Genomic DNA, 57,671 nt, shown 5'->3' on the forward strand with positions numbered 1-57,671 from the left:
TAGGCTTGACTGTCCTATGTTTGATTGATCTGGATAAGAAAAGAAAAATTCAGATAATTTGGATTGAGATCGGCGTGATCATCGTGGTAAGCATTTTGTTTGGTTTGGTAAAGCCAAAAGAAAAAACAATTATGAGTCTTTCACCAGATGCAAAACAGGTTTTTTTAGTGAAGGAAACAAGTAACGACCATGCCTTGTACTATTTCAATAATTATTATCTGATAGTTGCACGCTTAAAAGAAAAATTACCAGTTGGGGAGATCACTGACTATCAACTAACTTGGCTAACGAATGAAACCTGTGTTTTGGTGTATCGTTCAAAAGACCAAGCATTACATCAATATATTGGAACATATGGTGGTCGAAAAATAGCCTATTCATATGTTTTATCAAATTTGACAGGTTCTTGGGTATCAAAAGATGGAAAGACCAGTCTAACATCTAGTGGGGCAACAGGAGTTGTGATCAAAGCGGACGGGGAAGTAGAAGAATATCCATTCGAGCAAGCCAAGCAATTTGGCACTACTGCCTTAGCTTTAAACGATGATAAAAATGCTAAATGGTCGATTAGTTTAAACTCAGAAAATGAGTATAACGATCAAGGAGAACTAGTTAAGAATGCTCAGACAAAAATCATTCTATTAAAAGCTGGGCTTGAGGATCCACAAAAAATAGAGTTGTATTTTCAACAATAAAATGAAAAAATGGGGATACTGTCGCTAGACAGTACCCCCATTTTTTTTTGGTTTATTCCAGTTAATGGTCATACCTTTGTACAAAATTAAAATAAGCACCAATCAAATTTGCATCATTTCCTAACGAACTTAAAACCACAGAAGGCGAGATGATTTTAGTAAGGGGACTCATAGCAAGACCATCCAGAATTTTTTGTAAATCTTGTTTTAAATAATCTAGTAAAATAGGTTGACTGCTGATACCGCCACCGATAACAATTTGTTCTGGATCTAGAATCGTTTGAAGATTCCAGATCTGAATGGCTAAAGAATCGCAATAGTCATGTAAAATACGATCTGCAACCTGATTCCCTGCTTTTACAGCTTCAAAAAAAAGTTCACCGCTCACTTCACCTGTTTTTTTATTGATTGATTTAGCAAACGGTTTTAATAAGCTATAAACACTATTTTTTACAGCGAAAAAATCCGTCATCGTCATGGATGAATTTGTTTGGACTAATGATAATTCACCAGCAGATTGATGCGCTCCTCTAACTATTTGACCATTGATAAGTAAACCACCGCCAACACCAGTACCGAGTACAATCATAATAGCGTTGTTTACACCTTGTAGCTGACCTAACCTCATTTCGCCAATAATAGCGCATCTCGCATCATTTTCTACCGCAACAGGACAATGAAAGATAGACTTGTAAAATTCAAGTATATCCAGTTGTCTGATAAACTCAAGTGAACCGCCATGGATAGCAAAACCGGTATCCGCATTGATGATTCCAGGCATGGAAATAGAAACCCCATCAATAGGTTCTACTAATTCATTGAGTATCTGTTTTAAACATTTTTCAAAAGCATCACTTGTTTTAGGTGTTACTTGCTTTTGAACATGTTCTAGTTTTCCGCTAGTCATCAATCCATATTTAATAAATGTACCGCCTATATCTAAAACGAGAATTTTTTTCATTTGATTCTACCTCCAAAATGTTTGAATGTACATAGTGAATTCGGTTACTTTACTTATACTAATGGCTCTATTATAATGGACACATAAATTTTAACATAAGTAGGTTAAGCTAATGCTAGAAAAAATATCTTCAGTCAAACAGTTTTCTGATGCTGATGAAGTGCTGCAAAATTATATTTTTAGAAATCTAGAAACTGTTTTTACACTTTCTGCTCGAGAAATTGCTGTTCAAATTCCATGTTCTCCTTCAACTGTGACACGCTTTGTAAGAAAATGTGGTTTTGATTCTTATCACGATTTTCAGCGCTATGTCAAAAATGAAGTGAGTCAACTCGCTGGTAAGGGGATGACCGATACGATTTCACTTGAGCAAATCTTTGTGAATCAAGTGTTTGCTGAAGATGTACTTGAGCAGGTAGAAACAGTGAGTAGTTTACTAAAACAAGCAAGTTTTATTTACTGCGTAGGTATGGGTTCATCTGGAATTATGGCTAATTACGCAGCTCGAAAGTTTAACACAATTGGTTTTAAAGCGATGTATTCGAATGAACCATACGCACCGTTTCTTTCTACTCAAATGAAAGAGGACAATAGTATCATGATCATTTTCTCTAGTTCAGGTGAAACGACAGAAATTATTGAGATGGTTCAACTTTTAAAATCTAGCAGCAACCAAATTATCAGCATCACCAATACCCATGATAATACCTTAGCCAGACTGTCAACAATCAATATTCCATATTATATTGAGAATCAACGGTTGCCATATAATTTTGATTTATCCTCTCAGATACCAACAGTGGCTTTAATTGAATATTTGGTGGCTTTTTGTTTTAACAAGAAATAATAGTTCATCGTCCACTTAGCGGGTAACGTTTATAATTTGTTTATATTTATCCTTTATACTAACTGTAAACGTAGTTAAAGGAGGAGCACTATGACTAAAATGTTTTTCAAAAAGGTATCAGTTGTGTTATTTACTTTAATTATTTTTTCGGCGTGCCAACCTAAAACAGCTGATACAAAACAATCGGTAAAGGGGAGTACAAGTATGACAACTGAAAAAAGTAGTACAAGTCAAACAAATGAATCAGGAACAGTTTCAACGAATAGTACACAACAAGTTAATCAAACCTTTCCAGCAGGAACACTGATTCAAGCTGTGACGGACAATGATTTTGAAAAAGTAAAAACAATACTTCAAGATAAACATTATCCAATTGATGAAGTGAATGCTAAAGGCGAATCCCCACTACTCATATCAACACATGAAAACTTTATCGAAATCGCCAAACAACTGATTGATGCAGGTGCTGATATTAATCTACAAGATCACATTTCGGATAGTCCATATCTTTATGCTGGAGCCCAAGGAAAAACAGAAATTTTGGCTTATATGCTAGAAAAACAAGTACCAGATCAGCAAAAAGTGAATCGCTTTGGCGGTAACGCCTTGATTCCAGCTGCTGAAAAAGGCCATCTTGAAAATGTTAAACTGCTATTAAAAGATGGAAGAGTAGCTATCGATCATCAAAATAATTATGGCTATACCGCTTTGATTGAAGCAGTTGCATTAAGAGATGGATCTGAAATCTATCAACAAATCGTCAAAGTTCTGTTAGAAGGCGGCGCAGATAAGACATTGAAAGACAATACTGGACGAACAGCTGAAGATTATGCTAGAAGTTTAGGTTATTCTGAAATGTTGCATACACTTAACGCTTATTAATAATGGCCAAACAGCAGAGGATTAAACCTCTGCTGTTTTTGCGTTTTCTTGTTCTAACAGATACTCTTTTTTGTCAGCCATTTTAAAGAATGGATACCAAACAAGTACATTCACAATCAATAAAACAATAAAGATCAACAGGTAATTAAATCCACCTTTTAAGGCCATCGCGATTGGTGCTGGTGTTGTCCAAGGCAGAGCAATCAATGGATTGTATTTAGAAAAATCTAAAACCGATAACATGCCCCAAGCAATGCCGCCCATTAATAAAGGAGAAGCGACCATTGGCACAAAGAAGAATGGGTTGAGCATCAGCGGCATACCGAAAATCAACGGTTCATTTACGTTAAAGAGAACTGGCGGACCTGCTAATTTAAATAACGATTTATAGCGTTCAGATTTTGCAGTAAACATGGAAATCACTAAGCCGTAGGTACTTCCTTGACCCCCAAAAGCATTTCCGCAAACATAAGAAACAACAGCCATCGCAAGATACGGTAGTTCTTGGTGTTGCTGATAGGCTGTCATATTTGCCAGCATGTTTGCGGTCATAACTGGCATTACGACACCATATACCATGTTTGGATGAATCCCGAAAAACCATAGCATATTTGCTAACGTAAAAATAAGAATGATAGCAATAGGAGAGCCAGTCAAGGATTGTAGTGGTGCTTGAATCAAGGTTGTAATAAAAGCAAAAATATTGTCAAATGGTGTAAATGAGAAAATTATTCTCACAATGAAAAAAACGGCTAAAATAACACCAGATAAAATGGCAGGACTTAATGATTCAGAAACATTTGAAGGAACTGTATCAGGCATTTTGATCGTTAGATTTTTTCTGATCAAAAATCCATATAAAACAGCGGTAAAATAGCCAACGATGATTGCAACAAATAAACCAGTACCACCTGTATATTGACTTGCAAAAGCTTCCACATTATTGCTTGCTGTGACAACCGTTTGAGCAGGAAACTCTGTAACGCTTTTTTCCAATGTATAGGTTTGAATCATTTGTGGCATTAAGATGAAAAATGAACCAATTGCTAAAAGTCCAGCTGGCAGTGGATCGTGTCCTTCTTTTTTAGAATAAATATAAGCAAAGTTAAATGTTACATAAACTGAAAGTAAGTTGATCGTAGCACCCAAAGCTGCATTGAAGTGTGCGGTCATACCAGTTTTAGCTAAAAATTCGATCCATTGAGGAATCGGAAAGTTCCCAACGATCATGAGCAAAGCGACACCTAACGTAATCGGTGTTGTCCGCATAAATGCTTCGGCCAATGCACTGAAAAATTTACTATTATTCATTTTTTGAGCAACCGGACCAATAAATTTATTCAGAAATTTTTCTAAAGCTTCCATTATTTATTCCCCATTTCGTTTAAATGCTCACCGTTTGTTTCAATCACTTTTTGATACCAATAAAAACTATCTTTTTTATAACGATTTAAAGTACGTTCAGAAGTTTCATCTCGGTCAATGTAGACAAAGCCATAGCGTTTTTGATAGCCATTCAACCAACTAAGTAGATCAGTAAAACTCCAAGTGCAATAGCCTAACACTTGAACACCGTCTGTGATTGCTTCTTGGATCTCATGTAAATGTTTTTGTAAGTATTCGATACGGTAAGGATCGTGGATTTCGCCGTTTTCTAATTTATCATATTCTCCTAAGCCGTTTTCTGTGATCAGAACAGGTAACTGATAACGACTTTCGATCGTTCTTAACGCTACTCGAATGCCGATAGGATCAATCGTCCAATCCCAATTTGTTTGTTCTAGATAAGGATTTTTGACAAATTTGCTCACTCTAGGAATTTCCATTTCTGTACTGGTTCCTTTTTTACCAGAGTTGTTCATTTTCATTTCTCCTGAGAAGAAATCTGTGGTACTAGCTTTGACCGTTGCGGTTTGATAATAATTTAAACCGATGAAATCTGGTATACCGCATGCTAACAATTCTTGGTCGGCTTCGGTAGTAACGGGCGCTAGCTGTAATTTTTCTAATTGCTTGATAACGGTTCTTGGATATTTGCCAGTTGCATAAACATCTAGCCAGAAAAATCCCATCAGTTCTTCCGTATCAATTTTAGCTAAGACATTCAGTGGATTACTATCAAAAGCATAAGCAGGACCATAATTGAAACTTGGGCCGATCTGTCCTTTATAACCACCTTTTTTAAACGCTTTGATCACAGACGCATTAGCAAGATTGGCAATATGATTGGCCGCAAACATTCGTTTAACATCATGAACTGCCGGTGGATGAGTGCCAAGTAGATAGCCGTGAGTGATAAAAACATTCTGTTCATTCAAACTTATCCAATAGTTTACTCGATCAGAAAAGGCATCAAATAATACCTTGGCATAATTGGTAAAATCTTCAATAATTTGACGAGATTCCCAACCGCCGTATTCATCTTGCAAAGCTTGGGGAAGATCCCAATGGTAAATTGTTACGATCGGTTCAATGCTGTATTTCAAAAGCTCATCGATCAGCTGATTGTAAAAATCGAGACCTGCTTGATTGAGGTCGCCGTTACCGTTTGGAAAAATACGTGACCAAGCAATAGAAAAACGATAAGCTTTTAATCCAAGTTCTGCCATTAAGGCAACATCTTCTTTAACCCGATGGTAGTGATCTACCGCAACATCTCCATTGGTATTTTTAAAGGTTGTGCCAGGCTGTTTGACAAAAGTATCCCAAACAGAAAGCCCTTTTCCATTATCTTGATACGCTCCTTCGACTTGATAAGCAGCAGAAGCACTACCCCATAAAAAATGTTTAGGAAACGAATCTAATTCTGAGTGACGCATAATCATTCCTCATTTCAATATTATTTTGTCTAATTCGATAATAATGGAAGTAGTTAACAAATGTAAGCGTTTTTCTTTAGTGTGCAACGTGTTGCAAGATTATGAAATGCACAAATTAAAATGAAAAAATAGCAATACTTTTCTTCTATTTAAGCGATTGTGCTTTTTTTCTTACCCCAAAGCACGTATAATGAGAATCAAATGAATCAAGTAAAGCGAGGCTATTTCCACATGAAAAAATTCTTTGAAAGTTTACCTGTCCATGATTACACGACAAAACTTTCTGTAGCGATCGTTTATGCGATCTTAGCATCTGTAGCGATGAACTTCTTTTATCAACCAGGCAATATTTATTCCAGTGGGATCACTGGATTGGCACAAATTTTGACGACTTTATCAACAAAGATTGTAGGGGTTAAAATACCTGTGTCGATCACCTTATATGTGCTGAATATTCCATTGTTTTTTGTCGCTTGGCTTAAAATTGGAAAAAAATTTACGGTGTTTACTTTTTTAACCGTGACATTAACATCAATTTTTATGCAAATCGTGCCGCAAACGACTCTTTCTAACGATCCGATAATTTGTGCGATCTTCGGTGGAGCAGTCATGGGTTCTGGAATTGGCTTTGCTTTGAAAAATGGATTATCCTCAGGTGGATTAGATATTTTTAGTATTACGATCCGTAAGAAAACAGGACGCTCTGTGGGTTCGATTTCTATGTATTTTAATGGCTTGATCATTTTTGTTGCAGGCTATTTGTTTGGCTGGCAGTACATGTTTTACAGTGCCTTATCCATTTTTGTGAGTGGAAAAGTAACGGATGCCGTTTACACGAAGCAAAAGAAAATGCAAGTCATGATCATCACAAAGAATCCAGATGCTGTAATAGACGGGATTCAACAAAAGATGAGACGTGGGATTACGATTATCCATGAAGCAGAAGGCGCTTATCGCCACGATAAACAGACACTACTTTTAACTGTTGTGACGCGTTTTGAGTTACCAGCTTTAGAAGCTGCCATGAAAGAATCAGACCCATCAGCGTTTGTAAGTATTTCAGATAATGTCAAAATACTTGGTCGTTTTTATGAAGAGGATCTATAAAAAAGGAAGTGAGTGGGATATGACTCGAATCGTTATGTCCCACTCACATGGAATCTGGATAGACGGTGGGAGCGAAGCTATCCCTTTAGAACTAAGCTGAAATTGCTGTGACACACAACGAGGTACGGGTTGATGCTGCATAGAACCTTTTAGTTATTGGAGCTAGGTGTTTTTCTCCCCCTCTATTAGAGTGATACGCAGGTATGAACGATGCTTTCACGTAAATCAGTAAAGTGTAAATGTTCTCAAAGAATAAAACAGTGATTTCAAAAAAATAATCTCTTTTTCTTGAAAAGAGAAGTGAAAACTGTTAAACTATGTTTGTAAGATTGAGGGACGCTTTTATGACTGTTAAAGAACTTAACAATGAAAAAGAAGAACGTCAATCCTATTTTTTTAAAGTTCATAGGTCGTTTTAAGTCTAACTTGGACGTTTTCAGACCAACGAAGGAGCGCATCATGCTAAATGAATTAAAAATGATTGAAGCAGTTGCTCCAGATTTGCTCGATGTAATGCAAGAAAGATTTCATATTCTTCGTAATATTTACTGGATGCAACCTATTGGACGTCGGAGTTTATCAGATAGTATGGGGGTTACAGAACGAGTCTTGAGAACGGAGACAGATTTTCTGAAGAACCTACAACTGATAGAAACTTCAAAAAGTGGAATGACCTTAACTGAAAAAGGCTTAGAAGTCTACCAAGGATTAGAAACAGTTATGAATCAATTGCTTGGCATGCATCAAGTCGAAAAGGAAATCAGCCAATACTTTGGAATCAAACGTTGTATTGTTGTTGCTGGTAATAGTGACAATCAGGAAAAAGTTCTTTATGAATTTGGAGATATTTTAACCGATTCATTGGATTTGATTTTACCTGAAGGTGAGAATATTATCGCCGTGATGGGCGGAACGACAATGGCGATGACTGCAGAACATATGGGGTCGTTAGAAACAGAAAAACGACACAATCTATTTGTTCCCGCTCGTGGTGGAATCGGTGAAGCAATGACCGTTCAAGCTAACTCGGTAAGTGCAGTGATGGCTAGTAAAACGGGTGGACATCACAGAGCGTTATATGTTCCAGAGCAATTAAGTCTTGAAACGTATAATTCACTATTGCAAGAACCGTCGATTCAAGAAGTTTTGTCACTGATTGAGCAAAGTAATTGTGTTGTTCATAGTATCGGTCGTGCATTGCATATGGCAGCACGTCGAAAAATGTCAGATGAAGAGATGGTTATGCTAAAGCAAAACAACGCTGTAGCAGAATCTTTCGGCTATTTCTTTGATGAAGAGGGCGAAGTAGTCTACAAAATCCCTCGAATCGGACTTCAGTTAAAGGATGTACAAAAAATTCCGAATGTCGTTGCAATTGCTGGCGGTAAAACTAAAGCTAAAGCAATACGGGCATATATGAAAAACGCACCAAAGCAAACGTGGCTCATCACAGATGAAGCTGCTGCCAATGAGATTTTAAAAGGGGCAACCCTTTAAAATAAAAAAATTTTTGATTTTCATAAGGAGGAAATCTTTAATGACAGTTAAAGTAGGTATTAATGGATTTGGACGTATCGGACGCTTAGCATTCCGTCGTATCCAAGATGTAGCAGGAATCGAAGTAGTAGCAATCAACGATTTAACAGATGCTAAAATGTTAGCTCACTTGTTAAAATATGACACAACTCAAGGACGTTTCAACGGAACTGTTGAAGTTCATGATGGATCTTTCAACGTTAACGGTAAAGAAGTTAAAGTTCTTGCTAACCGCAACCCAGAAGAATTACCATGGGGCGAATTAGGCGTAGATATCGTTCTTGAATGTACTGGATTCTTCACTTCAAAAGAAAAAGCTGAATTACACTTAAAAGCTGGTGCTAAACGTGTTGTTATCTCTGCTCCAGGCGGAAATGACGTACCAACAATCGTTTATAACACTAACCACGATATCTTAACAGGTAAAGAAACAGTTATCTCAGGTGCTTCATGTACGACTAACTGTTTAGCTCCTATGGCTAAAGCTTTACAAGATAACTTTGGTGTTGTTGAAGGTCTTATGACTACAATCCACGCTTACACAGGTGACCAAATGACTCTTGATGGACCTCACCCTGGTGGAGACTTCCGTCGTGCACGCGCTGCAGCAGAAAACATCGTACCTAACACTACTGGTGCTGCTAAAGCAATCGGTCTAGTTATCCCTGAATTAAATGGTAAATTAGACGGAGCTGCTCAACGTGTTCCTGTAGCAACTGGTTCATTAACTGAATTAGTAACAGTTCTTGACAAAAACGTAACAGTTGAAGAAGTAAACGAAGTGATGGCTAAAGCTGCTAACGAATCTTACGGATACAACGAAGATCAAATCGTATCTTCTGATATCGTAGGTATGACTTTCGGTTCATTATTCGATGCTACTCAAACTAAAGTAATGACTGTTGGCGACAAACAATTAGTGAAAACTGTTGCTTGGTATGACAACGAAATGTCTTATACTGCACAATTAGTTCGTACTTTAGAGTACTTCGCTAACTTATAAGATTCAGTCTTATCAGTAGTGAAATTTGAACAATTGTGAAATAATAAGCGGGGAAGCAACGCGCTTCCCTGCTTTTTTTATAAGTTTAAGAAAAACCATTCTTTTCAAAATCAAAAATAGATAGGGGTAACTTTTAATGGCTAAAAAGACTATCAAAGATGTAGACTTAAAAGACAAAAAAGTTCTTGTACGTGTTGACTTTAACGTGCCTTTGAAAGATGGCGTGATTACGAACGATAATCGTATCGTAGCGGCACTTCCAACAATCAAATACGTAATCGACAATGGTGGGAAAGCAATTTTATTCTCTCACTTAGGTCGTGTGAAAACAGAAGAAGATAAAGCTGGCAAATCATTAAAACCAGTTGCTGAGCGTTTAGGCGAATTATTGGGCAAACCTGTAACTTTCGTTCCTGAAACTCGCGGTACTGAATTAGAAACAGCTGTTAACAACATGAAAGACGGCGACGTTTTAGTGTTTGAAAACACTCGTTTTGAAGATATCGATGGTAAAAAAGAAAGCGGAAATGACGCTGAATTAGGTAAATACTGGGCTTCTTTAGGCGATGTATTTGTGAATGATGCATTTGGTACGGCTCACCGTGCGCACGCTTCTAATGTAGGAATTGCTTCAACTGGGATTCCAACGGTTGCTGGATTCTTAATGGAAAAAGAGATCAAATTCGTCGGTGAAGCAGTAACTGCACCAAAACGTCCTTTTGTAGCTATCTTAGGTGGCGCAAAAGTTTCTGACAAAATCGGTGTTATCGAAAACTTGATTTCTAAAGCAGATAAAATCCTTATCGGTGGCGGAATGACTTACACATTCTACAAAGCAAAAGGGATCGAAATCGGTAACTCACTTGTTGAAGAAGATAAAGTTGCTTTAGCAAAAGAATTGATCGAAAAAGCTGGTGACAAACTAGTATTACCAATCGATTCAGTATGTGCTAATGAATTCAGCAATGATGTTGAAACAGTTATCACTGATGGCGAAGCTGTACCAGAAGGCTACATGGGCTTAGATATTGGACCTAAATCAATCGAATTATTCTCTAAAGAGCTAGCAGGCGCTAAAACAGTTGTCTGGAACGGACCAATGGGTGTATTTGAAATGAGTAACTTTGCTAACGGTACAATCGGTGTATGTGAAGCAATTGCTAACTTAGAAGATGCAACAACAATCATTGGTGGTGGAGACTCTGCTGCAGCTGCAATCCAATTAGGCTTTGCTGACAAATTCACTCACATCTCAACTGGTGGGGGCGCAAGCTTAGAATTATTAGAAGGTAAAGAATTACCAGGATTAGCGGCAATTAACGATAAATAAAGAGGTTGTGAAAAAGGCGTTTAAACTTGAGTAGGTAAGGAGAATTACCGAAAATTTGCCTTTCGAACACCGTTTAATCAATCCATACCATAATAAGAAAAGGATGTGCTTCTCCATGCGTAAACCAATCATCGCTGGTAACTGGAAAATGAACAAAACTTTAGCAGAAGCGCAAAGCTTTGCTGAAGCAGTAAAAAATGCTGTTCCATCAAAAGATGTCGTTGATTCAGTAATCGGATCTCCAGCATTATTCTTAGCACCACTTGCTTGGAATCTTAAAGATTCTGACGTTCAATTATCTGCACAAAACTGCTACTGGGAAAACTCAGGCGCATTCACTGGTGAAAACTCACCTGCTGCTATTGCGGATTTAGGTGTTCAATATGTGATCATTGGTCACTCTGAGCGTCGTGAGTACTTCCACGAAACAGATGAAGACATCAACAAAAAAGCCAAAGCAATCTTTGCAAACAACATGACACCAATCTTCTGTTGTGGCGAATCTTTAGAAACATACGAAGCAGGCAAAACTGCTGAGTGGATCGAAGGTCAAATCACAAACGGTTTAGTTGGTTTATCAAATGAGCAAGTATCTTCAATGGTTATTGCTTATGAACCAATCTGGGCCATCGGAACTGGTAAATCTGCTGATGCGAATATTGCGGATGAAATCTGCGGCGTTGTACGTTCAACTGTAGAAAAATTATACGGTAAAGAAGTATCAGATGCTGTACGTATCCAATACGGCGGTTCTGTAAAACCTGAAAACATTGCTGAATATATGGCGAAAGAAAACGTTGATGGAGCTTTAGTCGGTGGAGCAAGCCTTGAAGCAGATTCATTCTTAGCCTTGTTAGAAGCTGTTAAATAAGACACGCTTATAACAATATACGCAATAAATAGAAAAATCATTGAATAATCTATGAATTATGCAAAAAATGTTTGCATAGCACGCGTTTATTCACTACAATCATAATTAAGGGAATCGAATCCCCTTAGTATAAAACAAACTCAAAGGAGAGACAAAACATGTCAATTATTACTGATGTTTACGCACGCGAAGTCTTAGACTCACGCGGTAACCCAACAATCGAAGTAGAAGTATACACTGAAAGCGGTGCTTTTGGTCGTGGAATGGTTCCATCTGGCGCTTCAACTGGTGAATACGAAGCCGTTGAATTACGTGATGGTGACAAAGCTCGTTACTTAGGTAAAGGGGTTGTTAAAGCAGTTGACAACGTGAATAACATCATCGCTGAAGCTATCATTGGCTACGATGTACGTGACCAAATGGCAATTGATAAAGCAATGATCGATTTAGATGGAACTCCTAACAAAGGTAAATTAGGCGCAAACGCTATTCTTGGTGTTTCAATCGCTGTAGCCCGTGCTGCTGCTGATTACCTAGAAGTACCTTTATACCACTACTTAGGCGGATTCAATACAAAAGTATTGCCAACACCAATGATGAACATCATCAATGGCGGATCTCATGCTGATAACAGTATCGACTTCCAAGAATTCATGATCATGCCTGTAGGCGCTCCTACATTCAAAGAAGCTTTACGTTATGGTGCTGAAGTATTCCACGCATTAGCTGGAATCTTAAAAGCTCGTGGCTTAGCTACTTCTGTAGGTGACGAAGGTGGTTTCGCTCCTAACCTTGGTTCAAACGAAGAAGGTTTTGAAGTAATCATCGAAGCAATCGAAAAAGCTGGCTATGTACCTGGTAAAGATATCGTTCTTGCTATGGATGCTGCTTCTTCTGAATTCTACGACAAAGAAAAAGGTGTTTACGTTTTAGCTGATTCAGGCGAAGGCGAAAAAACAACGGAAGAAATGATCGCATTCTACGAAGAATTATGTGCGAAATACCCAATCATCTCAATCGAAGATGGATTAGATGAAAATGACTGGGATGGTTTCAAAAAATTAACAGTTGCTTTAGGCGACAAAGTTCAATTAGTTGGTGACGATTTATTCGTTACAAACACAACTAAATTAGCTGAAGGTATTGAAAAAGGAATCGCTAACTCAATCCTTATCAAAGTGAACCAAATCGGTACTTTAACTGAAACATTCGAAGCAATCGAAATGGCTAAAGAAGCTGGCTACACTGCAGTTGTATCTCACCGTTCAGGTGAAACAGAAGATTCAACAATCTCTGATATCGCTGTTGCAACAAACGCTGGTCAAATCAAAACTGGTTCTCTATCACGTACAGACCGTATTGCTAAATACAACCAATTATTAAGAATTGAAGACCAATTAGGCGAAGTTGCTGAATACAAAGGTTTGAAATCTTTCTACAACTTAAAAAACAAATAATTTTAGTTGACTATAAAGCAAAAAGGGACAACTGATTTTGAATCTTTTCTCCTTATACACTCATACGTAAAAAACTCCTCTTGTGAAGACAAGAGGAGTTTTTTTTGTAATTTTTTTCCACTGTTAAGAGTTGTATTTTTTCTTTATAGTGATAAAATTAGAATTAATTGAAACAAAGAGAGGAGAAACTCAGTGATCGAAAGTCTATTTGACTATATAAAAAGTATATCTGATATTGTTGGAGATAATGAAAAGATGTTTGTCTATAGAGGTGAGAATAAAGAATACCCTATTCCATGTGTTCCAAATATTTTTAGAGAAAGCCGAAGACTTGAATACATAAATTTCGAAAAAAATATTATTCATAAGATTAGATCCGAAGGATTTGATAACGAAACATCATACTTGTTGACTGCAATTGAAGCGCAACACGGAGGATTTCCTAGTAGATTATTGGATGTATCTTTTAATTCATTAATTGCACTCCATTTTGCTGTTACTCCATTTTACAATGAAAAAGAAGATGTTTATGATCGTCAAGATGGGAAAGTATATGTAATTGAAGCAAATAATTTATATTCCCCATCATCATTGGAAATAGAGGAACTGTATTCCAATGAACTATTGAATAATCATTCCTTTAAAAATGAGTTTCCACTATTTTCTTATAGTTATAAAATGCTAGATTATCACACCAAAAATTCCAGAATTAAAGCGCAACAAGGCGGATTTATTATGTTCTATGGGAATGAATTTAGACCATTACCAAAATCTGTTGTTAATGAGTTGACAATTCCATGTTTAAGTAAAAAAAGAATTCGTATTGAATTGGAAAAGCTATTTGGTATTTCGAATGCTTTTGTTTATCCTGAGATGAATAATGTGGCTAACAGATTTGTAAATACTTTAGAAAAATACTCACAGACAGGGTTATCCGACAAAGGTGATTTGAATAATATATTAGAGTCATTCTATCAAAATATTGATTATTGTACTAAAAAAATTGTTTATGAATATAATAAATATAAAGGACATCTAAATAGATTATCAGTTTATAAAGAAGAAAATAATATCAAGGGAATGACGAAATATTGCAAACAAAATAACATTTTAATTAATTTTGTTGATCTAAAAAAAGATGGGTCTCCCAAGAATAAAACCAAATTTTATAAAATTTGGGAAAAAGAAATATCAAGATCTCTTAAAAATGATACGATCATTCCAGAAGTTATTGCTCTAGAAAGATATCTTATTGAAGTGACAATGGACATAAATTTATCCAAACGATATTTAGTTGATGAGAATAAAAATAAACCTTTTGATGAAAAATATTTTGATGCTAAAGTAAGTAAATTTTTTGAAATGCTGTTATGCAATCAGTATGAAATACTATCGCTAGTCTTGGGAAACATTGATATTGAATTAATGGATTGGACAAATATTTTTAAAGAATATGGAGATGTATAATGGAAAAGTTAGCGTTTGACATAGAAAGTTCTGTGAAAAATATTATGGAAATAGCTGGTTATGATGAATCATCTATAGAATTATCTACATGTATTAAAAGAGAGATAATCAAACTTAGTTCACCAGATGAATTTATGGTTATATCAAATCAAGATTTTGACTTTGATACTACGGTTGAGCTTGAAGAGAAAAGAAAGGAAAGTGAGCCTCCTCTTTATGTATTTTGTATTAGTAAAAAAGAAATATGTTATACAAATTCTACTGATATCATAAAAGAAATTGCATCTAAGGTAGAAAAAAATCATGGAGATGTTTATGTACATTTTCTGTTTGATTCAATTGAGAAAAGAATTGGATCAAGTACATCTGATCAGATAACAAAAGATAGTATTCAGAAGAAACTTAAAGAACGATCAATTTCATTAAATAAAGTAAATCTCTCCTTATCGTATGGAACTATTAAGAAAGGTAATTTACACACGCAAGATTCTGAGAAAAAAGAATATAAGATACAGGTTTTGAGTAGGATTGGAATCAAAGCTAAAGCTTTGGAAACTCCTAAAACTATGGGACATGTTTTTACCGCAAGTCTTTATGATCTTGTAATGTTGTATAACGACAAGGAATCTGATCTATTTTCAAAAAACTTGAGACTAGGTATTAAGGATGAGCTAGATGTAGATAGTTCAATCAATAATACGCTGAAAAAAAATCCGACAGAATTTTGGTATTTAAATAATGGAGTAACTATTTTAATTGAAAAAGGGAATTTGTTTTTGGATAAACCCAATTCAATTATTCTTAAGGATGCACTAGATAGAAAGACTGAGATAACAGTAATTAACGGTGCTCAGACACTAAATGCAGCTGCAAATTTCTTTTTTTCCAGTGTAGTGGAAGATAAAAATAAAGAAGAAGCTAAAAATAAAGCATTTGTTATGTTAAAAATAATTTCTTTATCAAGTGAATCTAGCGATAGCGAACAGGCGGATAGGATTTCAATCTCACTTAATAGACAGAAACCAATCGTGATAGATGATATAGCATATACAATGGATATAATTAGTAAAATTAATGGTTTGCACGATAAAGTGAAAAATTTACCAGAAGAACATTCAGAACTTGATCCATTCGTTTTTTCAATAGTTAGAAGAGGTGAACTTTCTGCTGTTACTCAAAGAACATACAATTTAAAAGTGTTACCAAGAATACTGTATTCTATTTTATTGGATAAACCTGGCACGGCTAGATCTGGTGCTATAAAAAGTATTCTGAAAGTAGATGTGGATAATAAGAAATTTGAAGAGACTGGCCTCTTCCCAGAATTAAGTGAAGGAAATGAAGAGGAAGATTTTAAAAATTACTACCAAGCAGTTAACTTCGCTATGGCATTATTTGATGAAATAACTGAAATATCTAAAAATCTATCTTTAGGTGAACATGAAACTAATGAGTCAAGTATAGATAAATATGGTAAGTATCTGATTATCTATATTATAATTAATGTATTGAACTCTCGAAAAGAAGCGAAGCCAGAAGAAAGCATAGATTACTCTAAATGGACTTATAAAGTAGAAGATGTAAAAAAAATGATTACTAATGAGTCTTATTGCAAGTTATTAGAAGTGTTAGCATCTGATTGGGATAAGCTATTAGACAATGATGAACAAAAGTGGGATTCTAATGCATTTAAAAAGAATAAAGAAATTATTAATTTACTAAAAGAAGTATATAGTAAAGTAGAAAATATTTTAGATGTAAAGTGATGTATTTTTTACTTTTGCAAAGTACTATAGTGAGATTATTTAATAGTAAAATCTAAATTAAATAAATGGTTGTAGAACTCCTCTTCTCAAAGTAGTAGGAGATAATTATTAGAAAGTTAGTACTAATTTTCTAATGAAATAGTTTTTCTTTGATTCAAACTATTTCTTTTATTATATTTAGCAGAATCTATTCAAAAGTTAAGTAAACGAATGGTAAAATGCATATGTTTTCTTTTAAGATGATTTATTTGTTATACTAAAATTAATGAAATGAAAGGAGGGAAATTTCATGAAAACAAGAGCTGAATTAAAAAATGAAGCGAAAGACGTTTTACGTGGACGTTGGAAAGACAGTGTATTGATGTGTTTGGTACCAACATTGATTTCCATTGCAATTGGACTACTTGTATTTTTTCTACTATTATTACCAACTATTACTTTTGTTCAAAATAACCCTGATTTTGTAAGTGGTACTACAAGCTATGAAGGGAGTTCTGGCAGTGGCGGAAGTGGCTTCTTTGGTGGTGTTATAGGTGCGTTATTTAGTGCTGGGATTTCTTGGACATTCCTTGATCTTTTAAGAGGAAAAAGACAAGAAATCAACCCCTTTTCAGATGCATTCCGCGGTTTTGCTGGACCTGTGATTTTAGGCGTGATTTGTATTAGTTTATTAACACTTGTCTTTGTTACGCTATGGTCATTACTATTGATTATCCCAGGAATTATCAAAGGTTATTCTTATTCACAAGCATATTTTGTTTATTATGATGGTTATGAAGAAACTGGTGTACGTCCAGGCTTTTTAGACTCGATCACTCGCAGCAGAAAGCTTATGAATGGCTATAAAGGTCAATTATTTTTATTAGATCTAAGCTTTATCGGTTGGCATATCTTAGCGATGTTAACGTTAGGAATCGGTTATCTATGGTTAACACCATACATTACTGCCACAAAAGCTGCATTCTATGACAATTTACCGAAAACGATAACTGCTTAAAAAATCAAAAGCCCGAAACAAAACGGATTGTTCGTTTTGTTTCGGGCTTTTTAATCTGACTAATTATTTAAGTAAAATGATGAGCGAATTGAATTGTTTATAATTTGTTTATTTTCTTGTTAGCATCTGTTTACATTGGCTCTTTATAATAAAGGTAAGCAATAAGAAGATTTACCTAATTATAGGAGGGAGCAAAAAATCATGAACAATAAGAAAATCATCGTAGGTGTTTCAAGTTTAGTTTTACTATTAGCAGGTTGCAGTGTTGGAACACAAGAGTCTCTAGGCGCAAAAGGAAGTAGCCAACCGCAAACAGAACAATCAAAAAATAGTCCGAACAAAAATAAAGGGGACAAATTAACTAAAACTTTAGGTAAAACCGATTGGCAAGGCACAAAAGTTTACGACAAAGACAACAATGATTTAACAGCAGAAAATGCCAATTTTATTGGCTTAGCAAAATATGATGCTGAAACAGGACGCTATGAGTTTTTCGATGCTAAAACAGGAGAGAGCCGTGGCGATCGCGGCACATTTTTCATTACAAATGATGGAACAAAACGGATTTTGATTTCTGAAACGATGAATTATCAAGCGGTTGTCGGTTTGACTGAGCTGACTAATAAAAAATTCACCTACACAAGAAAAGGCAAAGACAAAGCTGGAAATGAAGTAGATGTATTTGTTGAACATATCCCGTATAATAAGACTAAGTTAGCTTTTACAGAGAAAGAAAAACCATTGGATACAACAACAGGTAAAATCGAGACGAAGAAACCTGGTGCTGAAATCTTAGGACAAACCTTATGGAACGGCACAAAAGTATTAGATGAAGCTGGCAATGATGTAACGGAGTTTAATAAAAACTTTATCAGTTTAGCTAAATTTGCGGCTGATACAAATAAATATGAATTTTTCAACTTAGAAACAGGCGTTAGCCGTGGTGATTTTGGTTACTTTGATGTATTGAATCATAATAAAATCCGAGCGCATGTATCAATTGGTCAAAATAAATACGGGGCAGCGTTAGAATTAACCGAGCTGAATAACAAAAAATTTACGTACAAACGCATGGGGAAAGATCAAGCGGGCAATGATATCACAGTATTTGTAGAACACGAACCTTATACTGGTGACTTTAAACCTGAATTCAGTTTCTAAGCTGTTCTGACTAAACGCAATTGATCCCCTAATAAATGAACCAAAGGAGAACGAAATGACAATAAAAAAACGATTTCTCATTTCATATATTGGGGGCATTGCGATTGCGTGCCTTTCGCTTTTTTCAATCATTTGTATAGTGTTTTATGTGACAACAGGAAGAATTCCTAGTCCGAGTACTTTATATAAAACCTTTACAGAGCAACGCTCGTTGAGTCCAGAAGAAGAGTTAGCCTATATCAAATTACGTGGAATAGCGAAAACTGATCCAGATCAGTTACTTGGACCACAGGAAGAATTAAAGAAAACCATCAGTCAATTTGAAAGTGAATCTCTAGGTGTTGTTGTACGCAAACAAGAAAATATTGCCTATTATTCACAAGATTTGGTAGAGAAATCATTGATCGTTCATTTTCCTAAATTCGATGACAATAATCTTGAAACAAAAGGCACCATCGATAATGCAGGTCGTTTGTATCGCTATATGAAATTTGATTTTTATTTTAGTGATCAAGTACCAGGCAGTCTATTGGTCTTGAAAAAAGAAAATAATTTTTTAGAGTTTATGACAAAATGGGGCGTATTAGTTATTGTAACGATTTTACTTGTGGCACTTAGCGGCTTACTTTTTCTCAATCATTTATTGAAAAAAACGATTATTAGTCCTTTAGAAAACCTAGGTGTAGGAATGTCTGCGATAAGCAATGGTCAATTAGAAGTGTCGATGACAAAACCTGTTAAACAAACAGCAATGGAAGTAAAGCAGTTGACGGATGATTTTGAAAAAATGCGGGAAGCGTTGATCTACTCAACTGAAGAACAAGCAAAACTTGAAAATAACCGTAAAGAACTAGTTGCAAGCATTTCTCATGATCTAAAAACGCCGATCACTTCAATTATTGGCTACGTTGAAGGCTTACTGGATGGAGTAGCTGACTCTCCTGAGAAACAGGATAAATATCTGCAAACGATCCATACAAAAGCTATTTCATTGAATGAGTTGATCGAAGAACTATTTTTATATTCTAAATTAGATGCAGCAGCTATTCCTTTTCACTTTGAACGAATCAATATCAATGAATTCTTGAAACATATCATTGAAGAATTTCAGTTGCAAGATAACCAAGTTTCGTTCCAATTATCTAATCAGCAAACGAACGCAAGTTATGTTTTAGCAGATCGAATGCAGTTAAACCGAGTTTTTATCAATTTAATCGAAAATAGTCTAAAATTTAAAGCAATGAACCGCCCACTTTTGATTGAAATCGGCATCTCTGAAAGTGCTGGAATAGTGAAAGTCAGCGTATCTGACAACGGACAAGGGATCTCGGCGGAACAATTACCGTTTGTTTTTGATCATTTTTATCGGGGCGAAGAAGCGCGGCCAACAAATACTGGCGGTAGTGGCTTAGGCCTTGCCATCGTCAAGCAAATTATCGATATGCATGACGGTCAAGTCGAGATTGAAAGTCAATTACATCATGGAACGACTGTCACGATTATATTAAAAAAAGCCTGAGGAGGACAGCCAAATGTCAAACGAAGTATCACGCGTTTTATTGATCGAAGATGATGCAAGTATTGCAGAATTACAAAAGGATTATTTAGAAATCAATCATATAGAAGCAGAGATCGCAAGCGATGGATTGGTTGGGCTAAATCGGGCATTAAATGAATCCTTTGATTTGATCGTGATTGATATCATGTTGCCGTCAATGGATGGCTTTGAGATTTGCCGTCGTATTAGAGAAAAGAAAAATATTCCACTGATGATCGTTTCAGCTAAAAAAGAAGATATCGATAAAGTCAGAGGCCTAGGGCTGGGTGCGGATGATTATATGACCAAACCCTTTAGTCCGAGTGAATTAGTTGCTCGGGTCCAAGCACATATTAAACGTTATCAGTTATTGACTAGAACAGATCAAGTGAACGACACGATAGAAATTGGTCAAATTAGGATCGATAAAAGTGCCCGTAGAGTATTTGTGTTAGGGGAAGAAATCATTTTTACAACGAAAGAATTTGATTTACTCCTATTTTTCATGGAACATCCAAATCGAGTTTGGATGAAAGAGCAATTATTTCGTCAAGTTTGGGATATGGATGATCTTGATAGTGATATCTATACGGTCGTTGTTCATGTTGGGCGCATCAGAGAAAAGCTCAAAAAAGGCAAATTATCAGAAATTCCAATAGAAACAATTTGGGGTAGCGGTTATCGCTTCAATACCTAGTGAAAAATTAAAAGGAGAAAATTTATGAAAAAAAGCTATCTACTTGCTGTTTTCATTTTATGTAGTATCGTAGGTCTTTCTGCCTGTAAACCAGATCAAAGAAAAGATACAGACAAATCCAATACGCCATTAAGGGCACCGTTGGTTAACTCCTCTTCATCGGAGACCATTCCATCAAGTGAAGAGACAAAAGAAAAAGGCGTGAATGATTTATCTTTTGAGAATACTTCTTATAATTATGACGTTGTGACCGGTGCCACTCAAACAACCTTTGGCTCAAATCCAAAACCTCTTTATACTTATGAAGAGAAACTCGAGAAAATGTTTTGGTCAAATCAGCCTCCGTTAGGCTTGATGGAAGGCAATTATTATACGAATGATGGCTATTTTGATGTTGGTAATAAAGGCATTGTTGAGATCGTTACCGATGATACGCATAAAATCATCAACGTTGAATTTAACGAATACGGAGCTGAAAATTATTATGCTTCAAAATATGCAGGAGCTAATAAACGTCTTTCTGATTATGCTTTCTTTCAAGCACAAAATCCAAGAACAGATACTACTTTAGTAACGGTCGTTAACGGAATCACGTTTGTAGAAAGACAAATGCGTGAGGAAAATCGGATAACAGGGAATTTTGAAACAGTCAAAGGTTCCTCAACAACTGCAAGAGAAGGGTTAATGGCGATTGCTGCTGAATTAGCAGATGAAATCAAACAACCATCAAAAACGAAATATATCGGCTATGCTGAAGATTTTGGTAATGGCTTAATCGGCAGAATACAGTTGACTGTGACGGATGGAAAAATCGACAGCGCACGTTATGATGAATATTTTGCAGATCAGCCTGAAAAAATTGTGGCGGATAATCTGAAAAAATATTATCGGCAGTCAAAGTATTTCTCTTTAGAATATAAGGAAGAAACAAACGATGATTTTGTTTCTTTTGCGGATAGTTTGACTAAAGCAATCATTGAGCAACAGAAGCTAGTGCTTGAAAACAGTGAACTCGCAAAGCATCCTTCATTTGACTCTTATCAAAAATTGATCCAGCATATTGAACTTTAAACAGAATCCGCTAATTTTTCGACACACTTTTGACATATTTTTATTTTATACTAAATAAAAATATGTTAGGAGCGATTATAGATGGGTTATTGTTCAAGTTTTTTCAATGGAGGACGTGGCATGATGCGAGGAGGGATGTTTGGTATGGGACTTTTTTGGTGGATCTTGATAATCATTGTGATTATTGGCGCTGTTTATTTTATGAGAAATAAAACGAATCAACAGGAAAATATAAGCAATAGAACACAACCGGAGGTACCACATCAACCAGTTCGTCCTTCAGCATTTGATGTGCTAGCTGAAGAATTCGCGAAAGGAAATCTTACAGAAGAAGAATACTTGCATAAAAAAGAAGTGCTAAAAAAATAATCGTAAAAGAGGGTGTGATAGAAGCATTTAGCTCCGAGAAATAAGAGGGGGTACTTCTGATCACACCGTTTATTTGGATTCCTCAAAGCTGGGATGTGACTCGTAGAGTTATGTCTCAGCTTTTATACTATGATAAAAACATCCCTGTTACGGAATTAGAATCATGGATAGCATCTGTAGGTCTTCCTTCAAAAATCACTTGACCACCCTTTTTTCCAGAGCCAGGGCCAAATTCGACCATCCAGTCTGCTAGACGTATCAGCTCTAGGTTATGTTCGATTACTAAAAGAGTATTATTATTTTGAAGTAGTTCATCAAACACAGTCAGTAATGATTGGACATCTTTCGTACTTAGACCAGTAGTAGGCTCGTCTAAAATAATTCCTTTATTTTTACAGTCAAGATGACAGGCCAATTTTAAGCGTTGTAATTCTCCACCAGAAAGAGTATCTAATGTTTGTCCCAAGCAGAGGTAGCCTAAACCAATCTTATTGAGCCACAAGAGCTGCTTAGCAATTTTTTGTTGCGTTGAAAAAAAATGACAACTGTCTTCAACTGAGAGGGCGAGCAATTCTACAATATTTTTCCCATTATAAGAGTATTGAAGAATGTCTTGGTGATATTTGCTCCCATGACAAGCTTCGCAAGTACTCCGAATTGGATCAAGAAAAGCCAATTCTGTTTCGATAAACCCTTTGCCTTTGCAAACGGGACAAGCTCCTTTTCCGTTGAAGCTAAAATAACTAGCTGCAACATGATTTTTTTGACTATATAGCTGACGAATCTCACCGAAAAGACCGATTGAAGAGATAATGGTTGAACGACGACTTGCTCGTAACGTTTTTTGAGTGACATAAAAAATCTCTTCATTATATTGTTCCTGCAACGCTTTTGCAAAAGAACTTTTTCCAGATCCAGCTACTCCTGTAATCGCGATCAACCGTTGTGTTGGAAGTTGCACAGATACATTCGTAACATTATTTTTTGAAATATTCTCTGCTGTAAAAAAATTAGGCTGTGTGCTTTCCTGTTGCTTTCTAGTCAGCGGTTGTTGTGCTGCTTGTCGCTTGTTCCACTCTTCAAAATGACTAATACTAATCAGTTCGCCGCCATGAATACCAGCTTTAGGACCTAACTCAAAGACAGTATCTGCTAATTGAATGATAGCTGGATCATGATCAATCAATAAAACTGTGTTTCCTTTCTCTTTAATTGCTCGAATTAACTGTCCAATCGCTTGAATATCTTGTGGATGCAGCCCAACACTAGGCTCATCAAAAATATACATCAAATCTGTAAGGCTACTTCCAACTGAACGAATCAATTTGATTCGTTGAGATTCACCACCAGACAGCGTTCCTGTTTCTCGAGCTAAATTAAGATAAGCGAGTCCTACCTGACAAAAATGATCCAGCTGGTGTAAGGTGTTGTCCAACATCGGTTGAACCCCTTGTTGTGATAAACTACGCAAAAAATCTCTTAATTCATCTAACTGCATCTCTAAACATTCACCAAGATGTTTTCCTTTGATCTTGCACGATAATGCTTGCTCATTTAAACGATATCCTTTGCAAGCAGGACATTTTTCTTGTTTAGTAATACGTTGAACTTCAGGTAAGTAACGTCGATAGCTTTTTGATGGATTTTGGATAAATGTCTTAGTAATCCTAGGAATCAGCCCTTCGTAGGTTGCAGATTTGTACCATCCAGTTTTTGGAGTTGGTGATTTGAGTTCAGCTGAGTATAGCAAAAGTTTCATTTCCTCTTGAGTAAAATGTTTCAATGGTTTGTCATTATCAAATAAACCTGAATCTACATAGCGTTTCCAGCGATAACTATTAGGTTCAAATGTCGGAAAACGAATAGCTCCTTGATTTAATGACCGTTCATAATCAAGCAGCTCAGCTAAATTGAACTTAGTAGCAATGCCTAAACCTTCACATGTTTTACACATACCAGCGGGACTATTAAAAGAAAATAAATCAGAATAGCCCATAAAAGGCTGACCAAAGCGTGAGAAAAGCAAACGCAAGGTTGGATTGATATCTGTAGCAGTTCCTACTGTTGAACGTCGATTATCACCTAAAGCTTTTTGATTGATGATTACAGCAGGTGAAAGATATTCAATCGAATCCACAAGTGGAGCTTCTAAATGTGGCATGCGATTGCGGATATAGCTAGGATATGTTTCATTCATTTGACGTTGTGCCTCGGCTGCGATTGTATTAAAAACTAATGAAGATTTACCCGATCCAGATACACCAACGAAAGCATTGATTTTATTTTTTTCGATAGTGACATCAACATTTTTTAAATTTCGAGTACGTGCTCCATGAATTATGATTTGACTCATGATCATTCCTCCTTTATCTTAAGTATAGCGATTAAATATGACAAGATTTGTCAGTTTATAGAAAGAAGTGAGAATGATCAAAAAAGAAAAGCTCCTTTACGATATGCTTTGGTATGTTCAAAATAAGCAAGAATTTACAGCTCAAGAATTGGCAGATGAATTTCAATTGTCTGTGCGTAGTATTTATCGATATATCTCAGATTTAGCAGACTTAGGTTTGTATATTGAATCAAAAAAAGGGCGTAATGGTGGTTTTGTTGTATTACCTAATCAAGTCTTGCCACCGGTTTTGTTTACTGAGGCAGAACTATTTTCACTGTATTTTGCCATTCAGTCGCTGACAAGTTATGAAGATTTTCCGTTTAAGGTCAACACGATTACAGCCAAAGAAAAATTATTGGAAGTCGTGTCAAAAGAAGTGAGACAAAAGCTTCTTCAACTATCTGATCATTTTCAAATTTCTGTACCAAAGCAGGCCGTTTCAGCTCTCTACTTAAATCAGTTGATTACAGCATGCTTAGACCATAAGGTACTCACTATAGGGTATCAATCAGTAAAAAAAGTTTCACAAAAAAGCGTGGAGCCAATTGGTATATATACTAGCAATGGCTTTTGGTATTTGTTTGCAATAGATCAAGCAATTCAAGAAACACGACATTTTAGAGTCGATCGAATCCAACAATTGAGTATAAGCAGCCAAACATTCGATGCTTCGATTACATTGAAACAAATTGAGGCTGAATACAAACCCAAAGAACCAGTAGAACTTTTTGCTTATTTGACTGAATCTGGTGAGAAGCAATGTTTAGAAAATCGTTATTTACACAAAGGCGTTCAGAAAAATGAAAAAGGTCAAGCAGAATTATCAATGCTGATCGATAAGTCGGATATTGTGTATACTGTGGATTTTTTTCTATTGTTGGGAAAAGAAGCGCACGTGACAGCGCCAAAGGATTTAGTGAAATTATTAAAAGAAAAAGTAAAAGAATTAGGAAAGAAGTATTTGTAAAAAAAACAGATAGACGGCTAAATAAATACAACGAACTTTAACAGTTAAAAGTTGTAACACATGTAACACGCGTTTGGAAGAAAGGGCTTCCAATGCAATAGGGAAAAGCGAATCGTTTGTATACTATTGTTGATATAATAAATTGAAAGGAGCGGTAGCCATGAAAAATTTTATAAGAACCTTAGCACAAAGGCATTTATTAACATATAGTGCTTTTTTTGCTCTATATTTGTATTTAAGTTATTCACTGGAGCGTACACCATCGGCACTAATGTATTTTATTTTTGCCTATATTTTTTTATTTATTCTTAAGTCAACATATGAGCAAAAACGTGAGGCTAGAATAACGGGAAAAAAGAAACAAATCCACTTTTATCTATTCCGTCCATTATGGAATCAAAGAAAATGGACAATGTTTTTCTGAGTCTCATTATTTTATCCCTAAACGTATTGGTCATGGAATTGAAATCAACATGTATAATATCTGGGGATTTTTTCCGCTATTTACTATAGGGTCATTATTTTTATTCTTAGATTTTTGGATACACTGATTTTAACACTTAGAAAGTGTATTCTTTGCGCTAAATAACGAGGATCTTGCTTAATCAGTGTTCTTTTCATTATTAGAATCATCTCCTTTTCAAGGTGTTTTGATTAATGTTCGATTCATTATTTTCTCATTTTATTCTTCTTTTTTGCTGGGTAATATATTATACTAAACTAATAGTAAGTATTTAAGCGGTAAAATAGGATATTTTTTACCCATTGTGCTCTGTTCTAATTTCATCCATTTCTAAGTACTAGAATGCTATGGATTGAAGGCCTTCGAAAAAAATGAAATCTGTATGTGACAAAAAACGTCACAATCATATTTTCCTATTTTTCACTGGAGCCTAAGAGAGCCCATTCCGCTTTTAATTTAAGGAGGATTTATGGAAAAAAAAGAAACAAAGAATACTGGGTTATTGTTAGTTGCATTATTTTTAGGTTATACCATGGTTTACATTGATAAGCTTTCAGTTGGGTATTCATTGATTCCGATATCAACTGAATTTGGTTTAGATCCAGCTGCAAAAGGAATGATCATGAGTGCCTTTTTCCTAGGATATGCGATTATGCAAATTCCAATGGGATTGGTGATCAATAAAGTAGGGTCACGTATTGTCTTGATCGGGTCTGTTTTAGGGATGGGGCTATTTTCCTTCTTATTTGGATTTGGGACCTCATTGATCATGTTTATGTCGTTACGTTTTTTAACAGGATTATTGGCTCATTCAGGCTATGCTTCTTCTGCAAGTAAAGAAGTCACTATGAATTTTCCACCAGAAAAACGGACATTTGCTCAAGGAATTTTGCTATCATCTTCTGGTGTAGCTGGATTTATCGGACCGTTAGCGTTGTCGCCGATCATTACCAATGCTGGGTGGAAAAATGCGTACCTTATTTTAACGGCTTTAGCTGTTGTGATTGCTATTTTTCTGATTATTGCGATTCCTAGAAATGAAAAAACAAAAGAACAAGCTGATGCGGTTGCAACCAAAACAGATAAAATCTCCATTTTGGTGATTTGGTCCGATATTCGAGTTTGGATATTATTTTTGAGTTCATTTTTCATCAACTGTTTGTTATATGGACTTTCAAGTTGGGTACCTAGCTTTTTGACGGGAGAACGAGGCTTAGATTTAAATGGTGCAGCTGTGATCAGCAGTGTGGGTGGTTTATTCATGCTAATCGGTTCAATTGGCGGCAGCTATGTCGTAGGACGTTTTTTCCAGCATAAAGAAAAAGCAATCGTTGCAATCACCGCTGTTTTAGGAGCAATCTCAGCATTCGGCTCATACTATATTGGCAATCTAGTTTTATTATCAATTGTTATGGGCTTAGCGAATTTCTTTTTAATCATTTCGTTCGTTACAATGATGAGTATCCCATTGAGAATTTTTGAAGGAGCTAAATTTGCTCCAAGTTACGGAACATTAGCTACGGGAGGGATTTTAGGCGGATTTGTTTCACCAACACTTATCGGAAAATTAGTGGAACTGTCAAATGGCCAATATATTTCAACATTTATTTTCTTTTTGGTTGTTGGATTATTGACTGCAGTGACGATTATGTTTATTAAACAAAAATAGGCGATTTTAATAGCATAGGATAACTTTTCGGAGAAGATAGCAATCGACTGTGGCAAAAAGTATCATAGTCAGTATTTACTAATTTCCTATTTCTCTACGAAGTTGAACAAGCCTACTACATTTTTAAAATAAGGAGGAGCTTAAATGACAAACATTCAAGAAAAAATGCCCCAAAAGGATATGGTGAAATGGAGAAGACACTTACATCGTCATCCAGAATTGTCTTTTCATGAAGTCGAAACGGCGAAATATATTCAAAAAGTGTTAGCCGATTTTCCTAATTTAGAAGTCAGCTCATTAACTGAGAATAGTGTGATCGCTACCTTAAAGGGAAACAAACCCGGAAAAACGATCGCTTTAAGAGCAGATATTGATGCATTGCCGATCATGGAAGAAGCAGACGTGGACTTTCCTTCTGAAAATCCTGGGGTGATGCATGCATGTGGGCATGACACACATACTGCGATGTTATTAGGTGCTATCAAAGTATTGAGTGAGATGCAAGATAAAATAGTTGGCACAGTAAAATTTATTTTTCAACCAGCCGAAGAAGAACCACCAGGCGGTGCAAAATTGTTAGTTGAAGCAGGTGTGATGGACGATGTGGATATGGTTTTTGGGTTGCATATTGCACCGAATATTCCAGTTGGGATGGTTGGAACCAGAAAAGGACCAGCTAGTGCAGCTTCTGATGTCTTTACATTAAAAATTCAAGGAAAAGGTTCGCATGGATCAACGCCAGATCTATCTATTGACCCAATCATGATCGGGGTAGAAATTATCAATAATTTGAATAATATTGTTTCAAGGAATATTAGTCCTTTTGATAATGCGGTAATTTCGATCGGTGAGTTCAACGCTGGAAAAACAGCGAATGTGATTCCTGATACAGCCCAAATCCAAGGGACTGTTCGTACGAATAATAAAGAAGTTCGTCTGTTTATCAAAAAACGAATTGAGGGAATCATTGAAGGAATCTGTAAGATGTACGATGCGACTTATGACCTAGACTACTTACTAGGTTATAGTGAGGTCAATAATGATAGTGATGCAACAGATTTAGTAATAGCAGCGGCTGAAAAAGTTGTCGGTAAAGAAAGAATGTTTGAAGCACCCAAAATGATGGGAGGCGAAGATTTCTCTGCCTATACAGATGTTAAACCAGGATCCTTCTTTATTTTAGGTGGCGGAACAGCAGCACAAGGATGTGGGTATATGAATCATCATCCGAAATTTAAAATCATGGAAGAATGTTTCCCAATAGGATCTGGTATGCATGCACAGATTATTTTGGACATTTTAGGACAAGCTTAAAAAGAAAAAAGAACTTTAGCATGATTGTTAAAGTTCTTTTTAGTCCAAAAAAACTGGTATTTACTTGGAAAATTTGGCAAAATAGGAGAAAAGAAGGTGAAAAGGATGTTAGAGTTGATTATGATCCTGATGTTTATACTCTGCGGGATTCAACTTTGGCGAGGGAAATGGCTATGGTTGATTGCTGGTTATAATACTGCAACAAAACAAGAAAAAGCAAAATTAAATGGAAAAATGTTAGGGAAAGCTGTAAGTGGACTGCTGTTTATTTCTGCAATATCGATAGGCTTAACGAGTTTCTTTCCAGAAATAAAGCTAGTGACTATCGTAGGAATCATCGTACTAGTGGGTATGATGATTGCTTACGTGAATACTTCACCAAAATTCAGGCAAAAATAAGGAGTTGAAATGATATTGTTTATCATCATTATTGCGATAGGACTATTCTTTTTTCTAGTGCTACGAATAGATAAAAATAAAAACAAACAAAACAACCCTTTACCACAGAAAAGGAACGTCAAAAAAACACAGTCGCTAGATCAAAAAATCAAATTAGAGAAAGTGGAAGGCATACGCCAAGTGACTTCGGTAATCACCTGCGTAGAAAAACAAAAAGTGAATCAATTAATTGCTGTGATAAATAACTTGAAGGAAACGAAAGTAAATCCCTAAGTTTTAATTATAAGCAAATGAAAGATATAATGGTATACAATCATACAAAAAGGTGGGAGAAAAATGGAGGCAAAAAAGCCAAAAATATTTACTATGTCTTTTGCTAGTGTTTACCCGTTATATATTAAAAAAGTAGAGAAAAAAGGTCGTACAAAGCCAGAAGTTGATGAAATCATTTTCTGGCTAACAGGTTATGACCAAGCTGGATTACAAAAACAAATAGAGAATCAAGTCGATTTTGAAACTTTTTTTGCAGAAGCCCCGAAAATAAATCCTAATGTCTCATTAATCAAAGGTCTAATTTGTGGCTATCGTGTAGAAGAGATAGAGGATGAACTAATGCAGAAAATTCGTTATATGGACAAACTAATTGACGAATTGGCTAAAGGGAAAAAAATGGAAAAGATCTTGAGAAAATAACGAATTGTTAAGGAATAAAAGCGGTCTATCAGAGTATGACTAGTCATTGTCTAGTTTGAAATGATATGACCGTTTTTTGTTTTCACCATAGATAATTGAATTTCCTTATTGATATCAATACATTACATAATCAAAGTTGTTATCTTATTTCAAATTTTCGTTAAGTGAAAAAAAGATGACAAATAATAACGGTAAATACTCAAAAAATCATGAATAGAACATGATGTAACATCAAAATTGCTTTTTAAATCTGCCCTAATATGTGATATTTAAGATAACACAAACGGGAGGGACAGCCATGAAGAACTATTTTGTTTACGATTGTTGGGGAATTCGCTTCTTTGATGAAGAAAGTTCCTCAACAAAGGGAATGGTGGAGGTAGCGACAAGCGTATTCGTTACGTAGTTTTTTATGTGAAGTGATTTTATCACTGTACATATAAAAAACACTTTGAAGGTAGGAAGACACAGTATGGAAATTGGAAAATTGTTAAAAATCCGCAGAGAACAGAAAAAATTAACGCAGCAACAAGTAGCTACTAAATTTCATGTCACAAGACAAACAGTTTCACGTTGGGAAAATGAAAAATCTTATCCTAATATTGATACATTAGTTGAACTCAGTTTTTTCTTTGACTTTTCATTAGATTAAATTTTAAAAAGAGATGATGTAATAGTGAGTGAGGAGAACAAAAAGGATGAGTAGCTCTAGCAGAGGAAAATATAACTAAAGTTAAACGAATTGAGAAAAGAACCAGCATGTAAGATTCATAAATCTTATCTGCTGGTTCTTTTCAATTTAACATCAGTTATTGTTCATTTTTATAGCCATTCGGATGACTTGTATGCCATTTCCAAGCACTATCAATGATCGAATCCAAATCTGTATATAATGGTTCCCATCCTAAAACCTCTTTGATTTTCTTACTTGAAGCAATCAAAGAATGAGGATCCCCTTCTCTACGACTGCCGTATTTTACAGGGATTTTTTGTTGTGTATACTTTTCGACGGATTGAATGATTTCTAATGTTGAAAAACCAGTCGAACTACCGACATTGAAAATAGTACTGTCATTTCCTGCAAGTAAATAATCCATTGCTAGTAAATGGGCAGTTGCTAAATCTACAACATGCACATAATCACGCACCGTTGTTCCATCTTTCGTATCATAATCGTCTCCAAAAATGGTGATAAAATTTCTTTTTCCCAGAGGAACTTCTAAAACGATTGGAATCAAATGCGTTTCAGGATGATGATCCTCACCGATTACCCCAGCTAAATCAGCACCTGCTACATTAAAATAGCGTAACACGACATACTTGATATCATAAGCAGTATGGCACCATTGAATGATTTTCTCCATCATTCGTTTACTTTCTCCGTAAGGATTTTTAGGGGTAGTCTCAGTATCTTCTGTGATTATCTCTTCTGAAGTATCGCCATAAACTGCTGCAGTGGAAGAGAAGATGATCGTTTTTACAGCAAATTCATTCATGACTTCTAAAAGAGCAATCAAGCCAGAAACGTTATTATCAAAATAAAGTAAAGGATCCTCCATGGATTCTTCTACAGACGAATTAGCAGCAAAGTGAAATACAACATCGAAAGAAGTCTTGGAGAAAAGTTCCCTAAGTAAAGCTTTATCTTTTACATTACCTTTAATGAAAGTTGCTGGTTTGGTCACAGCTTCAGCGTGTCCTGTTTGTAGATTGTCTAGAACGATGACTTTGTGGTTTGAGTCAGTTAATTGTTTGACGATATGTGAGCCGATGTAGCCAGCTCCTCCGACGACTAAAATGTTCATGAATTACCTCCTGAGTTAAGAGTTTAGTGAGCTTAATCAGCTCCGATAGAAAAATAGTGTTGTATCTGCTTTCATTATAGGTTATCAAAATTTATTTGGATAGATTCAAGCCTTGTAGTTATGAAATGATTAATAAATTCAGTTGAGTAATAGAAATAATTTTAGTTGGTTTTGCAAATGGTACTCCTTTCAAAATGTTTCTGAGATATTATTTTGTTAGGTGAAAAAACTTTTTTAAAGTGAAAATTTACTATATTAATTTTATTCACCATTTTTTATTCATACAATTAGTGATATAATTATAACTGAAATTTAAATGATACTTAAAATTCGTTTGGATTATCTAAAAGAAATGGAGTGATATTTTGAAGAGAAAAATATTGGGTTGGACTGTTTTGTTGGTTTCTGTATTTACAGTTAGTAGTATCAAAGTAAATGCTGAAGGTGATTCAGAAATAATTTCTGGGGTTGATGTATCTGTAACTAGAGAAATAAATGGTGTTGATCCAGCATCATACACTTCTCCAATAATGACAAGAAGTGGGCTACAGGAAGTAAAGGTTGACATTGACAAGTGGGAAGAGGAAATAAAAAAAGATTATTTAAATGACAATCCTAACTTTGAAGGTGATGTATCAATTATTTCCATGGAAGAATATGAAGATGGAAAACAACCAGAGGAATATAAAAATAGGAAACTTGAAGAGCTTCTAGAATCTGAACAAGATAATATCGTGCAAGCAAGAGGAGCGGCTCAGACAGGACCAAATTTGACTCACGGAGCTATCGCTAAAGCATACTTATTTTTTGATAACGGCAGGGGTGGTTTGATTATGGCTGATGGAAGTGGTTTTAAAGTTTCAGGTACAAAAGCCGGAACTGCTGGACACTGTGTTTATGATAAAGAACATGGATTTGGTTGGGTTAAAACTGCTACTCTGAATTTTGGATTTAGGAAAGACCCTAGAGTTGGATGGATTGCGTCTTCTGTATATAAAGTCAATAAAATGACTACTAACAATGATTGGATCAAATCAAAAGATCATACGCAAGGTATTCGTTCAGATTTTGGATCTTTTCATATAAGTCGCTCATCTGGGAGTGTACCACCGAATGTAGCAATGTTGACAACGCCACCAAATAGTTTGAAAAATGCAGTCTCTTGGGGATTTGAAGCTAAAAGTAGATACTTGACTCGTTCTACGGTTGATGTAACCACTAGTTACATAAGAAGTGACTGGTTCAACTGGGTTTATCAAGATAGACTGGGTATTATGTATGGCGGTATGAGTGGAGGCCCTTTATTTGACGGTGCTGGTCGCGTTATTGGAATCAACTCATCTGAAATGAATGATGCTAATAGAACAAAAGTATATACTAAAATAAATTCATCAGCATATAATCAGATAATCGCAAATTAGAAAAAAAGCAGCCATGCATGTTAGTGGCTGCTTTTTTCAAATTCATGAAATACATCGATTGGCTTATCACGTTCAATAGGATTTTTAAAATAAGTATAATGCAATCTGTATTTTTCTCTTACATGTAATTTGGAAATATCAATAGGCATGATATCAGGTATTGTAGAATTAGCAGGAACCTCAAGGTCCATGCCAATGGCAGCAGAGCCTTTGATTTCGTCACCATCATTATTTTTCCAATGTCCATCTTTGTAGATTTCTATCGTTGTGTTTGGGGTGTCAATGTATATAGGTGAGTCTGCATTGTTTGTTATCAGTATTTCTAATGAGTTTTTTGCTTCTTCTCTATACGATAAAGTAACATCTAGAGAATTATTATTGTTTGATACGCTAGCATGTTCATTATGATGGCAAGCAGCCAATATAATTAGTAATGGGATTAATAATAAGTATTTTTTCAAATGAGATCTCCTTAATGATTTTCTAAATTTATGTATTGCATTATTAACAATAAGCGTGTTTTATTCTGGTGTCAATACAAAAATTCGTACGTAGATAAGATATGAAGTCGATGATTCAACAACTGAATATGTCTCTGCTTTTACATCTGAAGTCGGTGCAACTGAAAATCAGTTGGATACAGATCATTTAGAACGATTAAAATCAGAATTAAGAAGCCTACAAGCTGAGAATGATATTTTGATGGAAGCAGCGGCGAAAGCTTTTGAAAATGTACCGTTTATCAATAAGTTTTTCATGGAACGAAGTATGCTTGGAAAAGCGAGAGAGATCGAGATTTTAGAAAAGTATCAAACCTTTGAAGCCACACACGGAAGTGATTTTTCAGAGGTTCAAACAGTGATTTCTTTGTTTGAACAAGGTTTAACGGTATTGGGAAACGCTTGCAATTTTGTTGGTGGTGTCAATGCTTATAAGTAAATTTCATGGAAAGACGAAGACATGTTTAAAAACATTCAAGCATTTAATGAGAAGAATAAAGAAGAACGCTATGAGATCGTTGTGATTCATGAAAATCAAGATGGAAAACAGTTTGCGATTTATAAAAATGAAAAACTTAATGAAGGACGAACACTTGATTATAATAAGTTGTTAGGGAAACAAGATTGGGAAATATTGATGAAGCTTGGACCTAAAACGATAAAAATGTTTCTTAATTTGGATGATGTGGAAGTTTTGTTTGAGGATGGATCAAGTACTGGGCAAAAAGTGAAGTCTAGTATTTTTCTTATTTTAGCAGTTACGCCGGTTGATAAAGTTAAGGATGTTATTAAAGCGGTGAAGTTGATGAAAAAAGGGGATCACTTGTTAGAGGGTGTGAAGTTAACTGCCAAAGAGTTGGATATGTTAAGGTATTTGGAAAAATCTGGTGAACGGGTTAAGATAGTGGAGAAGGGGAGAGGTCTTAAATTTGGAAATGCAGTGAAATTAGAAATTCATTTTTCAAAACACGGCACCGAAATTAAACAGGCTTTAAACAAAAATAATTATACAGTAGTCGATTATTTAAATGATGCAAATCATGTAATTAAGGAAGGACAATTTGTTTCCGAAATGAACGGTTACATTACGCTTATTGGTGGTGAAGGAAGTGTTAAGTATGTATTTATGGGATTGGATAGAGCAACGGAAAATATAACCATTTTACATTCGAAATCTGTAAAAGAGCTAGCCAAAAAAGCACCTAGTTTGGGTTTGAAACCATAGGAGGAGATAAGATGGTTATTGTAAAAAAAGTTAACTGGATAGATGAAGACTCAGGAGAGGCGGACGTTTTACTTTTTGATGGAATGTATTCTATAGAAAGTTTTTGTAGTGATTGTAATATATCAGAAGGTGATGTATTTTTAGATACCTTATACGGATTTAATGTTAGAGATATTGTTAAAAGTTTCAATAAAGAATATGAAATAGGTAAGGAAAATAATGGTTATCATATTCAAGGTCAACTTGTAGATAAGGAAAGAAAAATTCTACAAATAGGTGGATTTAAAATAGATTTATCTGAGGGTGATATTCCTAAGGATATTAAACAAAATGATTATATAGAAGTTGATATTTCAAGAGTTGATATTTATTAAGGGAAGTAAAATGCTTGGACTAGTGATCTAGAATTTTACTAATCAGTTTATCCGAAACATTGTGACCAAAGCATTATACGGTAAGAAAGAAGCATATTGATGTAAATACAGGAACTTGAGCGAACAAAAAAATGAATATACCAAGAACTACCCCATATTTAGAAACCATGTATAGAATAAAATAGCATTAAAGAACATCAAAACAAGTAGTGAAAAACTTGCTTTGATTTTTTTAAATTTCCCCTATTTTGATTTTTGCATTTTAGAAAATGGCTTTTTGCCATTAAATTTGAAGAATAATCCTCTTATATGTAAATAATTTATCTTTTTTTCTGAAAAATTGGTATACTATAGTTGATAATTTGTGTAAAACAGGAAGGAATAAATAGAAAATGAATGAATTGAACCGTAATTTACAGACTTCAAATAATGTACAAAAACAAGCAAATTTAATCTGGAATGTGGCAGATATTTTAAGAGGACTGTACAAGCCTCATGAATACGGGAAAGTGATCTTACCAATGACAGTGATCAAAAGATTACATGATACATTATTACCAACTAGAGCAAAGGTTCTTCAAACGGTAGAAGAAACAAAAGCAATGAACGATCAGATGAAAGATAAATTTTTACAAAAAGCTTCAGGTTATTCATTTTACAATACAAGTGATTTTAATTTTGATAAATTACTAGCAGATCCAGATAATATTGAAGATAATTTTCGAGTTTATTTGAATGGATTTTCTGAGAATATGCAAGATATTTTAGCAAACTTCAAATTTGATATTGAAATTTCAACAATGGCGGATAATGATGCGTTGTTTTATGTGATCCAAGAATTTAATAAAAAGGAATCGTATTTAGGCGCAGATAAAGTGACGAGTACAGATATGGGGTACATATTCGAAGAGTTAGTTCGTAAGTTTTCTGAAAGTTATAACGAAGAAGCTGGGGCTCACTTTACGAGTAGAGATATTATATATTTGATGACTGATTTACTTTTAAATGAAGATAAAGAAGCCCTCTCAGGTGAAAACGTAGTAAAAACGGTGTATGACCAAACGATGGGAACGTCTCAAATGCTAAGTGCGATGTCAGAGCGGATTCATGATTTTAATAAAAGTGCAGAAGTAATAACTTTTGGACAGGAATTGAATCCTGAAACATTTGCCATTGCAAAATCTGATACAATGATTCGTGGTGGAAATCCTGATAATATGGGATTAGGTAGTACATTATCAAATGACCAATTTGTAGGGTATACCTTTGACTATTGTATTTCAAACCCGCCTTTTGGAATTGATTGGAAAAAAGATAAAAATGCAGTTCAAGCGGAACATGATATGGGAGAAATTGGACGTTTTGGTGTCGGACTACCTAAAATTAGTGATGGCCAGTTGTTGTTTCAATTAAATGGTATTTCTAAGTTGAAAGAAACTGGAAGAATGGCAATTATTCATAATGGTTCGGCTTTATTTTCTGGAAATGCTGGTAGTGGAGAAAGCATGATTCGTCAATATGTGATTGAAAATGATTGGTTAGAAGCGATAGTTCAGTTACCAAATGATTCTTTTTATAATACAGGAATTTCTACGTATATTTGGATTATTACTAAAAATAAAGTAGCGGAGCGTCAAGGAAAAGTACAGTTAATTGATGCAGCTAAAATGTTTGAAAAACGTCGGAAAAATATTGGGAATAAACGGGTAGATATTTCAGAAAAATGTCGTGAAATGATAGAACAAGCTTATGGAGAATTTGAGAATAAAGAATATTATCTAAACGACAAAGTAGTTGAATCTAAAATTTTTGAAAATGAAGAATTTGGCTTTACCAAAGTTACCGTTGAAACGCCTCAAAAAGATGAGTTTGGTAACTTGATTCTAAAAAAAGGAAAACCAATTGCGGATGTAAGTTTGCGTGATACAGAAGATATTCCTTTGAAAGAAGATATACAAGTTTATTTTGAGCGTGAAGTATTGCCTTTTAATCCAGATGCTTGGATAGATCGTAAGAAGGATAAAATCGGGTATGAAATTCCGTTTACGCGTTTATTCTATAAATATACTGTACCAGAGCCATCAGAATTGATTGCGGAACGAATAAAAAAGTTAGAAGCTTCTATTGTTGCTAGTTTTGAAAATTTGTCTGGAAAGGATGTTTCAAACATTGACTAGGGAAATGAAAAATTCTGAGGTGGAATGGATTGGGGATATACCTAATGATTGGTACGTGGGGAAAGTTCAACAAGGCTTTAGAAACAGAAAAAGAATTGCAGGAGAAAACGAAGAAAAATTTCCACGTCTTTCTTTAAGTAATGCGGGAGTTATTGAGCGAGAAAAGTATGATGGTAAAGGAGAATCCCCAGCAGATTATTCGACTTATCAAATAATACCTAAAGGCCAATTTGTGTTTAATTTTATGGGATTAGAGCAAGATGCAACATATAGACGAGTAGGAATTGCACCTATAGATGGATTAGTATCAGCTGGATATATTGAAGCAGATTATCACTCGGATAAAGTAGATCCAATGTATTCTTATTTTTACTTTCGATTCATGGAAAGTGATCAGTTATTTAAGCAATATGGTACAGGCATAAGGAGTAACTTAAATAAACAACAATTTGCTAAGATGCCATTTTTATATCCTCCTCTAGATATACAAAATAAAATTGGAAAATATATAGAAACAAAAGTTAATATAATTAGCAAGTTGATTGATAATGTACAGCAATCAATTTGTGAATTGAAAAAATATAAAAGATCAATAATAACCGAGTCTGTTACAAAAGGATTAAAACAAGATATCGAAATGAAAAAAAGTGAAATATCATGGATAGATTCTTATCCAAAAACATGGAATATCTTAAAAGGAAAGTATTTATTTAGGAAAATGGATAGAGAGATTGTTGTTGATGAAACAATAACAGCTTTTAGAGATGGACAAGTTGTACAAAGAAAAAAAAGACGCACAGATGGATTTACTAATTCTATCAAAGAGATAGGTTATCAAGGTATAAATAAAGGAGATTTAGTAATCCATTCTATGGATGCCTTTGCTGGGGCGATTGGTGTTTCGGAAGACAATGGTAAAGGAACGCCTGTTTATATAGTTCTTGATAAATTAACTGATAGTGTAAATAATGTTTACTATTCCTACTTATTACGTTCTTATTCAGAATTTGGATATATTGAGTCTATGGCAAAAGGTATTCGTGTTAGATCTTCTGATTTTAAATATCAAACGTTTTCTAATACTTTATTATTGGTTCCACCGATTGAAGAGCAAAATAGAATTGTGGAATTTTTAGATAATAAAATAAAAAATATTGATTTATTAATTAACGAAAAAATGAGTATTATTTCTGAATACAAACAATATCAAAAATCACTAATCTACGAATATGTAACAGGAAAAAAAGAAGTCTAGGAGGTGTGTTTGTTGGTAGAAAATAAAGAAATTCGTTTTGAAGAAGATATAGAAACTCATCTAACAAAATTCGGTGGATGGATTAAAGAAAAGTTCAGAGATTCTCACTTTGATCCTTCTAAAGGTATTGATCTAGAAAAGCTTATTACCTTTATTGAAAAGACACAACCGAAAAAATGGACAAGGTACCAAACGATTTATCGAGAAGATTCAAAAGAAAAACTATTAAAGCGTTTGGAAGAAGAAGTCAGCACTCATGGAATGTTGCATGTTTTGCGTAATGGGATCAAAGATCGTGGTGTTAATTTAAAAGTAGCGCAATTTAAACCAGTTTCTGGCTTAAACGATACACTACAAGAAAAATATGAAGCAAACATATTTACCTGTACTAGACAATTTGCGTACAGTCCTAACAATAATAATACGATTGATATGGTGTTGTCAGTTAACGGTATTCCCTTAGTAGCATTGGAATTGAAAAATCAATATACAGGTCAATCCGTAGAAAATGCGAAAGTTCAATTCCAAAAAGATCGCGATCCTAAAGAACTTGTTTTCAATTTTAATCGAAGATTCTTAGTTTACTTTGCAGTTGATCATGTTGATGTCTATATGACCACTCGCTTATCTGGTAAAAAGACTTACTTCTTGCCATTTAACCAAGGCTCAAACGGACCTGGAATTGTTGGTGGAAAAGGAAATCCTGCAAATGATGATGGTTACCCAACATCCTATCTTTGGGAGCAAGTATTACAACGAGATAATTTGATGGATATTATCCAACGGTTCATGAACTTAGAAATAAAAAAAGAAAAACAAGGAACGAGAGAAATTACGAAACAAACATTAATCTTTCCTCGTTACCATCAATTAGATGTTGTTAGAAAGCTAATAGCAGATGTAAAAATCAACAAAAGTGGTAAAAATTATCTTATTCAACATAGTGCTGGTTCAGGAAAATCAAATAGCATCGCTTGGTTAGCCTATCATCTAGCCAATGTTCACGACAATGACGATCAACCTATTTTTACTTCAACCATAATTGTAACGGATCGAACTGTCTTGGATAGACAACTACAAAGTACGATCATGAGTTTTGACCATAAGGTGGGACAAGTAGAAATAATCGATGATAAAAAAACATCTCAAGATTTGAAAAATGCTATCAATGATGGTAGAAAAATTATTATCACTACCCTTCAAAAATTTCCTATCATTTATCAGGATATAGACGAAATTAGCGGACAAAATTTTGCTGTAATCGTTGATGAAGCACACACTTCCCAAACTGGAGACAGTGCTAAAAAACTTAAGACCGCATTGGCTGATAAAGAAGCGACATTAAAAGAATACCAAGAAATCGAAGAAGAAATAGAGAATAGAACACCTGATGAGCAAGATAAATTAGTCCAAACATTGGTTTCGCAAGGTCAACATAGTAATTTAAGCTTTTTTGCCTTTACAGCAACACCCAAAAGGGAAACATTAAATATGTTTGGGACAAAGCAAGCAGATGAAACATTTAAACCATTTCATATTTACAGTATGCGCCAAGCGATCGAAGAAGGATTTATTCTTGATGTATTAAAAAACTACATGACTTATAAAACTTCTTATCGTATTGCCAAAGAAATTGAGGATAATCCAGAATTACCTAAAACAGAAGCCGTGCGCGCAATTGCTCGTTATCAATCCTTTCATCCTTGGGTCTTACGTCAAAAAACGGAAGTCATGATTGAACAGTTCAGATCAGTAACAAAGAGTGCGATTGGTGGAAAAGCAAAAGCGATGGTCGTAACACCTTCTCGATTACATGCTGTTCGTTATATGCAAGAGTTTAAGTCTTATATTGAAGAAAAAGGGTATACAGATTTAGATGTGCTAGTTGCCTTTTCAGATTCTGTTGAGGATGATGGCGAAGAGTATACAGAATCAAAAATGAATGTTACTAAAGATGGCGAACGAATTAAGGAAAGCCAATTAAAAGAAGCCTTTCATGCAGAAGATTTCAATATTCTCATTGTCGCTGAAAAGTATCAAACTGGTTTTGATGAACCGTTACTGCATACAATGTTTGTTGACAAACGTTTGAAAGGTGTAAAAGCTGTTCAAACCTTGTCTCGCTTAAATCGTACAATGTTTGGTAAGAAAGATACATTTATTTTGGATTTTGTAAATTCAGAAGAAGAAATAGTAGATGCGTTTCAGCCATTTTACGAAGAAACAACGCTAGAAAATGATATCAATATTAATTTAATTTATGACGCACAAAGCAAGCTTAGAAAATATAATGTTTATAGTCAAGAAGACATCAACCAAGTAATGGTATTAGTCCGAAAAGCACAAACAAAGCAAGATGAAAGACTTTTAGGACGAATTTCAAGTGTCTTCAAACCTGTGATTAATCGCTATGAGGAACTTTTGAATGATACTCAGTATGAATTTAGAGTAACGATGAGAAGCTTTATTAAGTGGTACAATTATATCTCTCAGCTGGATCGTACATTTGATATGGAGCTGTTAGAAGAAAGCATTTTTGTCAGTTATCTTTTAAGCTTTATACCAAAAGAACAGCGAGAAAAAGTGTCAATTGAAGATAAAGTGAAGCTAGAATATTATAAGTTACAAGAAAATTTTTCTGGTGAAATCTCATTGATTGCTGAAGATAGTGAAAGTGGTAGACTTACCAATCCAGAAGAAATCAATACTGGAATCAAACCGCCTGATGACCGTGATTCGCTAGAAGAGATTATCCATCGAATCAATGAACGTTTTCCTGATGATTTTACCGATAGTGATCGTGTTCTATTTGAAAACTTATATCGTTCATTTACGAATGATCCAGATCAGAAATTAGTAAATATGGTTAAAAATAATGATGCTCAAATGTTTGAACGCTCTTTATTCCCTGATGTTTTCCAAGAAAAAATTATGACGGAATATTCGCATAATCAAAAAGCCTATGAAAAATTATTAGGTTCAGATGAATCATATTATAGATTGGTTTATTCATTACTAGCAAAAGATTTATATAAAACGTTGAAAACGACTGTTTAGTATTATGTTCAGTAATAGTATCTATTGCTAAATCAAGACATTGAGAGGTAAAAACATGAACACTGATTGGAATAAACTAAAACAATCAAAAGACGGCATACCAACGTATGATTCTTTAATTCCCTACATTTTGAAAGTGCTTGAAAATGGAGAAGAAACGACCACGTCAACCATTAGCAAAAAAGTAATTCAGTTTTTAAAGATTCCAGATGAAATTCGGAATATAAAATACCCAAAGTACCCAAATAGTGATGGTGTATTGATTAATCGTTTTAGTTTTGCTCTAAGTGATTTATTTAAAGCGGATGCCGTAGCAAGACCAAATAGAGGGATTTATCAAATTACGGATTCAGGAATAGCTTTGTTAAACGAATACGGTGATCAACTTAATAAAAAAATATTGAAAAAACAGCCAGCCTATATTAAGTACATGCAAGAAATGAATGAACGTAATAAACTTGCTGGATTAAATGAAACTGACGAACTATTAGAAGAAGATGATGAAATCAATCCACGGAAAAAGATTGATGAATTAGCGACAACCTTGAACAATGAAGTAGCTACTGAATTACTAAGCAAAATTAGAAACAGCGATCCCTATTTCTTTGAACGTTTAGTTGTGGATTTACTTGTGGCTATGGGATACAGTGGTGAAAATGGGACAGCTAAAGTAACGAGTAAATCGAATGACGGTGGAATTGATGGCGTTATTAATCAAGATCCACTTGGAACAAGTACCGTTTATATACAAGCAAAACGATATAAAGAAACAAATGTGGTTCAACGGAATGATATTCAATCATTTTATGGTGCATTAGCTGGTGTCAATGCTGATAGAGGCGTATTTATTACAACTTCTAAATTCTCAAAAAGTGCGATGGAATTTGCCAAAAATCAAGGTATTGTTTTAATTGATGGAATTCAACTAACTGATTTAATGATTGATTATCAAGTCGGTGTTGAAACGGCCAAAACGTATAAAGTTTTCAAAATAGATAGTGACTATTTTGATTTTGAATAATCGCATATTATAAACTAGGAACACTCAACGAAGTGAACCTAGTTTATTTTTTTATAAACACGTCACTTCCTCAAAACTTCACTCGAAACCTTCCTCTCCCCATCCAACTTCCTCACCTTCACCTCCTCAATCGCCATCAACCTCAAAAACTCCTCAAAAAAAGCATGAAACAAATGCCCACAAGCATAATACTCCTTCACAACTTGCTTCTTATTAATCGGCCCTTTCCGAAACTGAAAAAAATGATCCAACACAGCAAGCGGCTCTTCCCAAGACTGCAACCGATCCAATGTATGCTGCAAATCCGTAATATCCTGATAAGGAATCATTTTTAAACTCTGACCTTCTTTTTTCATAACCCATTTCCTCCCTATTTTAAAAGCGTAGTGGGCTCGTTTAGCTCTGACAGAAAAATAGGAAAAATTGATTGAGGTGCTCTTTACCTCACTCCATTTTTATCTTTTTTCCGAAGAGCTAGCCCACATAGCTAGATAACACGAAGTGCTGAACAACAGCATCCAACGCCCCATATACGTAACTCATTTATCTGCATATTGACTCAGGCAACTGTTAAACAAACCAGTGATAAAAACGACTTGTGTATGATTTTTCTAAGCCTCATGATGTCCCTATCACTTTCTTCTCAAAGCAAAACAAAAAACGCTATTGTAGTAATCAGTGAGAAAAAGCTGCTTTGAATCACAAAGAACGTAGTGATTTGATGATGAAAAGTACAAGGACTGTAAAACAGTCGTTGCTCCCTTTGTATTTAATCAAATGTTCAATGTGTCTTATAACTTTTTATCATCCTAACATGACCACCAATACCGTCATCAATCTCCTAGATAAAGCCCAATCCCTCCATAAAATACAAAATCCCAACCAAAAGTTTCCAGACAGACTAGAAAATCCCAGTAAAATTAGGTACAATAAAAAGAGCTAGTGCTTTTGTGCTAGCAATTGGCAACTTGTATAGATAGTGTTCGCTGTCTATGCAAGGCTTCATCATGTGATTGCTGTCAGATGATGAAGTGCCTTTTTGTTTTGCATAACCACAACTGACCAAAGAACAGAGTGGATGATGCAAAGTACAAGGTGAACGAAGTGAACGTTCTCTCCTTGATTTTATATCTATCATTGATTGTTTGTTTTACTTTGAAGGAAACCTCCTTTCATTAAAGTTGTAGAATAGAAAAAACGATATCAGGTAACATCACCCAATATCGTTTACAATAGTCCCAAAGAATCATCTACCACTTTTTCAGTATAACCCAAAGAGAATCCAAGAAACCTATAGAAAAATAGGCACACTTTGGGTACAATGAAAGAAGCTAGTACATGTTGCTAGCACTATTGGCAACTTGTTTGGGCAGTGTTCGCTGTCTTTACAAGGCTTCAATTGTCTGGTTGCTGCCGGACGTTGAAGTGCCAATTTATTTTTATATTTAGATTTGAACAGTTCATGTCACTATGAACTGTTTTTTTGTTGCACATCACAACGATTACTTGAAGAGCTGATGATGCGCAATACTTGGCGACCGAAGGGAAGATGTTTCCCTCGTTCTATTCTACCTCTTAAGTATATCCGAAAAGAATACGAACACGCAACATAATTTTTCTTACAAATACCATTAAATAACACTTAAAATCGTTCCCTGTATATATAAGGAAAAATAACAAAAAAAATTTTCTAATTCTTTATAAAAAAATCGCAATAATTAATTAGCAACGGCCATAAAAATATAACTTTGACTAAATGAGTAAAAATGAAGTTAATTTTAATCTTGTACTCATTATTATTAATTATTATAATTAGTAAACTATTTTATTTCAAAAGCTATTTAAGGTAGGATGATGGCGATAAAGGAGAAAGTAAAATGAACTGGAAGAAAGTAATTGTAATAATTTCAATATGTATCGTCTGTCTATTTCTAATCTTAACTAATGAAAGGAAGGCTAGAGAGGAGGAGCAAACGGTGAGTAGCGATGAAGGATATGCTAACACGATACCACCAAGAATAATTTCTGGAGTAGTAAAAAAGGTAGAGATTGACAAAATGAAAATAGAACTAGAAGTCACAAATACCCAGCTAGCACAAATAACTGAATCAGAAGATTTAACGTTAGATTTTTCTAAAACTGTGATTGATCATAGCTCAGATGACCCGACAAATCCAACCGATGAATCGAGAAAGAAAGAGGTTGAAAAGTATACAGTTGGTGAAACAATTTCTATCAGATTACGTGAAGATATACCAGTTAGGAACAATAGTCTTTATATTGAAAATCCACAAGATATTAATTAGGAAGGAAAAAAATGAAAAAATTAAGAGTTGTTAAAAAATTTGGCGGTTACATGTATGATACTGTTTTCCATGGTTGGTAATGGATTACATCACACGCTTCAACTTATTTTAATGATGAAAATACAGAAGAAATTACTGAAAATAAAGTTGACGTAACAGATGAAGTTATTGCCAGAATTGCGTTGGATTTTGCTGAAAGTACACTTCCAGAGAAAAACTTATCCGTAAATTCGATTACTCCAATTAAAAATATAGAGGAGGAAATTACGGGTTACGATGTTGGTTTTGAATGTCAAAATAAGGAGCATGGGTATGTAATCATTGATTTACGCTTGGAGGGTGATTATATTGCTGAATTCAATCTGGGCGAAGGAGTTCTTGATTTTTATACTCAGATGTTGAAAAGATCAAATACTGTTGATTCGATTCCAGAAAACGAACAGGTAATCGTAGAAACAATACCAACAGAATACAATGTAGTTTTAGAGGAAGAAGTAATCAATAGCAATGGTAAGGATATGACAGTTGAAGAATTTTCAGAATATGAAGAAGAAATAGCCGACACTGCTGAAAAGTTGGTAGAAGAAAATGAAAACTATTCAACAACTGCAACTTATGAACATACTGGACATGTATTAAGAAACTATCCTTGAACTGAGTATTCGATTACATCTCAAAATTATTTAAGTTTTTTTAATGCGATTTCTGAACAAAGAATAGAAAGTTTAACTGGTAAGTATGCTTGTTCTGTACAAGCAATGACGACAATGGCAAGTTCTTTGAGGCTTTTTGATGATTGGAAAAACGATGAATTAAAAGGTGCTTATAACAGAATCTGGGCTTTATCAGGTACAACGAATGATGGAGCAAGACGAGAAGGGATTTTGAAAGGTTCTCTTATTCAGTATGGAACAACACCGACTAATAAAATAGGCTCAACTATAGTAAATTTTGCTAGAGAGAAGAAAAAAATAAATTTAAGTTACAACACTAGAAAATCGCCTACCTTTATTTCTTTGCAAACAGATATAAAAAATAAACGAGCTGTTGCCTATTCATACTGGGTAAAAAATAAAAAGGGTCAAGTGAATGGTCATACAGTTTTTGTTCAGGGGACTATGACAGGAAAAAAAGGGAATGCCACGCATAATTTTATTGTGTTAGCAGATGGATGGGGTTATGATGCTAGATATATGAACTATTCAACAATACCGCAAACTTTGAATGGAAGTGAAGCAACTGCAATTTATGGGAAGGCAGTATAAAATAAATACTGTATCTAACGTTGATCCTAAGCGTTGTTACTTTTATCATCGCTTTAATTCGTTTAGTTTTGGAATTGCTTAAAAACGACAAAAAGAAATAACCAGTCATTAACTTTAGCAGGTTAACTGGTTATTTCATGACCTAAAAAACTCGCTACCGTCTTAAACGGCTCTACATAGGAGAAGATATGTTAGCGCATATCTCTCTTATCACTTGTAATTATAGCATACAACAAATTTTTTTGCCATATCCTTTGAGATGCTCTCAAAAGATCAAACAACATAATTCCTTATGAGAGCTAGTCTAAGTTAAAAGAAAAAACTATAAAAAAATTATACTACAAAATATAAGTAATAAGTGTGATCCAACATTACCTTAGCTTTCTGGTTTTAAACCAAATCAGAGTATCAAAAATTGAAATAGAGAATATACAGCAGTACGTATAATACTATGTTGAGCCCGCTTACATGGTATACTTTATACAGACTAATATACTAAAAAGTCTCAACAAAAAGATGCAAAAGGAGGATTTCCAATGAAACACATCAAAAAAGAATTCTTGCTTAATTGTACTCCAGAAAAAGCTTGGCAGCTTGTCGTTGATCGTAGCAAATATGAAAAATGGGCTGACGCATTTCAAGAAGGGTCAACCTATTCTGGTGAGATGAAATTGAACGAAACGATTTCATTTGTTGATGAGACAGGGAATGGTTTGGTTTCTAAAGTGGTCGTTTTTGAACCAGAAAAAGAAATTAAATTTGCCTTCTTAGGAGAGGTTACAGATGGTAAGTATGTGGAAGTACCTGGATTTTCGGAGATGCTTGAGCACTATCTATTTGAAGCGATAGGTAACCAAACGAAAATGTTCGTGGATGTTGCGATGGATGATGACTATTATGATATGATGAATGAATTATGGGATAAAGCAGGAACGGAATTGATAAAATTAAGCAATGAGTAATCAAAAAGACAGTAAAAAAGAGTAGAATAATAGTCAGCAAAACTGATTCTTATTCTACTCTTTTTTATGATTATACTATTAAAGTGACGAAAATCAACAAGAAGGTATAGAAGTTGATTCTATGAATTTGTCTAAAATAATAGAAATATGCTTGTTTTTATATGATTTTTCTAAAAAAACTGTTAAATTCTGTATCGGTTTGTTAAACTAAAATAGTAAAAAGATTATAAAGGAGAGTACAAAATGAAAAAAAAGGTAAGGGCAATGTTGTGTGGTATGCTTTTAATCGGAGGGATCACGTTTGGAGGTTTCTACGCTTATGCTAGTGGTTGGATCACTGTAGGAGATAATGGAGAGATGATATACGATACGCTTGATCAAGCAAGTATTGAGTTATATTCAGAAGTATCACATGTAAGAAGTCATGATGATGGTGAGTGGGTATCGGTTCTTAAACCAAAAGATGTTGTGAAAAGCGTGAAAAATAGAGCTGGTGACCAAGTCGATTTTTCTGAATTAGAAATTTCTTATAAGGGGTATGATGATACGTTACGTACCTTTGTCGATGTTTCTGAAAAAGAGGCGCTAAATGCTAATGGTACATTTAATTTCGATAAATACAATGTTTTTCATGTTACATTCAACTATACTTATGATAGTATGCCGTATTCGGGTGCAAATAAGACCCTGTCCACAATCAGTAAAACAATTGAAATCTATGAAGCTGGTGCGTAAAAGCGACATCAGTAATATAATGGATTAAAAATATACTCTTGATGACATTCTGTAAGAGGAAATCAAGTAACTTATTTTTTGTAAAGGATTCTAGCCAGAACGTTGAGTTCTGGCTTTTTATGCGGTTTGTTTATCCTTTATTTTGATTGAGTGATTGAAGGCTAGAAAGAAGGAAAACTAATGATAGAAATCAAAAAAATCCGCTTAGAAGACCTAGCGGAATTGAAAGCATTAAGTATCAAAACATTCACGGATACCTTTGCAAAAGACAATACTCCCGAAGATTTAAAAAATTATCTTGATCAAGCGTATACGGATGAAAAACTAACCAGTGAGCTTCAAAATAAACAATCAGAATTTTATTTTATTTATTCTAATAAAGAAGTTGCAGGATACTTAAAAATAAATATTGATGATGCACAAACTGAAAAGATGGAGAACGATGCACTTGAAATCGAACGGATTTATATCGATTTGAATTTTAAGAGATTGGGTCTTGGTAAGATGCTTTATAAAAAAGCGATAGAACGAGCAAAAGAGTTAAACAAGTCTTCTATTTGGTTAGGTGTTTGGGAACGTAACTTTGCTGCGATGAAATTTTATCATAAGATGGGTTTTACTCAGGTAGGAGAGCATTCTTTTTATATGGGCGAGGATGAACAAATCGATTTGATCATGAAGAAGGAGTTATTGAATGTTTAGTATCCTAGTAGAAGGGTAAATGATAAATGCTAGAAATATTTTTGTAGTATTCAATCTGTCTACTAAATTGAAAAATATAATAGTTGAATAAAGTAGAGCAGGGAGACTTTCAAAAAAGATAGATTTTGAAAAGTAGCGTCAATTTTTGAATACACCCAAATCTAAAAGGTTTAGAATTAATAAGCGAGTAACTAGGGGGACGAACCTTCCTGTTACTCGTTTTTTTATATCGGATTTTTTGTATTTTACTGAGTATAGTTCGTCATCTCCAACTAAGAATTCAAGTCTACTACTACAGTTAGGACCATTAATATAGGTTAAGTTCATGCTATAGGCGTTCTCTATTAAGACGATTATTTTCCAGTTAACATTTTTAGGAGTTCAAGACTACACCTAATGCATGGATAAAATAGTGCCTAATGAGTGTAACAAAAAAGAACATTTTTTTAGAGATCATATAACTAAAAATACATAAAGGATTTGAAGGAATTGGGATTATTTACCTGGGAAACTAATGATAGATGAGGAAATTATTAAATTAAGTAACAGTTGTTATTTTTTGTTGAAATCGCATTAGAATTTGTTGTGAAAAAAACTGTATAAAGGGATATGATGATTTTTTTTATTTAACTTTTATAATTTACTTGTTTTTGTTTTGGAATTTTCTTGTTATATTAACAAATAAGTAATTGTTGGTTGATGGTATATAGTACTTGTTTTATATAGCTTATGATAGAATATACTTCTTATATTGTCAATACTTTTTTATATTTTTTGGTTTTTTAATCAATATATTCTATTTTATATCTAGTTATTTATAGGTGTTGTGGAGTGGAATCTATAAGCCGTCAAATTGCCGTCAAAACGAAGGAGGAAATGTTTTATGGTTAAAAAAGGAGAGAACATTTATAAAAGAAAAGATGGTCGTTGGGAAGGGAGATATATAAAAGGAAGAAAAAAGGATGGGAGTGCTATATATGGCTATCTATATAATAAAAAATATCTGGATCTGAAAGAAAAATTATTGACAATGAAAGCGCTGTATTCTCATAATTATGCGTATAAAACGGTTGCCTATCAAGGGACATTTAATGAATGGGTGACTTGTTGGCTGAAAGAAGTAGAAGCACAGTTGAAGCCTAGTACTTTTGCTGGCTATACAAATAAGATGGCAAAACATATCCAGCCATTTTTAGGTGATATACCTTTACAATCTATCACAACCTCTATTTTGAATAGCTGGATAAAAAAGATAGAGCAGCATCTATCGCCAAATTCTGTTCGAATCGTTCATCAAGTGCTGACATCATGCTTTATTGGGGCAATAAAGAGAGGATTGATCAAAGAGAATCCTTGTAAATATGTGATTTTGCCTAAAAAAACACCAAATAAGGTAAGCGCGATTACCTCATACGAACAAAAGCAATTAAAGAAGCAAGCTGCTGCACATCCTAAAGGATTGGCGATTGTTATCGCCTTAGAAACTGGTATGAGAATCGGTGAAATTGCTGGATTGAAGTGGGAGGATGTTGATTTTTCATCGAATATCATTACTGTACAGCGGACTGTTCAGAGGATTCAAACGATGAACAATGAGAATAAAAAAACGCAAATTATTGAGGGAACACCTAAAAGCATGTCTTCGAAACGTGTTATCCCGCTTTCTAAAAATTTGAGTAAACTTTTAACAAAACAAAAATTAAAAAGTACTGGCGCCTTTGTACTGGGTGGAATGAAACCGGCAGAACCTCGTCTGATATCGATTTGGTTAAAAAAAATCTGTCAAAGTTTTAAGTTTGCGAATATTCACTTCCATCAACTTAGACATAGTTTTGCTACTCGGTGTCTAGAAAAAGGGGTAAACATAGCAACTATTAGTGCGTTGTTAGGGCATCATTCGTCAAAAATGACCTTAGATATTTATTTAAGTTCATTTATGTCAGAAAAGAGAAAAGCAATTAAATTAATAAGTTAGTCTATCTATTTTTCAAAAAAATTATGTAATTTGGGAAGAGAGAGACTTTGTTTCGCTTTTCAATTAACGAACCTTTTATGAAGAAACAGGTGATAGGTATACTTTCACAGGTAGGTACTTTTGCATAGCGTTACATTATAGGATAATTTACGCCGTCAAATTTACCGTCGTATAGTCTTTTAAATGCCATTAGGAAGGGTCTCAAGAGGTTTATCCTATTTGTTAATAAAACAAGAAGCAAATATAAAAAATCAGAATGGAGGGACGAGTATATGGAAAATATAATTGGTTTATTACATATCGGAACGGATTTTGAGCAGAACAATAATAAAAGGTTATTTATTAAAGAGGCTCTTAATGACCCAAGTTATTCATTGGTCGAGATTACAGAAAAGAAACAAATGAGCGTATTAGATGGGTTGATCATTAATTTGGAAAAATCTTCTGACTCCATCCAAGTGTTTCAATGGTTGATTCATTTGCAAGAGGAATATTCCTTATTTATCTGGATACTTTGTGGAGACGAAGAAACAGAATTAACCAAATTTTATCCTCATCTAAGCAAAAATTCAGTAATAGAAGTGTTCCAATCGAATCAAGGTTTTGAGACATTGAGCATCGTAGTAAAAAATGCACTCAATTATAAAAATCATTTATTAAATCAAACAACAGTTAAAAAGAGAATTGAGGATAATTTTTTAGATTCATCAAAGCTAAGTTTTGTCGTGCATAACAAAAGCATACCACTAACAAGAAAAGAATTCAAAATCGTTTCATTATTGTATAAAAATATGGGAAATGTCGTCACTTATCATGAAATCAATAAAGAGATCTATGGGGATTTAACTGATACAACTATAGGAAAGTATAGAGTGGCTAATTTTATTTTTAGTATTAGAAATAAACTAAAAGAACAAAGTTATTTTGAAATTGAAATCGTGCGGACTAAAGGATACATTCTTAGCTGTTCAGAAAATGAGAAAGACTTTTTCGAGAATACAAAGGAAATGGTTTTATAATCCTTATTTTATGGATAATTTCCAAGAAAATTCGAGCTAGCGATAAGTATTATTGAGAGCAGAATCTGGGTAACCAGAGTAATTATGCAAAGAAATGGATGGCAAAAGTTGTGAAAGATAAAAAGAAATATTATGAAAAGTATAGAAATTATTATTTCTGTGAAATTGTACTTTTGGTTGGATGGATCACTAATTTTATTCTTTTTTCAAGGTTTTATAAGGAGAGTATATTCTACGTTGATAAACAGGCCAAGTTGGTCATACAGATATTGTTTATGGTGAATTATTACTTAGAAGATGTATTACTATATTTATTTGTTTCATTTTTAGTAATGACCTTAAATTTACTGCTTATTCTGATGTTTTATATCAAAAGCAAACAATCGATGGTTAGGCAAAAAGAAATGAAGTACTCAATGATTTTATTTTTGATTATTATTGGAATCAATGCAATCGCACTGTTAAACACGATTATTTGGCCGTTATTTCTATTAGTATTTATTTTTTCATTAACTGTTGTTTATATCATTTACGTTATTACAAAGTATTTGTATGAAGGAAAAGATGAGTTATATGAAGACAATGAATTAATCAAAATAGAAGTAGGCTTCCAAACAAAAGAAGAGGCGGAAAAATATACCGAAGAATTTTTGACCTATTGGGCAGATGATTTTGAAAGGAAGGGTTATCGTTTAGTTGACAGTATAAAAAAGGACCCAAAAAAGGAATGGTACGTTGAATTTTTTACGCAAATAATTAAATGAAAATGGATTTAGGAGGACATTTATTCATGAAAAAAATGAATCTATTATATGCTGCGTTGATCTGTGTTTTTTCATTATTTTTTTTTTCAGAGCAAGCCAGTGCTGTAAGCGAAAAGGATAATTTAGGATACACAGTGAACCTAGTACAATCAAATACCCAAATAGATCCCAATAAAAGCTATTTCTATGTGAAAACAACTCCTGGAGAAGCCCAAACATTGGAAGTAAGAATCAAAAGTACCAAAAAAGAGGAGGTGCGCATAAAGATTTATGGAACCAATGCAATTACAGGGGATGGAGGAACGATTGAGTACAGTGATGACAAAACTTATTACGATAAGACATTAAAAGAACCTGTAACGTCAATGGTTAAAATCCCAACACCGAGTATGACAATTGGCAATTATGAAGAAAAAACGATGAAAATCCAATTAACACCTCCTCCAAAAAGTTATGATGGTGTGAAAATGGGTGCCTTGGTGTTTGCCTTAGATCAAGATCAAAAAGAAAAAAGCGGTGTTTCAACGGAATTTGCCTATCGAGTTGGGTTGATTACTTCACAAACGGGAGATGAATTTAATAATGCTCAAACACTGAATTTAAATTCAGTGAAGGCATCGATCAAGCGTGGGAAAAAAATGGTGTTAGCCAATTTACAAAATCCTGAACCGAAAGTATTAGAAAATTTAAATATCGTAGCAACAATGACAAAAAAAGGATCAGATGCAACTGTAAAAAGAAAATCTGTAGAGAATTACACGATGGCGCCAAACAGTGTTTTTGATTTTGAAATAGATTGGGGAATTGCAGATTTACCAACAGGGACGTATACCTTGAGATTGGATGCATCAAATGATTATCAAGAATGGCAGTTAAGCAAGGATTTCACGATTACTAATCAGCAAGCAAAAAAAATGAATGAAGAAACAGCATTTAAAATTGTCACACCAAATTGGATCAAATTAACCACTATTTTCTTAATGGTACTCGCATTATTGATTATGTTCATGACTCTTATTAGAAGAATAAAATGGGAGCAAGAATGGAAGAAAATCAAAATTGCCAAACGAAAAAAGCAAGGTAGCAAAACGAAAAAAATGAAGAAAAAACATAAAAAAGCAGGTGAGCACTGATGAAAAAGCCTTACTTTATTTGGTTACTGCTGATGGGAATATGTACTTTTTTGGTTGTGGCTGATCAAGTCACTGTCGCTTTTGCCGATCAAGAAGAAACGGAAGCTGGTATTTCGTTCAACCAGTTTGTCGAACAGGATAAGCAAAAGCCACCTCTCTATGAAACAAAACCGATTACAGATCCTACACTAAATGGGGCTTTACCCCATTTAGGTCAAATGATGACCTCGTTTATATTGTTATTACTCGGTGTTGCCTGCTTAATCATATTTTTAGGTGTCGTAAGTTTAAGGAAAGTCTATAACATAAGGATGTAGGAGGGAATATGAAAGATTATTTATGGGTTTATATATTAGGCGGAGTAGCAACTAGTTCGTTGTTGTATTTTTTAGCAACACTTTCTAGAGATGTCTTTTTAGTCAGAAAATTAAGGAAAAAAAGAAAGGACTTGGCGTTCAATTTTAGTTTATTGGCACTAGCTATCGTAAGTGTCGCATTGATTATTTATTTGTTTATCTTATTAAAAGATCAAATAAAATTAATCGGGTAACAACGCTAGAAATGTATTATTCTGTGAACAATTTATAGCAGTAGCTATCACCAATTTTATTTAGGTTAAATACGAAAGGTGATTAAATTTTGAAAAAAATACTATTTACAACATTACTTGCTTCATCAGCACTATTAATTTTTGCTAAACCTGCAAATGCAGAAGAAGTTAGCAGTGAGCAAACAGATTTGGGGATTCGTTTTGATACGGATGGACCAGTAAAACCTGGACCAGGACCGTTCAAAGATAACTTAGCATTGGTATGGACACCATCTAAATTCGATTTTGGTCGCCAATCAGCAACAGCAAATATTGCTACATACAGCAATACTTTAGCTGGAGATCAATATGTAGTCGTAAATGATGACAGAAAAGGAACGGTAGTTGAAACGCCAGAAGAAGGCGAAACTAGAGCTGAAACAACCTCTGCTTGGAAAGTCACTGCCACAATGTCTAAACTAGTTTCTAAAGACAGCTCAGCTACTGAGTTGCCATCAAAACTAACATTTACTTTAGGCGATCCTCAAGCATACGATATTGGTGAAGTTGATCCAGATACAAATGACTACTTACCAAATCCAGTTGAAGGAAATTTGAGTGCTCTTACAAATCCTAACAACATTGTTATTGGTAAAAGTGTAACGTTAGAAGCCGGAAATAAAACGGGAACTAATATTATTGCCAAAACACAAGCTGATGCTGCTAAAGGCGGGTTTGCTACAAAATTAACAGATACTAAATTAACTGTAACAACAGGTACAGGTGCTGCTGGTAAATCATTTAAAGGCAGTGTCAACTGGAGTTTAGATAACACTTACTAAAATAAACGGTTAACAAGGAAAATTTTTAAGTAGGTTGGTCGATAGTTACTGTTATAAATTATTCACAGAAAAAATGATTAAATTCAAGTCTTTATTGAAGAAAGGTAGAGAGGTAAATGAAAAAAATTCCTGTATATCTCTTATTATTATTAGTTAGCCTTGTCTTTTTGTTTGATCCAGTAAGAAGTTTTGCTCAACAAGATTCAACCAATTTGATCAACGGATTATCATATGAAGTACTCTATCCTGAAAATCAAAAAGAGAAGGATTTAGGCTACTTTGATCTCCAAATGGAGCCTGGACAGGAACAAACGGTTGCGCTTAAACTGTACAATTCATTATCAAAAGAATTAACTGTACAAGTAAGTCTGAATACGGCTAAAACCAATAGCATCGGTAAAGTTGAGTACGGACCTAATAATCTAAAAGCGGACTCATCCTTAACAAATGATTTTATAAACATAGTTAAAGGTCCACAAAAAGTTGTAGTTCCTCCAAATAGTAGTAAAAAGGTAGACGTTTCAATTGGTTTACCAAAAACAGCTTCTAAAGGATTAATCGCAGGAGGTATTCAACTGAAGCCTGTCAATGAGACTAAAGCGAATAATCAAGGTGGTAAAGATACTGTCATCAATGAATTTGCTTTTTTAATAGGAGTCCTAGTGAGAGTCGGTGATACTAGTAAAATACAGCCAGAACTTAAACTCAATAAAACATACATAGCATTTAAAGACGGGAAAAGCCATTTGTTTGCCAATATCTCCAATATTCATCCAGTCTATACTGAAGGAATGAGTATCGTAGTTCAGGTAAGAAAAGCAAATAAACAGAAAAACTTATTTGAATATCGTAAAGACAAAATGCGAATGGCTCCAAATTCAATTATTGATTTTCCCATTGAATTAGCAGACAAAGGAATAACTGCAGGAAAATATACAGCTCAGATCAATATCTCATCTAAAAATGCTGCTCACTGGTCTTGGACAGAAGATTTTACGATCAATACGTTAGAAGCCAACTCACTTATTACAACGCGTGTTGAGAAGAGAGCAACTGGCAAACTATTTTTTGGGTTCCTTTTTTTCATTTTGCTTTTAGGACTGTTTATTGTTCGTGTAGTGTATAAACGAATCAAGTCTAAAAAAATATAAAGTGAAGAGAACAAACGAATGAGTTCATCTTTCGGAAACAAATAAAGTGTCCTCTTTTTTCATAGGAGAATAGGTTGATGCTTTTAAGAAAGAAACGAAATATAATCAACGCAAAAAACTTTTCTTATTCATCACTTCTTTGAGCGCCCCAAATAAGTGACAGTAATGTAAAGGAGGTGTTGCGATAAGAAAATATTTGCTATGGGATTAAAAATAAGAAAGAAAGGAGAAGAAAATGAAGGACCCAAAAAAGAGAATGAGCTCTAAAAGACTATGGGGACTCGTAGGATTAACTCTGTTTAGTATTGTTTCTGCTACTGTTCTATTTACTAAAACAACTCCTCTACTGGCTAAAACGGAAGATAGCGCGGAAACATCTGAGATTAATACACCAAATCAACAGTTAGATTCATCTATAACTGACTCGCTAGGAATACAAACTCAAGCAAATGATTTAGGGCGAGCGCTTGATCCAATAGAAAATGAATCAGGGTTAAAAGTGACTCCGAAGGTTTTGAAATTGTCACAATATGATTATTTTCCTGATCTTAATAATGAAGAAGATCTTAAGAGGCTCTTTTCAAAACGAGTGATACCTCATCCAGATTATGGAGCAACATATGAATATGTGGATGAAGGCGGCTACCCTACTTCTTTTTACAGTGATCAAGTAGGATTTCAAATGATTTACGTAAAGGTTACCGAAAATTATGATGGGACGAGTGTTCAGGTGCCTATCCCAGTAACTGTGACCGATCTAGGAACATCTTTCCTATTGAAAAATCAAGTAGCCCTTCAAATAGACAATGTGAATGGAAAAATCATTTTATATCCAGAGGAAACAGTCAATAAGACAGAAGAGCAGCTGCAACAACTAGTAAAAGAAAAATCAATGGTACGCGCATGGAATGTGGAAAATGGGACAGAAGTTTCGGCAAATGTAATCAAAACAACTATTTCAGTCACTTCCGTTGGTACTT

At 34.5% G+C, this 57,671-nt stretch carries 56 protein-coding genes (2 of these 56 only partly in view); 49 read left to right on the forward strand and 7 right to left on the reverse strand.

Going from position 1 to position 57,671, the window contains the following annotated elements; genetic code table 11:
- Window positions 1-695: the 3' portion of a hypothetical protein gene (locus tag I580_RS07855; protein WP_010771424.1), read on the forward strand. It extends 166 nt beyond the left edge of the window; the window shows 695 of its 861 coding nt (coding positions 167-861); its start codon lies beyond the left edge, outside the window; the stop codon is at window positions 693-695.
- A 61-nt stretch (window positions 696-756) separates the two neighbouring features.
- On the opposite strand, the gene I580_RS07860 is transcribed toward I580_RS07855, so the two are convergent.
- Entirely contained in the window at window positions 757-1,656 is a 900-nt protein-coding gene (locus I580_RS07860) for an ROK family protein (protein WP_010771425.1), read from the reverse strand.
- 112 nt (window positions 1,657-1,768) lie between these two features.
- Here I580_RS07860 and I580_RS07865 point away from each other — a divergent pair, with 112 nt between their 5' ends.
- A complete protein-coding gene (locus tag I580_RS07865; RefSeq protein ID WP_010771426.1) occupies window positions 1,769-2,503 on the forward strand; it encodes a MurR/RpiR family transcriptional regulator in 735 nt (244 codons plus the stop codon).
- A 90-nt stretch (window positions 2,504-2,593) separates the two neighbouring features.
- On the forward strand, window positions 2,594-3,385 hold the full coding sequence (locus I580_RS07870; RefSeq protein WP_010771427.1) for an ankyrin repeat domain-containing protein: 792 nt from the start codon (window positions 2,594-2,596) through the stop codon (window positions 3,383-3,385).
- Between the two features lie 21 nt (window positions 3,386-3,406).
- Here I580_RS07870 and I580_RS07875 read toward each other — a convergent pair whose 3' ends face one another.
- Entirely contained in the window at window positions 3,407-4,750 is a 1,344-nt protein-coding gene (locus I580_RS07875) for a PTS sugar transporter subunit IIC (RefSeq protein WP_010771428.1), read from the reverse strand.
- The gene (locus tag I580_RS07880) at window positions 4,750-6,204 is read right to left on the reverse strand and encodes a glycoside hydrolase family 1 protein (RefSeq protein WP_010771429.1); all 1,455 of its coding nucleotides are present in this window, start codon (window positions 6,202-6,204) and stop codon (window positions 4,750-4,752) included. The genes I580_RS07875 and I580_RS07880 overlap by 1 nt, the downstream gene beginning before the upstream one ends.
- A 231-nt stretch (window positions 6,205-6,435) precedes the next feature.
- On the opposite strand from I580_RS07880, the gene I580_RS07885 reads away from it, so the two are divergent.
- From I580_RS07885 to I580_RS07950, 14 genes are all read left to right on the forward strand, one after another.
- Complete coding sequence (locus I580_RS07885; RefSeq protein ID WP_010771430.1) at window positions 6,436-7,311, forward strand: YitT family protein; 876 nt, start codon at window positions 6,436-6,438, stop codon at window positions 7,309-7,311.
- A 459-nt stretch (window positions 7,312-7,770) separates the two neighbouring features.
- Complete coding sequence (locus tag I580_RS07890; protein WP_010771431.1) at window positions 7,771-8,808, forward strand: sugar-binding transcriptional regulator; 1,038 nt, start codon at window positions 7,771-7,773, stop codon at window positions 8,806-8,808.
- 40 nt (window positions 8,809-8,848) lie between these two features.
- Complete coding sequence (gene gap / locus I580_RS07895) at window positions 8,849-9,850, forward strand: type I glyceraldehyde-3-phosphate dehydrogenase (protein WP_010763065.1); 1,002 nt, start codon at window positions 8,849-8,851, stop codon at window positions 9,848-9,850.
- Window positions 9,851-9,986: 136 nt separating this feature from the next.
- Window positions 9,987-11,180: a phosphoglycerate kinase gene (locus I580_RS07900; protein WP_010771432.1), complete on the forward strand. Its 1,194-nt coding sequence runs from the start codon at window positions 9,987-9,989 to the stop codon at window positions 11,178-11,180.
- A 115-nt stretch (window positions 11,181-11,295) separates the two neighbouring features.
- Window positions 11,296-12,051 (forward strand): triose-phosphate isomerase, encoded by a 756-nt coding sequence (gene tpiA, locus I580_RS07905; RefSeq protein ID WP_010771433.1) that lies wholly within the window; start codon window positions 11,296-11,298, stop codon window positions 12,049-12,051.
- A 158-nt stretch (window positions 12,052-12,209) separates the two neighbouring features.
- Window positions 12,210-13,508: a phosphopyruvate hydratase gene (gene eno, locus I580_RS07910; RefSeq protein WP_010771434.1), complete on the forward strand. Its 1,299-nt coding sequence runs from the start codon at window positions 12,210-12,212 to the stop codon at window positions 13,506-13,508.
- Window positions 13,509-13,700: 192 nt separating this feature from the next.
- Window positions 13,701-14,975 carry an FRG domain-containing protein gene (locus I580_RS07915; protein ID WP_010771435.1) on the forward strand — a complete coding sequence of 425 codons (1,275 nt, stop codon included), beginning with the start codon at window positions 13,701-13,703 and terminating at the stop codon, window positions 14,973-14,975.
- Window positions 14,975-16,741, forward strand: a complete 1,767-nt coding sequence (locus I580_RS07920) for an AIPR family protein (RefSeq protein ID WP_010771436.1) — start codon at window positions 14,975-14,977, stop codon at window positions 16,739-16,741. The genes I580_RS07915 and I580_RS07920 overlap by 1 nt, the downstream gene beginning before the upstream one ends.
- Window positions 16,742-17,030: 289 nt before the next feature.
- On the forward strand, window positions 17,031-17,738 hold the full coding sequence (locus I580_RS07925) for a DUF975 family protein (RefSeq protein WP_010771437.1): 708 nt from the start codon (window positions 17,031-17,033) through the stop codon (window positions 17,736-17,738).
- A gap of 201 nt (window positions 17,739-17,939) precedes the next feature.
- Window positions 17,940-18,899 carry a DUF4822 domain-containing protein gene (locus tag I580_RS07930; RefSeq protein WP_010771438.1) on the forward strand — a complete coding sequence of 320 codons (960 nt, stop codon included), beginning with the start codon at window positions 17,940-17,942 and terminating at the stop codon, window positions 18,897-18,899.
- Between the two features lie 55 nt (window positions 18,900-18,954).
- Entirely contained in the window at window positions 18,955-20,418 is a 1,464-nt protein-coding gene (locus I580_RS07935; protein ID WP_010771439.1) for a sensor histidine kinase, read from the forward strand.
- A 13-nt stretch (window positions 20,419-20,431) separates the two neighbouring features.
- Window positions 20,432-21,133 (forward strand): response regulator transcription factor, encoded by a 702-nt coding sequence (locus I580_RS07940; protein ID WP_010771440.1) that lies wholly within the window; start codon window positions 20,432-20,434, stop codon window positions 21,131-21,133.
- Window positions 21,134-21,157: 24 nt separating this feature from the next.
- Window positions 21,158-22,204, forward strand: coding sequence for a hypothetical protein (locus tag I580_RS07945; protein WP_010771441.1), 1,047 nt, complete (start codon window positions 21,158-21,160; stop codon window positions 22,202-22,204).
- An 81-nt stretch (window positions 22,205-22,285) separates the two neighbouring features.
- Window positions 22,286-22,573, forward strand: coding sequence for an SHOCT domain-containing protein (locus I580_RS07950; RefSeq protein WP_010771442.1), 288 nt, complete (start codon window positions 22,286-22,288; stop codon window positions 22,571-22,573).
- A gap of 127 nt (window positions 22,574-22,700) precedes the next feature.
- Here the strand turns inward: I580_RS07950 and I580_RS07955 are convergent, their stop codons facing one another.
- On the reverse strand, window positions 22,701-24,926 hold the full coding sequence (locus tag I580_RS07955; protein ID WP_010771443.1) for an ATP-binding cassette domain-containing protein: 2,226 nt from the start codon (window positions 24,924-24,926) through the stop codon (window positions 22,701-22,703).
- Window positions 24,927-24,999: 73 nt separating this feature from the next.
- On the opposite strand from I580_RS07955, the gene I580_RS07960 reads away from it, so the two are divergent.
- The 8 genes from I580_RS07960 (at window position 25,000) to I580_RS07995 (ending at window position 31,125) form a co-directional block, all read left to right on the forward strand.
- Window positions 25,000-25,935 (forward strand): helix-turn-helix transcriptional regulator, encoded by a 936-nt coding sequence (locus tag I580_RS07960; protein WP_010771444.1) that lies wholly within the window; start codon window positions 25,000-25,002, stop codon window positions 25,933-25,935.
- Between the two features lie 160 nt (window positions 25,936-26,095).
- A complete protein-coding gene (locus tag I580_RS07965; protein ID WP_010771445.1) occupies window positions 26,096-26,359 on the forward strand; it encodes a hypothetical protein in 264 nt (87 codons plus the stop codon).
- 508 nt (window positions 26,360-26,867) lie between these two features.
- Window positions 26,868-28,067, forward strand: a complete 1,200-nt coding sequence (locus tag I580_RS07970) for an MFS transporter (protein WP_010771446.1) — start codon at window positions 26,868-26,870, stop codon at window positions 28,065-28,067.
- A 144-nt stretch (window positions 28,068-28,211) separates the two neighbouring features.
- Window positions 28,212-29,381: an amidohydrolase gene (locus I580_RS07975; protein ID WP_010771447.1), complete on the forward strand. Its 1,170-nt coding sequence runs from the start codon at window positions 28,212-28,214 to the stop codon at window positions 29,379-29,381.
- 105 nt (window positions 29,382-29,486) lie between these two features.
- Entirely contained in the window at window positions 29,487-29,780 is a 294-nt protein-coding gene (locus I580_RS07980) for a DUF3784 domain-containing protein (protein WP_010771448.1), read from the forward strand.
- 9 nt (window positions 29,781-29,789) lie between these two features.
- The gene (locus I580_RS07985) at window positions 29,790-30,053 is read left to right on the forward strand and encodes a hypothetical protein (protein ID WP_010771449.1); all 264 of its coding nucleotides are present in this window, start codon (window positions 29,790-29,792) and stop codon (window positions 30,051-30,053) included.
- A 63-nt stretch (window positions 30,054-30,116) separates the two neighbouring features.
- On the forward strand, window positions 30,117-30,473 hold the full coding sequence (locus I580_RS07990; RefSeq protein WP_010771450.1) for a DUF2200 domain-containing protein: 357 nt from the start codon (window positions 30,117-30,119) through the stop codon (window positions 30,471-30,473).
- A gap of 472 nt (window positions 30,474-30,945) precedes the next feature.
- On the forward strand, window positions 30,946-31,125 hold the full coding sequence (locus I580_RS07995; RefSeq protein ID WP_010771451.1) for a helix-turn-helix transcriptional regulator: 180 nt from the start codon (window positions 30,946-30,948) through the stop codon (window positions 31,123-31,125).
- Between the two features lie 157 nt (window positions 31,126-31,282).
- Here the strand turns inward: I580_RS07995 and galE are convergent, their stop codons facing one another.
- Window positions 31,283-32,278, reverse strand: coding sequence for a UDP-glucose 4-epimerase GalE (gene galE, locus I580_RS08000; RefSeq protein WP_010771452.1), 996 nt, complete (start codon window positions 32,276-32,278; stop codon window positions 31,283-31,285).
- A 365-nt stretch (window positions 32,279-32,643) separates the two neighbouring features.
- On the opposite strand from galE, the gene I580_RS08005 reads away from it, so the two are divergent.
- Entirely contained in the window at window positions 32,644-33,699 is a 1,056-nt protein-coding gene (locus I580_RS08005; RefSeq protein ID WP_010771453.1) for a trypsin-like serine peptidase, read from the forward strand.
- Window positions 33,700-33,719: 20 nt separating this feature from the next.
- Here the strand turns inward: I580_RS08005 and I580_RS08010 are convergent, their stop codons facing one another.
- Complete coding sequence (locus I580_RS08010; RefSeq protein ID WP_010771454.1) at window positions 33,720-34,160, reverse strand: hypothetical protein; 441 nt, start codon at window positions 34,158-34,160, stop codon at window positions 33,720-33,722.
- 172 nt (window positions 34,161-34,332) lie between these two features.
- Here I580_RS08010 and I580_RS08015 point away from each other — a divergent pair, with 172 nt between their 5' ends.
- From I580_RS08015 to I580_RS08045, 7 genes are all read left to right on the forward strand, one after another.
- The gene (locus tag I580_RS08015; protein WP_034860182.1) at window positions 34,333-34,638 is read left to right on the forward strand and encodes a hypothetical protein; all 306 of its coding nucleotides are present in this window, start codon (window positions 34,333-34,335) and stop codon (window positions 34,636-34,638) included.
- A gap of 21 nt (window positions 34,639-34,659) precedes the next feature.
- Window positions 34,660-35,424 (forward strand): hypothetical protein, encoded by a 765-nt coding sequence (locus I580_RS08020; protein ID WP_010771456.1) that lies wholly within the window; start codon window positions 34,660-34,662, stop codon window positions 35,422-35,424.
- An 11-nt stretch (window positions 35,425-35,435) separates the two neighbouring features.
- Complete coding sequence (locus tag I580_RS08025) at window positions 35,436-35,798, forward strand: hypothetical protein (protein WP_010771457.1); 363 nt, start codon at window positions 35,436-35,438, stop codon at window positions 35,796-35,798.
- 392 nt (window positions 35,799-36,190) lie between these two features.
- Window positions 36,191-37,975: a type I restriction-modification system subunit M gene (locus I580_RS08030; protein WP_010771458.1), complete on the forward strand. Its 1,785-nt coding sequence runs from the start codon at window positions 36,191-36,193 to the stop codon at window positions 37,973-37,975.
- Window positions 37,968-39,230 (forward strand): restriction endonuclease subunit S, encoded by a 1,263-nt coding sequence (locus tag I580_RS08035; protein ID WP_010771459.1) that lies wholly within the window; start codon window positions 37,968-37,970, stop codon window positions 39,228-39,230. The genes I580_RS08030 and I580_RS08035 overlap by 8 nt, the downstream gene beginning before the upstream one ends.
- Window positions 39,231-39,242: 12 nt before the next feature.
- Complete coding sequence (locus tag I580_RS08040) at window positions 39,243-42,287, forward strand: type I restriction endonuclease subunit R (protein ID WP_034860184.1); 3,045 nt, start codon at window positions 39,243-39,245, stop codon at window positions 42,285-42,287.
- 55 nt (window positions 42,288-42,342) lie between these two features.
- Window positions 42,343-43,308, forward strand: coding sequence for a restriction endonuclease (locus I580_RS08045; RefSeq protein WP_010771461.1), 966 nt, complete (start codon window positions 42,343-42,345; stop codon window positions 43,306-43,308).
- A 62-nt stretch (window positions 43,309-43,370) separates the two neighbouring features.
- Here the strand turns inward: I580_RS08045 and I580_RS08050 are convergent, their stop codons facing one another.
- Window positions 43,371-43,664: a hypothetical protein gene (locus I580_RS08050; RefSeq protein WP_010771462.1), complete on the reverse strand. Its 294-nt coding sequence runs from the start codon at window positions 43,662-43,664 to the stop codon at window positions 43,371-43,373.
- Between the two features lie 1,620 nt (window positions 43,665-45,284).
- Here I580_RS08050 and I580_RS08055 point away from each other — a divergent pair.
- The 16 genes from I580_RS08055 to I580_RS08125 form a co-directional block, all read left to right on the forward strand.
- Window positions 45,285-45,614 (forward strand): hypothetical protein, encoded by a 330-nt coding sequence (locus I580_RS08055; protein WP_034860185.1) that lies wholly within the window; start codon window positions 45,285-45,287, stop codon window positions 45,612-45,614.
- 182 nt (window positions 45,615-45,796) lie between these two features.
- Window positions 45,797-46,267 carry a hypothetical protein gene (locus tag I580_RS08060; RefSeq protein ID WP_010771464.1) on the forward strand — a complete coding sequence of 157 codons (471 nt, stop codon included), beginning with the start codon at window positions 45,797-45,799 and terminating at the stop codon, window positions 46,265-46,267.
- 114 nt (window positions 46,268-46,381) lie between these two features.
- The gene (locus tag I580_RS08065; RefSeq protein ID WP_143141676.1) at window positions 46,382-46,879 is read left to right on the forward strand and encodes a hypothetical protein; all 498 of its coding nucleotides are present in this window, start codon (window positions 46,382-46,384) and stop codon (window positions 46,877-46,879) included.
- Window positions 46,880-46,899: 20 nt separating this feature from the next.
- The gene (locus tag I580_RS17450; protein WP_390621155.1) at window positions 46,900-46,980 is read left to right on the forward strand and encodes a hypothetical protein; all 81 of its coding nucleotides are present in this window, start codon (window positions 46,900-46,902) and stop codon (window positions 46,978-46,980) included.
- Window positions 46,981-47,415: 435 nt separating this feature from the next.
- Window positions 47,416-47,841 (forward strand): SRPBCC family protein, encoded by a 426-nt coding sequence (locus I580_RS08070; protein WP_010771466.1) that lies wholly within the window; start codon window positions 47,416-47,418, stop codon window positions 47,839-47,841.
- Window positions 47,842-48,084: 243 nt separating this feature from the next.
- Window positions 48,085-48,576: a hypothetical protein gene (locus tag I580_RS08075; protein WP_010771467.1), complete on the forward strand. Its 492-nt coding sequence runs from the start codon at window positions 48,085-48,087 to the stop codon at window positions 48,574-48,576.
- A gap of 180 nt (window positions 48,577-48,756) precedes the next feature.
- Window positions 48,757-49,278, forward strand: a complete 522-nt coding sequence (locus tag I580_RS08080; RefSeq protein WP_010771468.1) for a GNAT family N-acetyltransferase — start codon at window positions 48,757-48,759, stop codon at window positions 49,276-49,278.
- A gap of 883 nt (window positions 49,279-50,161) precedes the next feature.
- Complete coding sequence (locus I580_RS08085; protein ID WP_010771469.1) at window positions 50,162-51,253, forward strand: tyrosine-type recombinase/integrase; 1,092 nt, start codon at window positions 50,162-50,164, stop codon at window positions 51,251-51,253.
- A gap of 272 nt (window positions 51,254-51,525) precedes the next feature.
- Window positions 51,526-52,272: a winged helix-turn-helix domain-containing protein gene (locus I580_RS08090; protein WP_010771470.1), complete on the forward strand. Its 747-nt coding sequence runs from the start codon at window positions 51,526-51,528 to the stop codon at window positions 52,270-52,272.
- Between the two features lie 275 nt (window positions 52,273-52,547).
- On the forward strand, window positions 52,548-53,036 hold the full coding sequence (locus I580_RS08095; protein WP_245558638.1) for a hypothetical protein: 489 nt from the start codon (window positions 52,548-52,550) through the stop codon (window positions 53,034-53,036).
- A 26-nt stretch (window positions 53,037-53,062) separates the two neighbouring features.
- Window positions 53,063-54,169 carry a WxLIP family cell surface protein gene (locus I580_RS08100; protein ID WP_010771472.1) on the forward strand — a complete coding sequence of 369 codons (1,107 nt, stop codon included), beginning with the start codon at window positions 53,063-53,065 and terminating at the stop codon, window positions 54,167-54,169.
- Window positions 54,169-54,486 (forward strand): hypothetical protein, encoded by a 318-nt coding sequence (locus I580_RS08105; protein ID WP_010771473.1) that lies wholly within the window; start codon window positions 54,169-54,171, stop codon window positions 54,484-54,486. Before I580_RS08100 ends, I580_RS08105 begins: the two co-directional genes overlap by 1 nt.
- Before the next feature lie 8 nt (window positions 54,487-54,494).
- The gene (locus tag I580_RS08110) at window positions 54,495-54,719 is read left to right on the forward strand and encodes a hypothetical protein (RefSeq protein WP_010771474.1); all 225 of its coding nucleotides are present in this window, start codon (window positions 54,495-54,497) and stop codon (window positions 54,717-54,719) included.
- An 89-nt stretch (window positions 54,720-54,808) separates the two neighbouring features.
- Window positions 54,809-55,540, forward strand: coding sequence for a WxL domain-containing protein (locus I580_RS08115; RefSeq protein WP_010771475.1), 732 nt, complete (start codon window positions 54,809-54,811; stop codon window positions 55,538-55,540).
- A gap of 116 nt (window positions 55,541-55,656) precedes the next feature.
- Window positions 55,657-56,691, forward strand: coding sequence for a WxLIP family cell surface protein (locus I580_RS08120; RefSeq protein ID WP_010771476.1), 1,035 nt, complete (start codon window positions 55,657-55,659; stop codon window positions 56,689-56,691).
- A gap of 235 nt (window positions 56,692-56,926) precedes the next feature.
- Window positions 56,927-57,671, forward strand: partial view of a MucBP domain-containing protein gene (locus I580_RS08125; protein WP_010771477.1) — the 5' portion only. It continues 4,109 nt past the right edge of the window; only the first 745 of its 4,854 coding nucleotides appear in the window; its start codon is at window positions 56,927-56,929; its stop codon lies off the right edge, out of view.

It is taken from the genome of Enterococcus caccae ATCC BAA-1240, assembly GCF_000407145.1.
Taxonomy (GTDB): domain Bacteria; phylum Bacillota; class Bacilli; order Lactobacillales; family Enterococcaceae; genus Enterococcus_L; species Enterococcus_L caccae.

What these genes read in the sequence shown, in the direction of transcription:
- I580_RS07950 (WP_010771442.1), top strand. Translation starts at nt 22,286, where the DNA reads ATGGGTTATTGTTCAAGTTTTTTCAATGGAGGACGTGGCATGATGCGA.
- I580_RS07980 (WP_010771448.1), top strand. Translation starts at nt 29,487, where the DNA reads ATGTTAGAGTTGATTATGATCCTGATGTTTATACTCTGCGGGATTCAA.
- I580_RS08020 (WP_010771456.1), top strand. Translation starts at nt 34,660, where the DNA reads ATGTTTAAAAACATTCAAGCATTTAATGAGAAGAATAAAGAAGAACGC.
- I580_RS07975 (WP_010771447.1), top strand. Translation starts at nt 28,212, where the DNA reads ATGACAAACATTCAAGAAAAAATGCCCCAAAAGGATATGGTGAAATGG.
- I580_RS07860 (WP_010771425.1), bottom strand. Translation starts at nt 1,656, where the DNA reads ATGAAAAAAATTCTCGTTTTAGATATAGGCGGTACATTTATTAAATAT.
- I580_RS07900 (WP_010771432.1), top strand. Translation starts at nt 9,987, where the DNA reads ATGGCTAAAAAGACTATCAAAGATGTAGACTTAAAAGACAAAAAAGTT.
- I580_RS07960 (WP_010771444.1), top strand. Translation starts at nt 25,000, where the DNA reads ATGATCAAAAAAGAAAAGCTCCTTTACGATATGCTTTGGTATGTTCAA.
- I580_RS07990 (WP_010771450.1), top strand. Translation starts at nt 30,117, where the DNA reads ATGGAGGCAAAAAAGCCAAAAATATTTACTATGTCTTTTGCTAGTGTT.
- I580_RS07885 (WP_010771430.1), top strand. Translation starts at nt 6,436, where the DNA reads ATGAAAAAATTCTTTGAAAGTTTACCTGTCCATGATTACACGACAAAA.
- I580_RS08065 (WP_143141676.1), top strand. Translation starts at nt 46,382, where the DNA reads ATGGCAAGTTCTTTGAGGCTTTTTGATGATTGGAAAAACGATGAATTA.
- I580_RS08110 (WP_010771474.1), top strand. Translation starts at nt 54,495, where the DNA reads ATGAAAGATTATTTATGGGTTTATATATTAGGCGGAGTAGCAACTAGT.
- I580_RS08045 (WP_010771461.1), top strand. Translation starts at nt 42,343, where the DNA reads ATGAACACTGATTGGAATAAACTAAAACAATCAAAAGACGGCATACCA.
- I580_RS07940 (WP_010771440.1), top strand. Translation starts at nt 20,432, where the DNA reads ATGTCAAACGAAGTATCACGCGTTTTATTGATCGAAGATGATGCAAGT.
- I580_RS08075 (WP_010771467.1), top strand. Translation starts at nt 48,085, where the DNA reads ATGAAAAAAAAGGTAAGGGCAATGTTGTGTGGTATGCTTTTAATCGGA.
- I580_RS07890 (WP_010771431.1), top strand. Translation starts at nt 7,771, where the DNA reads ATGCTAAATGAATTAAAAATGATTGAAGCAGTTGCTCCAGATTTGCTC.
- I580_RS08085 (WP_010771469.1), top strand. Translation starts at nt 50,162, where the DNA reads ATGGTTAAAAAAGGAGAGAACATTTATAAAAGAAAAGATGGTCGTTGG.
- I580_RS08050 (WP_010771462.1), bottom strand. Translation starts at nt 43,664, where the DNA reads ATGAAAAAAGAAGGTCAGAGTTTAAAAATGATTCCTTATCAGGATATT.
- I580_RS07925 (WP_010771437.1), top strand. Translation starts at nt 17,031, where the DNA reads ATGAAAACAAGAGCTGAATTAAAAAATGAAGCGAAAGACGTTTTACGT.
- I580_RS07920 (WP_010771436.1), top strand. Translation starts at nt 14,975, where the DNA reads ATGGAAAAGTTAGCGTTTGACATAGAAAGTTCTGTGAAAAATATTATG.
- I580_RS07935 (WP_010771439.1), top strand. Translation starts at nt 18,955, where the DNA reads ATGACAATAAAAAAACGATTTCTCATTTCATATATTGGGGGCATTGCG.
- I580_RS07875 (WP_010771428.1), bottom strand. Translation starts at nt 4,750, where the DNA reads ATGGAAGCTTTAGAAAAATTTCTGAATAAATTTATTGGTCCGGTTGCT.
- I580_RS08120 (WP_010771476.1), top strand. Translation starts at nt 55,657, where the DNA reads ATGAAAAAAATTCCTGTATATCTCTTATTATTATTAGTTAGCCTTGTC.
- I580_RS07985 (WP_010771449.1), top strand. Translation starts at nt 29,790, where the DNA reads ATGATATTGTTTATCATCATTATTGCGATAGGACTATTCTTTTTTCTA.
- I580_RS07965 (WP_010771445.1), top strand. Translation starts at nt 26,096, where the DNA reads ATGAAAAATTTTATAAGAACCTTAGCACAAAGGCATTTATTAACATAT.
- I580_RS08095 (WP_245558638.1), top strand. Translation starts at nt 52,548, where the DNA reads ATGGTGAATTATTACTTAGAAGATGTATTACTATATTTATTTGTTTCA.
- I580_RS08090 (WP_010771470.1), top strand. Translation starts at nt 51,526, where the DNA reads ATGGAAAATATAATTGGTTTATTACATATCGGAACGGATTTTGAGCAG.
- tpiA (WP_010771433.1), top strand. Translation starts at nt 11,296, where the DNA reads ATGCGTAAACCAATCATCGCTGGTAACTGGAAAATGAACAAAACTTTA.
- I580_RS07880 (WP_010771429.1), bottom strand. Translation starts at nt 6,204, where the DNA reads ATGCGTCACTCAGAATTAGATTCGTTTCCTAAACATTTTTTATGGGGT.
- gap (WP_010763065.1), top strand. Translation starts at nt 8,849, where the DNA reads ATGACAGTTAAAGTAGGTATTAATGGATTTGGACGTATCGGACGCTTA.
- I580_RS07955 (WP_010771443.1), bottom strand. Translation starts at nt 24,926, where the DNA reads ATGAGTCAAATCATAATTCATGGAGCACGTACTCGAAATTTAAAAAAT.
- I580_RS07865 (WP_010771426.1), top strand. Translation starts at nt 1,769, where the DNA reads ATGCTAGAAAAAATATCTTCAGTCAAACAGTTTTCTGATGCTGATGAA.
- I580_RS07995 (WP_010771451.1), top strand. Translation starts at nt 30,946, where the DNA reads ATGGAAATTGGAAAATTGTTAAAAATCCGCAGAGAACAGAAAAAATTA.
- I580_RS08030 (WP_010771458.1), top strand. Translation starts at nt 36,191, where the DNA reads ATGAATGAATTGAACCGTAATTTACAGACTTCAAATAATGTACAAAAA.
- I580_RS08070 (WP_010771466.1), top strand. Translation starts at nt 47,416, where the DNA reads ATGAAACACATCAAAAAAGAATTCTTGCTTAATTGTACTCCAGAAAAA.
- I580_RS08080 (WP_010771468.1), top strand. Translation starts at nt 48,757, where the DNA reads ATGATAGAAATCAAAAAAATCCGCTTAGAAGACCTAGCGGAATTGAAA.
- I580_RS08025 (WP_010771457.1), top strand. Translation starts at nt 35,436, where the DNA reads ATGGTTATTGTAAAAAAAGTTAACTGGATAGATGAAGACTCAGGAGAG.
- I580_RS07930 (WP_010771438.1), top strand. Translation starts at nt 17,940, where the DNA reads ATGAACAATAAGAAAATCATCGTAGGTGTTTCAAGTTTAGTTTTACTA.
- I580_RS07970 (WP_010771446.1), top strand. Translation starts at nt 26,868, where the DNA reads ATGGAAAAAAAAGAAACAAAGAATACTGGGTTATTGTTAGTTGCATTA.
- I580_RS07945 (WP_010771441.1), top strand. Translation starts at nt 21,158, where the DNA reads ATGAAAAAAAGCTATCTACTTGCTGTTTTCATTTTATGTAGTATCGTA.
- galE (WP_010771452.1), bottom strand. Translation starts at nt 32,278, where the DNA reads ATGAACATTTTAGTCGTCGGAGGAGCTGGCTACATCGGCTCACATATC.
- I580_RS08105 (WP_010771473.1), top strand. Translation starts at nt 54,169, where the DNA reads ATGAAAAAGCCTTACTTTATTTGGTTACTGCTGATGGGAATATGTACT.
- I580_RS08100 (WP_010771472.1), top strand. Translation starts at nt 53,063, where the DNA reads ATGAAAAAAATGAATCTATTATATGCTGCGTTGATCTGTGTTTTTTCA.
- I580_RS07870 (WP_010771427.1), top strand. Translation starts at nt 2,594, where the DNA reads ATGACTAAAATGTTTTTCAAAAAGGTATCAGTTGTGTTATTTACTTTA.
- eno (WP_010771434.1), top strand. Translation starts at nt 12,210, where the DNA reads ATGTCAATTATTACTGATGTTTACGCACGCGAAGTCTTAGACTCACGC.